Source organism: Phenylobacterium sp., assembly GCF_030681155.1.
Taxonomy (GTDB): domain Bacteria; phylum Pseudomonadota; class Alphaproteobacteria; order Caulobacterales; family Caulobacteraceae; genus Phenylobacterium.
In genome coordinates this window covers 1-56,345 of record NZ_JAUXXE010000056.1, presented here as the reverse complement: position 1 = coordinate 56,345, position 56,345 = coordinate 1, and the positions used below count along the sequence as shown (strand labels likewise).

General features: G+C 66.0%; 55 protein-coding genes (1 of these 55 running past the window's edge). 24 read left to right on the top strand and 31 right to left on the bottom strand.

Features of this window, described 5'->3' with window-relative positions:
- The 4 genes in view from Q8M13_RS14480 to Q8M13_RS14465 are tightly spaced (at most 52 nt apart) and all read right to left on the bottom strand, a layout consistent with a single transcriptional unit that may run on beyond the window.
- Positions 1-472 carry the 5' end (the start) of an efflux RND transporter periplasmic adaptor subunit gene (locus tag Q8M13_RS14480; protein WP_305300688.1) on the bottom strand. Its footprint begins 695 nt before the window's first position, so only the first 472 of its 1,167 coding nucleotides appear in the window; it begins with the start codon at positions 470-472; its stop codon lies off the left edge, out of view.
- Positions 469-1,725, bottom strand: coding sequence for a TolC family protein (locus Q8M13_RS14475; protein WP_305300687.1), 1,257 nt, complete (start codon positions 1,723-1,725; stop codon positions 469-471). Before Q8M13_RS14475 ends, Q8M13_RS14480 begins: the two co-directional genes overlap by 4 nt.
- A 52-nt stretch (positions 1,726-1,777) precedes the next feature.
- A complete protein-coding gene (locus tag Q8M13_RS14470) occupies positions 1,778-2,137 on the bottom strand; it encodes a hypothetical protein (RefSeq protein ID WP_305300686.1) in 360 nt (119 codons plus the stop codon).
- Positions 2,138-2,145: 8 nt separating this feature from the next.
- Positions 2,146-2,793 (bottom strand): cation transporter, encoded by a 648-nt coding sequence (locus tag Q8M13_RS14465; RefSeq protein ID WP_305300685.1) that lies wholly within the window; start codon positions 2,791-2,793, stop codon positions 2,146-2,148.
- A 154-nt stretch (positions 2,794-2,947) separates the two neighbouring features.
- Between Q8M13_RS14465 and Q8M13_RS14460 the strand changes: the two genes are divergently transcribed.
- Complete coding sequence (locus Q8M13_RS14460) at positions 2,948-3,385, top strand: helix-turn-helix domain-containing protein (RefSeq protein WP_370870073.1); 438 nt, start codon at positions 2,948-2,950, stop codon at positions 3,383-3,385.
- On the opposite strand, the gene Q8M13_RS14455 is transcribed toward Q8M13_RS14460, so the two are convergent.
- Entirely contained in the window at positions 3,382-4,815 is a 1,434-nt protein-coding gene (locus Q8M13_RS14455) for a mannose-1-phosphate guanylyltransferase/mannose-6-phosphate isomerase (protein WP_305300683.1), read from the bottom strand. The genes Q8M13_RS14460 and Q8M13_RS14455 overlap by 4 nt on opposite strands.
- 93 nt (positions 4,816-4,908) lie before the next feature.
- Positions 4,909-5,319 (bottom strand): OsmC family protein, encoded by a 411-nt coding sequence (locus tag Q8M13_RS14450; protein WP_305300682.1) that lies wholly within the window; start codon positions 5,317-5,319, stop codon positions 4,909-4,911.
- A 116-nt stretch (positions 5,320-5,435) separates the two neighbouring features.
- Here Q8M13_RS14450 and Q8M13_RS14445 point away from each other — a divergent pair, with 116 nt between their 5' ends.
- The 3 genes from Q8M13_RS14445 to Q8M13_RS14435 all read left to right on the top strand — a co-directional run bounded on the left by Q8M13_RS14445 (position 5,436) and on the right by Q8M13_RS14435 (position 8,176).
- Complete coding sequence (locus tag Q8M13_RS14445; RefSeq protein ID WP_305300681.1) at positions 5,436-6,185, top strand: hypothetical protein; 750 nt, start codon at positions 5,436-5,438, stop codon at positions 6,183-6,185.
- Positions 6,186-6,294: 109 nt separating this feature from the next.
- Complete coding sequence (locus tag Q8M13_RS14440) at positions 6,295-7,122, top strand: flagellin (protein ID WP_305300680.1); 828 nt, start codon at positions 6,295-6,297, stop codon at positions 7,120-7,122.
- A 40-nt stretch (positions 7,123-7,162) separates the two neighbouring features.
- Positions 7,163-8,176, top strand: a complete 1,014-nt coding sequence (locus Q8M13_RS14435) for an LLM class flavin-dependent oxidoreductase (RefSeq protein ID WP_305300678.1) — start codon at positions 7,163-7,165, stop codon at positions 8,174-8,176.
- Here the strand turns inward: Q8M13_RS14435 and Q8M13_RS14430 are convergent.
- On the bottom strand, positions 8,173-8,349 hold the full coding sequence (locus Q8M13_RS14430) for a YegP family protein (RefSeq protein WP_082602025.1): 177 nt from the start codon (positions 8,347-8,349) through the stop codon (positions 8,173-8,175). The genes Q8M13_RS14435 and Q8M13_RS14430 overlap by 4 nt on opposite strands.
- Positions 8,350-8,539: 190 nt before the next feature.
- Here Q8M13_RS14430 and Q8M13_RS14425 point away from each other — a divergent pair, with 190 nt between their 5' ends.
- The 3 genes from Q8M13_RS14425 (at position 8,540) to mazG (ending at position 11,348) form a co-directional block, all read left to right on the top strand.
- A complete protein-coding gene (locus tag Q8M13_RS14425) occupies positions 8,540-9,040 on the top strand; it encodes a hypothetical protein (RefSeq protein ID WP_305300677.1) in 501 nt (166 codons plus the stop codon).
- A 93-nt stretch (positions 9,041-9,133) separates the two neighbouring features.
- Positions 9,134-10,558, top strand: coding sequence for an MFS transporter (locus Q8M13_RS14420; RefSeq protein ID WP_305300675.1), 1,425 nt, complete (start codon positions 9,134-9,136; stop codon positions 10,556-10,558).
- Positions 10,533-11,348: a nucleoside triphosphate pyrophosphohydrolase gene (gene mazG, locus Q8M13_RS14415; RefSeq protein ID WP_305300674.1), complete on the top strand. Its 816-nt coding sequence runs from the start codon at positions 10,533-10,535 to the stop codon at positions 11,346-11,348. Before Q8M13_RS14420 ends, mazG begins: the two co-directional genes overlap by 26 nt.
- 56 nt (positions 11,349-11,404) lie before the next feature.
- Here mazG and hflX read toward each other — a convergent pair whose 3' ends face one another.
- From hflX to Q8M13_RS14390, 5 genes are all read right to left on the bottom strand, one after another.
- Positions 11,405-12,721, bottom strand: a complete 1,317-nt coding sequence (gene hflX, locus Q8M13_RS14410) for a GTPase HflX (protein ID WP_305300673.1) — start codon at positions 12,719-12,721, stop codon at positions 11,405-11,407.
- Entirely contained in the window at positions 12,718-12,969 is a 252-nt protein-coding gene (gene hfq, locus Q8M13_RS14405; protein WP_056734369.1) for an RNA chaperone Hfq, read from the bottom strand. Before hfq ends, hflX begins: the two co-directional genes overlap by 4 nt.
- Before the next feature lie 100 nt (positions 12,970-13,069).
- Complete coding sequence (locus Q8M13_RS14400) at positions 13,070-13,933, bottom strand: D-amino-acid transaminase (RefSeq protein WP_305300671.1); 864 nt, start codon at positions 13,931-13,933, stop codon at positions 13,070-13,072.
- A 1-nt stretch (position 13,934) separates the two neighbouring features.
- Positions 13,935-15,326: a sigma-54 dependent transcriptional regulator gene (locus tag Q8M13_RS14395; protein WP_305300670.1), complete on the bottom strand. Its 1,392-nt coding sequence runs from the start codon at positions 15,324-15,326 to the stop codon at positions 13,935-13,937.
- Positions 15,326-17,566, bottom strand: coding sequence for a PAS domain-containing sensor histidine kinase (locus Q8M13_RS14390; RefSeq protein WP_305300668.1), 2,241 nt, complete (start codon positions 17,564-17,566; stop codon positions 15,326-15,328). The genes Q8M13_RS14395 and Q8M13_RS14390 overlap by 1 nt, the downstream gene beginning before the upstream one ends.
- A 289-nt stretch (positions 17,567-17,855) precedes the next feature.
- On the opposite strand from Q8M13_RS14390, the gene Q8M13_RS14385 reads away from it, so the two are divergent.
- Positions 17,856-18,953 (top strand): 3-deoxy-7-phosphoheptulonate synthase, encoded by a 1,098-nt coding sequence (locus Q8M13_RS14385; RefSeq protein WP_305300666.1) that lies wholly within the window; start codon positions 17,856-17,858, stop codon positions 18,951-18,953.
- Here Q8M13_RS14385 and Q8M13_RS14380 read toward each other — a convergent pair.
- Genes Q8M13_RS14380 through dusB form a run of 3 tightly spaced genes read right to left on the bottom strand, consistent with a single transcriptional unit; the run spans position 18,950 to position 22,502 of the window.
- On the bottom strand, positions 18,950-20,380 hold the full coding sequence (locus Q8M13_RS14380; RefSeq protein ID WP_305300665.1) for a sigma 54-interacting transcriptional regulator: 1,431 nt from the start codon (positions 20,378-20,380) through the stop codon (positions 18,950-18,952). The two genes, Q8M13_RS14385 and Q8M13_RS14380, sit on opposite strands and share 4 nt — an antisense overlap.
- Positions 20,377-21,498, bottom strand: a complete 1,122-nt coding sequence (locus Q8M13_RS14375; protein ID WP_305300663.1) for a nitrogen regulation protein NR(II) — start codon at positions 21,496-21,498, stop codon at positions 20,377-20,379. The genes Q8M13_RS14380 and Q8M13_RS14375 overlap by 4 nt, the downstream gene beginning before the upstream one ends.
- Complete coding sequence (dusB, locus tag Q8M13_RS14370; protein ID WP_305300661.1) at positions 21,495-22,502, bottom strand: tRNA dihydrouridine synthase DusB; 1,008 nt, start codon at positions 22,500-22,502, stop codon at positions 21,495-21,497. The genes Q8M13_RS14375 and dusB overlap by 4 nt, the downstream gene beginning before the upstream one ends.
- Before the next feature lie 90 nt (positions 22,503-22,592).
- Between dusB and Q8M13_RS14365 the strand changes: the two genes are divergently transcribed.
- The gene (locus Q8M13_RS14365; RefSeq protein ID WP_305300660.1) at positions 22,593-23,738 is read left to right on the top strand and encodes a bifunctional 2-C-methyl-D-erythritol 4-phosphate cytidylyltransferase/2-C-methyl-D-erythritol 2,4-cyclodiphosphate synthase; all 1,146 of its coding nucleotides are present in this window, start codon (positions 22,593-22,595) and stop codon (positions 23,736-23,738) included.
- Between the two features lie 4 nt (positions 23,739-23,742).
- Here Q8M13_RS14365 and Q8M13_RS14360 read toward each other — a convergent pair whose 3' ends face one another.
- Positions 23,743-25,989 carry a spermidine synthase gene (locus Q8M13_RS14360; protein WP_305300659.1) on the bottom strand — a complete coding sequence of 749 codons (2,247 nt, stop codon included), beginning with the start codon at positions 25,987-25,989 and terminating at the stop codon, positions 23,743-23,745.
- 83 nt (positions 25,990-26,072) lie between these two features.
- On the opposite strand from Q8M13_RS14360, the gene Q8M13_RS14355 reads away from it, so the two are divergent.
- The gene (locus Q8M13_RS14355) at positions 26,073-26,564 is read left to right on the top strand and encodes a CinA family protein (RefSeq protein WP_305300657.1); all 492 of its coding nucleotides are present in this window, start codon (positions 26,073-26,075) and stop codon (positions 26,562-26,564) included.
- Here Q8M13_RS14355 and Q8M13_RS14350 read toward each other — a convergent pair.
- A complete protein-coding gene (locus Q8M13_RS14350) occupies positions 26,561-27,019 on the bottom strand; it encodes a type II toxin-antitoxin system RatA family toxin (RefSeq protein WP_305300656.1) in 459 nt (152 codons plus the stop codon). The genes Q8M13_RS14355 and Q8M13_RS14350 overlap by 4 nt on opposite strands.
- Before the next feature lie 3 nt (positions 27,020-27,022).
- Positions 27,023-27,982 carry a lipoyl synthase gene (lipA, locus tag Q8M13_RS14345; protein ID WP_305300758.1) on the bottom strand — a complete coding sequence of 320 codons (960 nt, stop codon included), beginning with the start codon at positions 27,980-27,982 and terminating at the stop codon, positions 27,023-27,025.
- Between the two features lie 77 nt (positions 27,983-28,059).
- Between lipA and Q8M13_RS14340 the strand changes: the two genes are divergently transcribed.
- From Q8M13_RS14340 to Q8M13_RS14330, 3 genes are all read left to right on the top strand, one after another.
- Entirely contained in the window at positions 28,060-29,079 is a 1,020-nt protein-coding gene (locus Q8M13_RS14340; RefSeq protein ID WP_305300655.1) for an alpha/beta hydrolase, read from the top strand.
- Between the two features lie 126 nt (positions 29,080-29,205).
- A complete protein-coding gene (locus Q8M13_RS14335) occupies positions 29,206-30,759 on the top strand; it encodes an AMP-binding protein (RefSeq protein WP_305300654.1) in 1,554 nt (517 codons plus the stop codon).
- A gap of 51 nt (positions 30,760-30,810) precedes the next feature.
- Complete coding sequence (locus Q8M13_RS14330; RefSeq protein WP_305300653.1) at positions 30,811-31,206, top strand: DoxX family protein; 396 nt, start codon at positions 30,811-30,813, stop codon at positions 31,204-31,206.
- Between the two features lie 57 nt (positions 31,207-31,263).
- Here Q8M13_RS14330 and lpdA read toward each other — a convergent pair whose 3' ends face one another.
- From lpdA to Q8M13_RS14305, 5 genes are all read right to left on the bottom strand, one after another.
- Positions 31,264-32,664 carry a dihydrolipoyl dehydrogenase gene (gene lpdA / locus Q8M13_RS14325; RefSeq protein ID WP_305300652.1) on the bottom strand — a complete coding sequence of 467 codons (1,401 nt, stop codon included), beginning with the start codon at positions 32,662-32,664 and terminating at the stop codon, positions 31,264-31,266.
- Between the two features lie 10 nt (positions 32,665-32,674).
- Positions 32,675-33,973, bottom strand: coding sequence for a pyruvate dehydrogenase complex dihydrolipoamide acetyltransferase (locus Q8M13_RS14320; protein WP_305300651.1), 1,299 nt, complete (start codon positions 33,971-33,973; stop codon positions 32,675-32,677).
- Positions 33,974-34,030: 57 nt separating this feature from the next.
- Positions 34,031-35,413 (bottom strand): pyruvate dehydrogenase complex E1 component subunit beta, encoded by a 1,383-nt coding sequence (locus Q8M13_RS14315; protein ID WP_305300650.1) that lies wholly within the window; start codon positions 35,411-35,413, stop codon positions 34,031-34,033.
- Positions 35,410-36,456 carry a pyruvate dehydrogenase (acetyl-transferring) E1 component subunit alpha gene (gene pdhA, locus Q8M13_RS14310; RefSeq protein ID WP_305300649.1) on the bottom strand — a complete coding sequence of 349 codons (1,047 nt, stop codon included), beginning with the start codon at positions 36,454-36,456 and terminating at the stop codon, positions 35,410-35,412. The genes Q8M13_RS14315 and pdhA overlap by 4 nt, the downstream gene beginning before the upstream one ends.
- 74 nt (positions 36,457-36,530) lie before the next feature.
- Complete coding sequence (locus Q8M13_RS14305) at positions 36,531-36,827, bottom strand: septum formation initiator family protein (RefSeq protein WP_305300757.1); 297 nt, start codon at positions 36,825-36,827, stop codon at positions 36,531-36,533.
- Positions 36,828-36,922: 95 nt separating this feature from the next.
- Here Q8M13_RS14305 and Q8M13_RS14300 point away from each other — a divergent pair, with 95 nt between their 5' ends.
- On the top strand, positions 36,923-38,080 hold the full coding sequence (locus Q8M13_RS14300) for an MFS transporter (RefSeq protein ID WP_305300648.1): 1,158 nt from the start codon (positions 36,923-36,925) through the stop codon (positions 38,078-38,080).
- On the opposite strand, the gene eno is transcribed toward Q8M13_RS14300, so the two are convergent.
- The 5 genes from eno to secG form a co-directional block, all read right to left on the bottom strand.
- On the bottom strand, positions 38,077-39,360 hold the full coding sequence (gene eno / locus Q8M13_RS14295) for a phosphopyruvate hydratase (RefSeq protein ID WP_305300647.1): 1,284 nt from the start codon (positions 39,358-39,360) through the stop codon (positions 38,077-38,079). The two genes, Q8M13_RS14300 and eno, sit on opposite strands and share 4 nt — an antisense overlap.
- Before the next feature lie 184 nt (positions 39,361-39,544).
- Positions 39,545-39,727, bottom strand: coding sequence for a 50S ribosomal protein L32 (gene rpmF / locus Q8M13_RS14290; protein ID WP_091739612.1), 183 nt, complete (start codon positions 39,725-39,727; stop codon positions 39,545-39,547).
- A 91-nt stretch (positions 39,728-39,818) separates the two neighbouring features.
- Positions 39,819-40,040, bottom strand: coding sequence for a hypothetical protein (locus Q8M13_RS14285; protein ID WP_305300646.1), 222 nt, complete (start codon positions 40,038-40,040; stop codon positions 39,819-39,821).
- A gap of 174 nt (positions 40,041-40,214) precedes the next feature.
- Positions 40,215-41,855 carry a CTP synthase gene (locus Q8M13_RS14280; protein WP_305300644.1) on the bottom strand — a complete coding sequence of 547 codons (1,641 nt, stop codon included), beginning with the start codon at positions 41,853-41,855 and terminating at the stop codon, positions 40,215-40,217.
- A 154-nt stretch (positions 41,856-42,009) separates the two neighbouring features.
- Complete coding sequence (gene secG / locus Q8M13_RS14275) at positions 42,010-42,453, bottom strand: preprotein translocase subunit SecG (RefSeq protein WP_305300643.1); 444 nt, start codon at positions 42,451-42,453, stop codon at positions 42,010-42,012.
- A 112-nt stretch (positions 42,454-42,565) separates the two neighbouring features.
- Between secG and Q8M13_RS14270 the strand changes: the two genes are divergently transcribed.
- Positions 42,566-43,081, top strand: coding sequence for a GNAT family N-acetyltransferase (locus Q8M13_RS14270; protein ID WP_305300642.1), 516 nt, complete (start codon positions 42,566-42,568; stop codon positions 43,079-43,081).
- A gap of 36 nt (positions 43,082-43,117) precedes the next feature.
- Positions 43,118-43,534 carry a VOC family protein gene (locus Q8M13_RS14265; RefSeq protein WP_305300641.1) on the top strand — a complete coding sequence of 139 codons (417 nt, stop codon included), beginning with the start codon at positions 43,118-43,120 and terminating at the stop codon, positions 43,532-43,534.
- Here the strand turns inward: Q8M13_RS14265 and tpiA are convergent.
- Positions 43,531-44,274, bottom strand: a complete 744-nt coding sequence (tpiA, locus tag Q8M13_RS14260) for a triose-phosphate isomerase (protein ID WP_305300640.1) — start codon at positions 44,272-44,274, stop codon at positions 43,531-43,533. The two genes, Q8M13_RS14265 and tpiA, sit on opposite strands and share 4 nt — an antisense overlap.
- Before the next feature lie 132 nt (positions 44,275-44,406).
- Between tpiA and Q8M13_RS14255 the strand changes: the two genes are divergently transcribed.
- Complete coding sequence (locus Q8M13_RS14255; RefSeq protein WP_305300639.1) at positions 44,407-46,347, top strand: peptidylprolyl isomerase; 1,941 nt, start codon at positions 44,407-44,409, stop codon at positions 46,345-46,347.
- Positions 46,344-47,876, top strand: coding sequence for an anthranilate synthase component I (trpE, locus tag Q8M13_RS14250; protein ID WP_305300638.1), 1,533 nt, complete (start codon positions 46,344-46,346; stop codon positions 47,874-47,876). Before Q8M13_RS14255 ends, trpE begins: the two co-directional genes overlap by 4 nt.
- On the opposite strand, the gene Q8M13_RS14245 is transcribed toward trpE, so the two are convergent.
- Positions 47,873-48,073, bottom strand: a complete 201-nt coding sequence (locus Q8M13_RS14245) for a hypothetical protein (protein WP_305300636.1) — start codon at positions 48,071-48,073, stop codon at positions 47,873-47,875. The two genes, trpE and Q8M13_RS14245, sit on opposite strands and share 4 nt — an antisense overlap.
- A gap of 79 nt (positions 48,074-48,152) precedes the next feature.
- Here Q8M13_RS14245 and Q8M13_RS14240 point away from each other — a divergent pair, with 79 nt between their 5' ends.
- From Q8M13_RS14240 to lexA, 4 genes are all read left to right on the top strand, one after another.
- The gene (locus Q8M13_RS14240) at positions 48,153-48,743 is read left to right on the top strand and encodes an aminodeoxychorismate/anthranilate synthase component II (protein ID WP_305300634.1); all 591 of its coding nucleotides are present in this window, start codon (positions 48,153-48,155) and stop codon (positions 48,741-48,743) included.
- 2 nt (positions 48,744-48,745) lie between these two features.
- Entirely contained in the window at positions 48,746-49,774 is a 1,029-nt protein-coding gene (trpD, locus tag Q8M13_RS14235) for an anthranilate phosphoribosyltransferase (RefSeq protein ID WP_305300632.1), read from the top strand.
- Positions 49,771-50,559 carry an indole-3-glycerol phosphate synthase TrpC gene (gene trpC, locus Q8M13_RS14230; RefSeq protein WP_305300631.1) on the top strand — a complete coding sequence of 263 codons (789 nt, stop codon included), beginning with the start codon at positions 49,771-49,773 and terminating at the stop codon, positions 50,557-50,559. The genes trpD and trpC overlap by 4 nt, the downstream gene beginning before the upstream one ends.
- A 133-nt stretch (positions 50,560-50,692) precedes the next feature.
- A complete protein-coding gene (lexA, locus tag Q8M13_RS14225; RefSeq protein WP_305300629.1) occupies positions 50,693-51,385 on the top strand; it encodes a transcriptional repressor LexA in 693 nt (230 codons plus the stop codon).
- Here lexA and Q8M13_RS14220 read toward each other — a convergent pair.
- Positions 51,366-53,456, bottom strand: coding sequence for a ComEC/Rec2 family competence protein (locus Q8M13_RS14220; protein ID WP_370870065.1), 2,091 nt, complete (start codon positions 53,454-53,456; stop codon positions 51,366-51,368). The genes lexA and Q8M13_RS14220 overlap by 20 nt on opposite strands.
- A gap of 97 nt (positions 53,457-53,553) precedes the next feature.
- On the opposite strand from Q8M13_RS14220, the gene gltX reads away from it, so the two are divergent.
- Together gltX and gltA are read left to right on the top strand one after the other, a co-directional pair.
- Positions 53,554-54,957: a glutamate--tRNA ligase gene (gene gltX / locus Q8M13_RS14215; RefSeq protein ID WP_305300625.1), complete on the top strand. Its 1,404-nt coding sequence runs from the start codon at positions 53,554-53,556 to the stop codon at positions 54,955-54,957.
- 54 nt (positions 54,958-55,011) lie between these two features.
- Complete coding sequence (gene gltA / locus Q8M13_RS14210; protein ID WP_305300623.1) at positions 55,012-56,292, top strand: citrate synthase; 1,281 nt, start codon at positions 55,012-55,014, stop codon at positions 56,290-56,292.
- Positions 56,293-56,345 lie beyond the last annotated feature (53 nt).

The following is a 56,345-nucleotide window of genomic DNA, read 5'->3' as shown; positions in this document are numbered from 1 at the left end:
ACAGCCGTCGCTCGCGCGCCAGCGTAGACTGGGCGAGATTGGCGCGAGCCGAAGCGACGGCGCGGTCGGCGGCGATCTGCGCGGCCTCGCGGCTTTCGACGATGGCCAGGGCTTCGCCGGCCCGGACGGGATCGCCGAGTCGCTTGAAGATCTGCGTGACCGCGCCGGCGGCCCGAGCGGTCAGGACCGCCTCGCCGCCCGGCGTGGCGGCCACCACGCCCTGCGCCAGGATCTCGCCCGCAAACCCGCCGGCTGAGACGGGTTGGATCTGGATCCCGGCGGCGCGAATGGCCTCCGCCGTCATCTCCAGCTCGCCTGAATCCCCCTCCTCGTGTTCGCCCTCTGCATGCTCGCTCGCCACAGAGGCGCCGCCCGCGCCAGCGGTCAACTTGGCCAGGCCGAAGCCCCCAACCCCGGCGATCAGGATCGCCGCCGCCACGCCGCCATAGAGACGGGATTTATCTTTGTTCACGGTTGGTCTCCGAACAGGGCGCGGCCTTGCAGGCGCGCCAGCGCCGCCTGGGCGCTCAAGCGCTCAAGCGCTGCGTCAAGGGTTTGGCCGCGCGCGTCAGCAAGCGCGCGGCGGGCGTTGGTCAGTTCGATAAGGGCCAGCTTGCCGCCCTCGTAGCCGATGCGGGTCAGGCGATAAGCCTCATCAGCCGCACGCTCGGCCTCACGGGCGGCGGCCAGCCGGCTATCGACGGCGCCAAGACGCGCGACGCCGGCCCCCGCTTCGGCCTGCGCATCCAGCCTCGCAGCCTCCAGCCGCGCCTCGGCGGCGCTGAGTTCGGCCCGGGCCGCGCTGATATTGCCCCGATTGCGATCAAACAGCGGAAACGGCGCCGAGAGGCCGGCGACCATGGCTGTCGAGTCGTCCTCCTGGAACCTGCGGAGCCCGACCGAGACCGAAAGGTCCGGCGTCGCCCGGCTCTGCTCCACTCGGATTCTCCGGACGGCAGCCTCCCGGTCGGCCTGGGCCGCCTTGTATGACGGGCTAGCCAGGGGATCTGGCGACGAGACCAAAGCTTCGCGATCGGCTGTCGCGAGCAAGCTGTGGGGGATCGAGGTGATGGGTGTTGTGACGCCAGCCAGGGCCGTGAGCGTGCCGAACGCGGTCGCCCGCACGGCCCGGGATTCAGCCAGATTGGCCTGGGCCGCCTGCACGCCAGCTTGCGCCTGGACCCGGCGCAGGTCGGCTTCACGGCCGGCCTCAACCAGCGCGCTCGCAACGCGAGCGTCATCCTTAGCCAGAGCCAACGCCTCACTGGCGAGCTGAACCCGCCGGTCTGCAGCTTCGGCGCCGGCATAGGCGGTCGCCAGTTCGTAGGCGAACTGCGCGGCGACCTCGGTGGCGCGGAGTTTGGCAGCCTCGACCTCAGCGCGACCAGCCGCCAGGCGCGCTTGGCGCTTGCCGCCCAGTTCCAAGGTTTGCTCGACCGAGCCAGTCGTCTCGGCAAGGTTGGACCCGGAAAAGGGTCCGGAGCCTGAAAAGTTCTCGACCTCGACGGAGACCGTCGGGTTCGGGCGGGCTCCAGCTTGGCGAGCTAGCCCGCTGGCTCGGGCGATATCTGCGCGGGCTTCGGCGAGGCGTGGCGCGCTCGTTTGTGCCTGCCGGAGCAGGTCGGAATATGGCGGCGCCGGCTCGGCCGGGGCGGCACCTGCACAAAGCGCGAAAGCGCTGGCCAGGACCGCACTAAGCGGCCCACGGCGATGGTGGGAAGTCATGAAAATCCTCGCGTGATGACGGATAGGACGCGCAGGGGCGCGTGCGGTCCGATCAGACGCGGGGAGGTCGTTCCAGGCCCGAAGGCGCCAGGGAGGCGTGACGCGAGGGCGGCGGGACACGGTGGGATTCGGCAGAGGGCGTCAGAGCGGCGCCCGGTTCAATCATCGCCACGCCGAAACTAGCCCCATGGTGGCAATGACCGTGGGGACACGCCGCTGCGCCGCCGCCAGGATGGCCATCGTCGTGGTGGTCGCTCTGGGAAAGCACCGCCTCATGGGACAAACCACCGACCGCCACAGCATCCTCCTTGCAGAGGAAGGCGTCGAAGGTCGGGCCGGCCAATAGGGTCGCCAACAGGCAGACGGTGACGAGACCGCCGAGCTTGCGCCACCATGTTTCGAAACCCGACATCAGCGCCTCTATAGCTGCGTCGTCGGCTGGCGAGAATGCGTTACTAAATCACGGTCATGGGGCGTCGATTTCGCCGCCCTCAACTCCGCGCGCGCCTGGGCCGTGATCTGCCAAGCCGAGCGCAGGAAGACAGCGGCGAGCAGAATTCCGACAATCAGGTCAGGCCAGCGCGAGCCGGTCACCGCCACCGCCACGCCGGTCGCCGCTACGGCGAGACACTGGATCATATCGTTGCGGGTGCAGAGCCAGACCGAGCGGACATTGGCGTCGCCGTTCCGGTAACGGACCAGCAGCAAGGCCGCGAGCAGATTCGCGGCAGCGCCGAACAGGCCAAGACCAGAGATCACGCCCGCCTCGGGCAGAGCGCCCGTCACCGCGCGCCAGATCGCAAAGCCCAGGATTCCGGCGGCCATCAGCGCCAAGCTACCACTTTTGATCAGGGCCGCGCCCGCCCGCACCTGCACGCTCTTGCCGATCGCCCAGAGGCTGATCGCATAGGTCGCCGCATCCGCGGCGAAATCCAGCGTATTGGCGGCCAGCGAAGCCGAGCCGGCCATCAGGCCCCCGACCGCCACCACGGCGAAGCCGACCAGATTGATGGCGATGACGCCCATCAGGGCGCGGCGATAGCCGACCGAGGCTCCGTCGAAGACCACGGTATGCCCACAGCAACCCCCGCTGGAAGGCGACTCAGACGTTGTGTTTTGTGATGATGAGCAGCTGGTCATGTCGCCACCCTGCATCCTCTAGTCACTAGAGGATCAAGCGCCTATTTTCGAGTTCGCAACAGGATGACACCCGCCCATGCCAATTCTCTCTATCGGCGCGCTCGCCAAGGCCACCGACGTCAAGGTTACGACCATCCGGTTTTACGAGCAGATCGGCCTGCTGCCGGAACCGCTGCGCGCCTCCAATGACAGGCGCGTCTATGACGAGCGCACCTTGAGCCGCTTGGCCTTCATCAAGCACGCTCGCCAATTGGGCTTTGCGGTCGACGCCATCCGCACCCTGCTGCAGCTCTCCGACCATCCCGAACAATCCTGCGAGCAGGCCAATCTTCTGGCCGCCGAACAATTGGCTGCGGTCGACAGCAAAATCGCCCGGCTGGAGGCGTTGCGCGGTGAGCTTCAAAGGGTGGTTTCGGCCGCCTGCCAGGGCCGCGTCTCCGATTGCCGCGTGATTGAGGTGCTGAGCGACCACAGCCACTGCGCAGCCGAGCACGACGCCCCCAGCGCCCTGGCCTCCTAGGCCCGGGCGTAGTCGTCCTCGAACCGCACGATATCGTCCTCGCCGAGATAGTCCCCCGACTGGACCTCGATGACGCTGAGCGGCTGATCGCCCGGGTTGGCGAGCCGATGTCGCGCGCCCTGCGGGATGAAGACCGACTCATTGGCCTTCACGAGGACTTCGGCGTCACCGATCGTCGCGAGAGCGACGCCGCTGACCACCACCCAGTGCTCGGCGCGATGCGCATGGCTCTGCAGCGACAGCTTGCATCCCGGCGCGACGGTGATCCGCTTGACCTGAAAACCCTCACCGCTGACGACGCTTTCGTACGATCCCCACGGTCGGCGAACTTGCCGGGCCTGGGTCGCCGGTTCGCGGCCGGCGGCGCGCAGCAGCTCCACCACTCGTCCCACATCCTGCTCGGCGCCGCGGTCAGCCACAAGCACCGCGTCTGTAGTCGCCACAACGATCAGGTCGCGAACCCCCAGCGTCGCCACAAGCGGGCCCTCGCTGCGCAGATAGGAGTTTGTCGTCGCCTCGGCGAAGGCCTCCCCAATCAGCACATTGCCATCGGCGCTCTTGTGGCCGAGCGCCCACAGCACCGACCAGGCCCCGACATCTGTCCAGTCGAACTCAGCCTTAACGACCGCCAGCCGATCGCTTCGCTCGGTCAGGGCATGGTCGATGGAAATGGACGGGCCGGCTGCAAACGCCGCCTCGTCCAGCCGGACGAAATCCAGATCGCGCCGAGCGACTTCCAATGATTGCTTCGCCGCCGCAAGAACCACAGGCGCGTGGCGCTCCAGCTCATCGATCACCAGCTGAGCAGGCGCGAGCAAAAGGCCGCTGTTCCACAGCCGCCCCCCTTCCCCCAACATGGCTTTGGCGTCGGCCTGGCTGGGCTTCTCGATGAACTGCACGACCTCATAGCCATCAGCTTCCCCTTCCAAGGGGGCGCCAGGCAGGATGTAGCCGTAGTCTGGAATCGGCGAGGTCGGCTCGACCCCGAGCAGCACAAGCGCGCCACGCCGGGCGATCGGCGCCGCAGTTTCGACAACGCGCAAGAACGCCCCGGTGTCACGGACCACATGATCGGCCGGCATGACCAGGATCACGGCGTCCGGGTCGAGGTCCCTAGCCAGCAAGGCGGCCACGGCGGTCGGCGCAGCAGTGTTGCGGCCGCACGGCTCCAGAACGATCAAGGGGTCATTGGTTCCGATGACGCGCAACTGCTCGGCGATTGTGAAGCGATGTTCAGCGTTGGCGACCACGATCAAAGGCTGGAAGCGGGCCGGATCGGACACCCGAGCCGCCGCCGACTGGAGCAGCGTCAGATCCTCGGTCAGGGCGAGTAGCTGCTTCGGATGGCTCTCGCGCGACGCCGGCCATAGCCGTGCGCCCGCTCCACCGGAAAGCAACACCGGGAAGATCCTAGAACCACGCGTGCTCACGAACGCCCTCATGTCGACCGCGCCGATTCAAAGGCGCGACCCAGCCTATGCCACGGCTGAGGCGACAACACGCCCTGACGATTGCGCCGCGGCCTATTTGATCGTGGTGTTGATGGTCATCCCCGCCTTCAAGGCCAGGGTCACGGGGGTTTTCTCCACCACCTCGGCCAGCCTCGTCACTTGGCTGGGGTCGAGGCCATCGCCGAACTGGACGATACGCTCGATCACCCGCTGCCCTTCGATGATGCGCAACGTCAGCGCGACATGAATGCCGATCAAGGGCCACGCCTTGCGCTCGCAATACATCCGCAGCGTGATCGCCGAACATGCGGCCAAACCAGAGAGCACGTAGCCGAACGGCGAAGGCCCGGCGTTCGCGCCGCCCAGGCCCTTCGGCTCATCGGCCAAGATTCGATGGTGACCGGCGACGATCTCGACCGTGTAGGGCGTATCGCCAATATCGGCCACGACCGATGCGATGGTGACTTCACCAGGTGCGCTCAAGACAAATCTCCCTTCACCGCCGAGGATCCTCAGTCATGCGCTCGGCCCGCCTGAGCGGCAAGTCGGGCGCACGGCCGCCCAGCTTGCTAGTCTGGCCGCGAAGACAGGGACATCAGATGAGTCGCATCCTCGCCGCCGTCACCACAGCCGTCATCGCCGCCGCGATCTCTGGCGCGGCTCATGCCGAGCCCACCGAAGTTATCGTGCGGGCGCTCAGCAAGGACGCGAAGTTCATCGGCGACAGCATGGGCGGCGTCCAGGTCACGCTAACCGACGCCGCGACCGGCCACGAACTGGCCAAAGGCCTGATCACCGGCACGACCGGCGATACGCAGAAGATCATGATCGCCCCGCGTCAGCGCGGCGTAGCCATCTCCACACCCGAGGCAGCCGCGTTCCGCACCACCCTGGATCTCGACCGACCGACCCTGGTCAGGGTCGAGGCCGTCGGACCGCTCGGCAAAACGGCCTCACAGATAACCGTCACCTCCATGAAGTGGCTGGCCCCTGGTCAGTCCTTGACCGGCGACGGCTGGGTGCTTGAGTTCCCCGGCCTGGTCATTGAGCCCGCCGTCGCGGTTCAGGCCGCAGGCTTGAAGGTCAACGCCAAGGTCACCCTCATGTGTGGTTGCCCCATCGAACCGGGCGGACTGTGGGACGCCGACAAGTATCAGGTGAGCGCCAGCTTGATCGCGGGTGGCGAGACCCTGGCCTCGACATCGCTGTCATACGCCGGGAAGCCTTCGACCTTCGCCGCCGAACTTCCCAAGCCAAAGGCTGGCGGCTATCGCCTGCGCGTCGTCGCAACCAATCCCGAGACCGGAAACACCGGCGTGGTCGAGCAGCCGATAATCATTGAGCGATGAAAGTTGATCGCGGCGTAACCTTTCGCCAACTGCATTTGGCTAGGGTCTGGCCGGGGTAAAACGCCCTGCGAAGGCGGACGCGCCTGCGCCCCTGGAACCAAGGCTCGTCATGTCGCTGAACAGCGTCAATACGAACACAGGCGCGATGATCGCGCTGCAGAGCCTCAACGCTATCAATAGCGAGTACGCTCAGGTCCAGCGTCGGATCGCCACCGGCCTGAAGATCTCCAGCGCCAAGGACAATCCCGCCATCTGGGCCATCGCGCAGAACATGCGCAGCGAATCCAAGTCGCTGGACGCGGTGAAGAGCTCGCTCCAACGCGGCCAGTCCATCGTCGACACCGCCCTGACCGCGGGCGAGTCGATCTCGGACATCCTCTCCCAGATGAAGGAGAAGGCGCTCGCGGCGACTGAGTCAGGACTGACGACCGCCACCAAACAAGCTCTGAACGACGAATATGTCGCGCTGCGAAAGCAGATCGACACAATCACCCTGGGCGCCAGCTTCGACGGGGTGAACCTGATCTCCGCGGGGTCGACCGGGAAGATCCGCGCCCTGGCCAACACCAAGGCCAGTGCGAACATCGACATCGACCACATCGACCTGTCGACCACCGGAACCGCGATCTCCTCCACCCTGACCGGCCTGTTGGGCGGCGTCGGGTCAAGCGACATCGCAGCAATAGACGCGGCGATACAGCGGGTCTCCTCCGCCCTCTCCAAGTTTGGCGTCGGCGCCAAGTCGCTGGACCGTCACCTGGAGATGAGCGCCAAGCTGCAGGACACCATAGATGCAGGCATCGGCAATCTGGTCGATGCCGACCTCGGCAAGGAAAGCGCGCGCCTCAAGGCGCTGGAGGTGAAGCAGCAGTTGGCGATCCAGGCGCTGCGAATCGCCAACCAGACGCCTTCCCTGCTGCTCAGCCTATTCCGCTAGGCCCCCTCGCCATCGGCCGCCGAGCCCCTATATCCCGCTGATGGTTGATCTCTCGGTTCTAGATTTGTCGCCCATCGTCGAAGGCGGTAGCGCGGCCCAATCCCTCAGCAACACTCGCGACCTGGCCCAGCACGCCGAACGGCTGGGTTATCATCGCTACTGGCTGGCGGAGCACCACAACATGACCGGGGTGGCGAGCGCCGCCACCGCCGTGGTGATCGGCCACGTGGCGGGCGGCACCTCTACGATCCGCGTGGGCGCTGGCGGGGTGATGCTGCCCAACCACGCGCCGCTGGTGATCGCCGAGCAATTCGGCACCCTGGCCGCTCTTTACCCAGGGAGGATCGACCTGGGCCTTGGCCGGGCTCCAGGCTCGGATCAGGCGACCGCCAGGGCTCTGCGTCGCAACCTGGTCGGAGACGTCGACCAGTTTCCTCGCGATGTCATTGAGCTGATGGACTATTTCAAACCCGCGCTGCCGGGGCAGCAGATCCAGGCCGTGCCTGGCGCTGGTCTAGACGTGGACTTCTGGATCCTCGGATCCAGCACCTACGGCGCCCAACTCGCCGCCATGCTCGGCCTGCCCTACGCCTTCGCCTCGCATTTCGCGCCGAGCCAGCTCGAGCCGGCATTGGCCATATATCGCAGCCAATTCCGCCCGTCCGAGCATCTGGCCAAGCCCTATGTGATGCTGGGCGTCAATGTGACCGCGGCCGAAACCGAGGAAGAAGCCGAACGGCTTTTCACCTCGCTCAAGCAGGCCTTCATCAATCTGGGCCAAGGGCGACCAGGGCCGCTGCCCCGGCCTGTCGACGATCCACACCGACAGCTCGACGAAATCGGCGGGCCGATGCTGCGCCAGAGTTTGAGCTGTTCGATTGTCGGGGGGCCAGACCGTGTTCGGCAGGGGCTGGCGGGCTTCGTCAAGCGCACGGGCGCTGACGAGCTGATGGTCACCGCGCAGATCTATGATCACGCCGCACGGGTCAGGTCGTTTGAGATCACCGCCGAGGCGCGCGATGAACTCGCGCGCCTGGCGGTCGTCCCGGCCTAGGAGTTGTCTTCGGTCGGCGCTTCCGGACCGTTCTTCTTGATGGACTCGATCGCGTTCTGGGCGCTTGCCTTGGACGCATAGCCCTCGGTCGCGAAGATCACTTCGCTGTTGTACTTGAAGCGAACCCGGAACTCGCCAGCCTTGTCTTTATAAATCTCGAACTTATGCGCCACTGGTCGTCTCCATTGGACCGTTGAACTATCTCACCCGCCCCAGGCGCAGACTTGGGCGCCGTTCAGGCAAGGTCAAGCCTGATACGTCGGGTGGCAGCCACACTACGGTCACGCTCCAGCGAGACTTTGCGGTCTCCGAAATCGCTTCCCATCTAAGGGGCTCATCGCCCCTTCAGCCCAGGAGACCGTCATGCGCGCCTTGCTTCTAGCCACCTTCGCAAGCCTGGCGCTGGCCGGGTCCGCCCATGCGGTTGAGCCGCTAGCGACGACCAGCGTGGAGGTGAAGCTCAGCCCCGAGCTACAGAAGAAGGCCGCCGACGACTACGGCGTCCGCGACGTCCAACGTCTCGCCGACGATCTTAAGAAGAATGTCGAACGCGAACTGGACCGCACCGGCGTCCTGGCCGGCGGCCGCGTGGGACTCACCCTAGTCGACGCCCGCCCGAACCGCCCAACCTTCAAGCAACTCGGCGACCGGCCCGGCCTCTCCTTCGAGAGCTTCGGCACCGGCGGGGCCGCCATCGAAGGCCAGGCGATTTCCGTCGACGGCCATGTCACGCCGGTTCGATATCGCTGGTACGAAAGCGACATCCGTCAGGCCAAGCTCACCACGACCTGGTCAGACGCTGGCCGGGCGATCGACCGGTTCGCCTTCCAGCTCGGCCGAGGCGAAGTTTACGCGCGCCGATAACGCCGATAGGCCTTGCCTCTCAGAACCGAGCGCTGTCTGATCCGCGCCGCGCACCGAAGCGTTTTAGGTCGGGCGTCTTAGGGGAAGAGTAAGATGACCGCGAAGGCGGACCGGCGTTCCAATTGGACTCTGGCGGCGCTGGCCGCCCCATGTCTTCCCCTGGCAGGCCTTGGCCTACCGCTCGTGGTCTACCTTCCAGAATACTACTCCAACCAGCTAGGGCTGAGCCTAGCCTCGGTCGGCGCAGCCTTCGGGGCGGTGCGCCTGCTCGACATGGCCTTCGACCCCTATATCGGCGGCGTGATGGACCGCACCCGTTCGCGCTTCGGGCGGTTCAAGCTTTGGTTCGCGATCAGCGCGCCGATCCTGATGCTGGCCTCGTACATGCTGTTCATGGCCAAGCCTGGCGTCAGCAGCCTCTACCTCTGGCTCTGGCTGCTGGTGGTCTATGCCGGCGTCTCGATCGCCGGCCTGTCGCAGCTGGCCTGGGCCGCGGTGCTCTCGCCGCAATACGACCAGCGATCAAGGATCTACGGGTGGTGGCAGGCCGGCAACGTCGTCGGCATGATCCTGGTGCTCACCCTGCCCGCTCTGCTGCCCTTGCTAGGCTTCAAGGGGCATGGGTCCGGAGTGCAGGCCATGGGTTGGTTCATCGTCATCCTGATGCCCATCACCGTCGCGCTCGCCCTGTGGAAGGTGCCTGAGCCGCAGGTGGTCTCCGAGGTCAAGAAATCCGGCTTCCGTGAGTATCTGGCGCTCTTCAAGCGGCCTTCGGTGGTCCGCATACTGGTCGCTGATCTGCTGATCGGCACCGGTCCGGCGATCACGGGCGCCCTGTTCTTCTTCTTCTTCGGCCGGGTGAAGGGCTTCAGCCACGCCGAGGCCAGCCTGCTGCTGCTGATCTACTTCATCGGCGGCTTGGTCGGCGCGCCGCTGTGGACCTGGCTCTCGTACAAGATCTCCAAGCACAAGGCCCTGGCCGTCTCCGGCATCGTCTATGCGGGTCTGACCATGTGCTCGCTGCTGATCCCCCAGGGCGGGATGCTCCCGGCCGCGGTGCTGATGTTCATGATCGGCGTTCCCTATGCCGCTGGCGCGTTCCTGCTACGGGCCATGATGGCCGATATCGGCGACGAAGAGCGACTGGCCAGCGGCGTCGATCGCACCGGCCTGCTCTATGCGATCCTGTCCGGTACGGTGAAAATCGGATCGGCCGCGGCGATCTTCATCACCTTCCCGCTGCTGCAGTTGATGGGCTTCGACCCCAAGGGGCAAGGCGTCGACACCGGCCTGCAAGGCCTCGCCGTGCTCTTCGCGGCGGTCCCCGCCGGGATGTCGATCATCGCCAGCTTCATCGTCTGGGGCTTCCCGCTGACCGCAGAGCGCCATGCTGAGATTCGCGCAGGACTGGCGGCGCGCGATATGAAGGAACCCGGCCTCGCCGAAGCCGCGCCCGAGATGGGCTCCGAGCCTTTGCTGACCAAGGAAGTCAATGTCGCTGTCCGCCCCGCCGAGTGATGAAAAGCCCATCGACCGGTTGATCGCCATCATGGCGAGGCTGCGCGACCCGCAGACAGGTTGCGCCTGGGACCTGGAGCAGAACTTCGCGACCATCGCGCCCTATACGGTGGAGGAAGCCTATGAGGTCGCCGACGCCATCGAGCGCGGCGACCTCAACGACCTTCGCGAGGAACTGGGCGACCTGCTGCTGCAGGTCGTCTTCCATAGCCGGATGGGCGAGGAGCAAGGCGCCTTCGCCTTCGACGACGTGGCCAACGCCATTTCAGAAAAGATGATCCGCCGACATCCACATGTCTTTGGGCCGGAGAGCCAGCGGACCAGCGCCGAGCAGACCCAGGCCTGGGAAGTCATCAAGGCTCAGGAGCGCGCGACCAAGGGGAAGAACAAGAGCCTGCTGGACGACGTCCCGACTGGCCTTCCGGCCCTGACCCGGGCCGTAAAACTCACTGCGCGCGCCGCCCGCGTCGGCTTCGACTGGCCAGATGTGTCGTTCATCTTCGATAAGCTGCGCGAGGAGACCGCCGAACTGGAGGCCGAGATCGCGGCCGGCGATAGGGCCAAGATGCGCGACGAACTCGGCGACATCCTGTTCGTCTGCGCCAATCTCGCCCGCAAGCTCGACCTGGAACCGGAAGACGCCCTACGCTCGACTAACGCCAAGTTCGCGCGGCGCTTCCAGTTCATCGAGGCCGAACTTGCCGCGCGCGGCAAGACACCAGACGACTCCGATCTTGCCGAGATGGACGCCCTGTGGGACGCGGCGAAGGCGACCGAGAAGGCAGGGTAGCGCTCCGCCGCCAAACATCGTCCCGGAACAAATCCGGGAAGATGAATGGCGCCCCGCTACAGCGGGCTCAGATCGACCTTCGGATACAGTTGCTCAAATTGCCCGAGAGCCTGGGGCTCCAGGCGAACGGCAAGCCGCACGCCGCCTTCATCGTCCTCGATCCGGTCTAGAACCCGACCGTGGCGATAAAGCCAAGCCACCGCGGCGCCCTGGGCGGGCGTCGCATAGACCGAGACCGGAGGCGCGTCGTCGACGAGGCGAGCGATGGTCTCGAGCAGGGCTTCGCAACCCTCCCCGCTGACCGCTGACACCAGGACCGCTGGCGGGTTGGAGCGTCGCGCATCGCCCTCGAGGTGCTCGCGGGTTTCCGCATCGACGAGATCGGCCTTGTTCCAGACCTCGACGAAGTTGCGGTCGGCGACCTCGATCCCCAGTCGAGACAAGACCGCCCGCACGTCGGCGGCTTCGGCGTCGCTGTTCTCGCTGGCGATATCGCGGACGTGCAGGATGACGTCGGCCTCCTTCACCTCCTCAAGGGTGGCGCGGAAGGATTCGACCAGTTCGTGCGGCAGGTCGGAGATGAAGCCCACCGTGTCCGACAGGATCGCGGGCCGACCATCAGGCAGGCTCAGCATTCGCAGCGTCGGATCGAGGGTGGCGAACAGCATGTCCTCGGCCACCACCTCGGCATTGGTCAGCCGGTTGAACAGCGTCGACTTCCCGGCGTTGGTGTAGCCGACCAGGGCGACGGCCGGGAAAGGATGGCGCTGGCGCGCCCCACGCTGCAGGTTGCGGGTCCGGCGGACCTCCACCAACTCGCGCTTCAGCTTGCCGATCTTCTCGGCCAGCAAGCGACGGTCGGTCTCGATCTGGGTTTCGCCGGGGCCGCCCATGACACCAAAGCCGCCGCGTTGGCGTTCAAGGTGGGTCCAGGTGCGAACCAGGCGCGAACGCTCATACGAGAGCCTCGCCAGTTCGACCTGCAGGATGCCCTCACGGGTCCTGGCGCGGCGGGCGAAGATCTCAAGGATCATGCCCGTGCGGTCCATGACCTTGACCTGCCAGGCCTTTTCCAGATTGCGTTGCTGGACGGGCGTCAGGGCGTCATCGACGACGGCGACGTCAACGTCGAGCTGGAAGCAGAGCTCCCCGATCTCGATGACCTTGCCGCTGCCGAACAGGGTCGCAGGCGTGCGCTTGCGCAACGGCGCGGTGATCGCGTCGCGAATGTCGAGATCGAGGGCCTCGGCGAGCCCCACGGCCTCGTCCAGGCGCGCCTTAGCGCTCCGGGGCGAGCCGCGGGCGTCACGTTCGGGATGGATGACAAGCGCCTTTTGGGGAGGCGCTTCACGATCAATGGACTTTGAGGTCAATCGGCATCGTCTTCCGCGGGCTCATACAACTGAACGGGTTGAGCCGGCATGATGGTGGAGATGGCGTGCTTGTAGACCAGTTGCGACTGGCCGTCGCGGCGCAACAGCACGCAGAAATTGTCGAACCAGCTCACCACGCCCTGCAGCTTGACGCCGTTCACGAGGAAGATGGTCAGCGGCGTCTTCGATTTGCGGACGCTGTTCAGGAACGTGTCCTGGAGGTTTTGTTTCTTTTCGTTGTTGGACATGGCTTGTCGCCCTTTGTTCTAATTCGGAGGGCAAGACGCCCCCCACACACACGAGTGAGGCTAGACCGACCCGCGTCACGGACGCAATCGCGCCTGTCGGTCAGATGGCCGTGGCCCTCGCCCGCTCGATATAGAGGCGACGGAGCTTCATCGCCACCGGTCCGACGACGCCGTCCCCAACAGGTTTGTCGTCGACCGCGATCACGGGCAGCACCAGACTGCCGGCGCCGGTGATGAACGCCTCTTTTGCGTCGACCGCTTCGGCAGGGGTGAAGGGCCGCTCATCGACCTTCACGCCCTCCTCGCGCAGCACGTCCAACAAGGTGTGGCGAGTCACGCCCCGCAGTATGTTGGCGTTGGTGTCACGGGTCCGCAGCGTGCCGTCGGCGTCCACGATCCAGGCGTTGGAGGACGCGCCTTCGGTGACGAAGCCAAGGTCGTCCACGAACCAGGCCTCGGCCGCGCCGCGCTCCTTGGCCGCCTGCTTGGCCAGCGCATTGGGCAGCAGGCCGACGGTCTTTATGTCGCACCGGCCCCAGCGGTTTTCCGGCGTGGTGATGACCTTCACGCCCTTGGCGGCCTTCGCCTCGGTCGCGGCGCGATCGACGGACGACACCGTGATCACGATGCTCGGCGGGACCGGCTCGTCGGGAAAGGCATGGCCGCGCGTGGCCACGCCACGCCCGACCTGGAGATAGACCAACCCTTCGCTGACGCGGTTCTGACGCACGGTTTCGCGCAACACGATGGTCAGGGCCTCACGGCTCATCGGCATCGGGATACGCAGTTCGCCCAGGCTTCGTTCGAGACGAGCGAAATGCCCCTCCGGATCGGCCAGCTTGCCGCCAAACAGCGCCCAGACCTCATAGACCGCGTCGGCCAGTTGGTAGCCTCGGTCCTCGATGTGGACCACAGCCTGTCCGTGCCGAACGAACTGGCCGTTCACATAGGCGATACGCCCCAACTTACGCGTCCTCTTCTTCCAACGGCCGGGCGCCTGACAGGCCCAGCGACTTGAGTTTCCGGTGCAGCGCCGAGCGCTCCATGCCGATAAAGGCGGCCGTCCGAGAGATGTTGCCCGAGAAACGCAGCATCTGGGCGTTCAGGTATTCGCGCTCGAACACCTCGCGCGCCTCGCGCAGCGGCAGAGCGATGATCTTGTCGGCGCCCATGCTTGAGGACTGATCGGAGATCGCCGCATCCCCCGGCAGCATGTCGGCGGTGATCGCCTCGCTGGGATCACCGGCCGCCAGGATCAGCATCCGCTCCACATTGTTGCGAAGCTGGCTGAGGTTCCCCGGCCAGGCCCGCACCTGCAGAGTAGCCAAGGCGTCGTCGGCCAGGCGGCGGCGCGACATGCCGGTCGCCTCGCAGATCCGGGTGATGAAGTAGTCGATCAGCTCGGGGATATCCTCACGCCGCTCGGCCAAGCCCGGCACGGTCACCGGCACCACGTTCAGGCGGTGGAACAGGTCCTCGCGGAACCGGCCGGCAGTGATTTCCTCGCGCAGGTCGCGCGAGGTCGATGAGACGACCCGGACATCTACCTGCACGTCGGCGTCCCCGCCCACGCGGCGGAAGCGCTGCTCGACCAGGACGCGCAGGATGCGGCTCTGGGTCTCGCGGGGCATGTCGGCGACTTCGTCCAGATAGAGCGTGCCGCCGTGCGCGCGTTCGAACACGCCGATCTTGGCCGGCCGACCGCCCTCCAGCTCTTCGCCGAACAACTCGGAGTCCACCCGCTCCGGCGTCATGCCGGCGGCGCTGATGGCGACGAATTCGTTGCGAGCGCGCGGGCTCGCACCGTGGATCAACCGGGCCACCGTCTCCTTGCCCGAGCCCGGGGGGCCGGCGATCAGCACCCGGCTGTTGGCCGAGGCGAGCTTGCCTATCAGGCCACGCAACTGCTGGGTGACGACCGACTTGCCGATCAGGCCGTCCGGTTGGATGGTCTGGGCCCGAAGTCGGCGGTTCTCGCGCTTCAGGTTGCTGGTCTCCAGCGCTCGCTCGACGCAGAGCAGCAGCCGGTCCGACTTGAAGGGCTTTTCGAGGAACTCGTAGGCGCCGCGCTTGATCGCACTTACAGCGGTTTCGATGTTGCCGTGACCCGAGATCATGATCACCGGAATGTCGGCGTCGAGTTCCTTGACAAGGTCAAGCAATTCCAAACCGTCCATCCCGCCACCTTGCATCCAGATGTCGAGGATCAGCAGAGCCGGCTTGCGCGACTTTACGGCCGCCAATGCGCTTTCGGAGTCGTTCGCGGTGCGCACCGCATAGCCTTCGTCCGACAAGATGCCGGCCACCAGCTCGCGAATGTCCGCCTCGTCGTCGACCACAAGAACGTCGGCCGCCATCATATCACTCCTGCGTCTTGAGCCGCGCCAGGCGCCAGCTCGGTGTCGGCCGGGGCTTTCGCCTTGGCCGCCGTCGGTAGTTTCAAGATCGCACGCGCGCCCTGCCCCTGGACCGCATCGGTCAGAATCAGTTCGCCGCCATGATCCTCAAGGATACGTTTGACGATGGCCAAACCTAGCCCCGTGCCTTTTTCGCGGGTCGTCACATAAGGTTCGGTCAGCCGATCACGGTCCTTGTCGGGCAGGCCCACGCCGTTGTCCTCAACCTCGATCTGCACGCCCTGATCGTTGACGGTCAGTTGCGCGACGATCCGGCCCTTTGGTTCAGGTGAAGCCGCAGTCCGCGCCGAGACCGCCTCAGCCGCGTTCTTCAGCACATTGGTCAGGGCCTGAGTCAGCATCCGCCCGTCAGCGACAATGACAGCCTCCGGCACGGGCTCGGCCAGTTCCACCGATATGTCAGGGCTCGCCACTCTTTGAGCGAACACCGCGGCGCGGACCAGCTCGGCCCCATCCTGGTCGGCGAATTTCGGGGCCGGCATGCGGGCGAAGGACGAGAACTCGTCCACCATCCGGCCGATCCCGTCCACCTGCCGCACGATAGTGTCCGTGCAGCGGTCGAACGTCTCCAGGTCCTCCTCGGCCACGTCCTTGCGGAACTTGCGACGCAAACGCTCGGCCGACAGTTGGATGGGAGTCAGCGGGTTCTTGATCTCATGGGCGATGCGCCGCGCGACATCGCGCCAGGCGGCGTTTCTCTGGGCAGAGACCAGGCGCGTAATGTCGTCGAAGGTGAGCACCAGCCCGCCCTCGGACCGGCTGGCCCGGACCCGCAGGCGATGAGTTTCCCGAGAGCGGACGACATCGACCTCTTCCTCGGCCTCACCGGCGATGTCTCCGTGCTCGGCGATCACCACCAGTTCAGGCGCGACCTCGGCCAACTTCCGACCATGGACCTGGCTGGGGACCAGATCCAGCAGGACGGCCGCCTGGCGGTTGATCGCCGACACCCTGCCATCGGCGTCCAGGCCGATAACCCCGGCAGACACCTCCGACAGCACCGTCTCGATGAATTGCCGCCGCTCTTCGGCCTCGTCCCCAGCCCGCTTCAAGGCCGCCTGCTGCACCTGAAGATCATGCGTCATACTATTGAAAGCCCGAGACAAGACGGCCAATTCCTCGGGGTCCTTGTCGGCATCGACGCGGGCATTCAGATCGCCGCTCGCGACGCGTCCAGCTGCAACGACGAGCCGTCCGACCGGCGCGGAGATAGCGCTGGCCGCGCCCATGCCCAGCCACACCGCGCCCACTAGGACCAGCATGGCGGTTTCCATGTAGGAAAGCGCGAAAACACGCTGGATTCGTTGACGACTTTCCGCCGCCTCGCGATAAGCGGTGACCGAATTCGACGCATCCTGGAGCTGGCTTACGATCCCCTTCTGCACCGGACGGGTGACATAGAGGTAAGCGTCCGGATAGGCCGACAGCTTGTAGAGCGCCCGCGTCAGGTCGGTGGAGACATAGATCACCGCGTCTTCATCGGCTGCCGCAAAGCTCGCCAGCGGCGGGGCCAGGAACTTTGGCGCATCAACCGCTTCGGCGCGCGCCAGGATACGTCCTTCCCGGTCGATCAGATAAGCGGCCGGGAACGCGTGGTAGGAGGCCTGGTAGGCCAGGAAGTGGCTGAAGGTGACGGGGCTGGCCTGCAAGGCGGGCGCGGCCCGGTTAAGGTCCTGCGCCATCTGGGACACATGTTCTTCGACGAAGCGGGTCTGATCCTCGACATAGGACCGCATCACCGTGGCGGAGTTCTCCACCACCGTCTGAACCCGCTCGGAGAACCAGTTCTCGACGCCGCGATTGACGAGCACCGTATAGAACAGCGCCACCACCATCGCCGGGGCGACGGCCGCCAGGGCGAAGAGGGTGACGAAGCGTAGGTGCAGCCTGGCCGCCGGGTCGCTCGACCGCGCCTTCAGCATCCCCATGATCCGGAAGCCGACCTGAGCCGCCAGGGCCAGGATCAGCACGAGGTTGAACGCCAGGATCGCCAGGATATTTTTGGAGGCCGGCGCCAGTGGGCCGGTCTCCGGCGGCGAAGCCGCCAGCAGAATCGCCACCGCGGTCAGCAGCGCAGCTAGCGCATAGCCGCCGCCGAGCACATAGCGCGACTGCAACGCCCGCCATAGCCGCGCGGCGGGCGCCACTTCAGTTCCGCCATCGTGAACTTGGGACGCCATGATCGGGGGACCCTAGCGAAAACTGTGCCCAGAATTCAACAGGGATGTGGCGAAGAAACGTCACTGAAACCAGATGTGATGACAAGCGGCTTTCGGCGCGCTATCTGTGAGGCGATGATCCCTTCGGCCAGCCAATATTCGTTTTGGTATTTTAGCTATTCCGATGCCACTGGCGGAGGAAGGGGATCGCACGACAGGACCACCCTGTCGTAGTCCGAGACCCAACAGCCGCCAGTCACCTGGCGGCTTTTTTTATGCCGCCGCGTGACGCTTTTCCTGGAGCGCACCCGTGCCAGACCTTACTGACGACCTACGAATCCTCGACATCAAGCCCCTCGATACACCCGCCGAGGTCATGGCTCGGCTGCCCGCCGACGCGACCACCTCGACGACCGTGGCCACCGCCAGACGGGCCATGCACGACATCCTTCACGGTGAAGACGATCGCCTGATCGTCGTGATCGGCCCCTGCTCGATCCATGATCCGGTCGCGGCGATGGACTACGCCCGCCGCCTGGCGGCGCAACGTGGCCGCTTCGCCGACACGCTAGAGATCGTCATGCGAGTCTACTTCGAAAAGCCGCGCACGACGGTGGGCTGGAAGGGCCTGATCAACGATCCGCACCTGGACGGCACCTTCCGCATCGACGAGGGCCTGCCGCTGGCGCGCAAGCTGCTGATCGAGGTCGGCCAACTGGGGCTTCCAGCGGCGGTGGAGTTCCTGGACGTGATCACGCCGCAGTACATGGCTGACCTGGTCAGCTGGGGGGCGATCGGCGCGCGTACCACCGAAAGTCAGATTCACCGCGAGATGGCGTCTGGCCTCTCCTGCCCGGTGGGCTTCAAGAACGGCACGGACGGCAATCTGCGGATCGCCGTTGACGCCGTGAAGGCCGCCAGCCAACCGCACCATTTCCTGGCGGTCGGCAAGGATGGTCGCGCGTCGATCGCGGCCACCCGTGGCAATGTCGATAGTCATGTCGTCCTACGTGGCGGGAAGACGCCCAACTACGACGCCGCGGGCGTCGCGGCGGCCTGCGCAGAACTCGCCTCCGGCGGTCTGCCGCAGAACCTGATCATCGACGTCAGCCACGCCAACAGCCTCAAGAAGCCCGAAAACCAATCTGCCGTCGCCCGCGACGTCGCCGGCCAGATCGCCGCTGGCGACCAGCGCATCGTCGGGGTGATGGTCGAAAGCCACTTGGTGGCCGGCCGCCAGGACTTGGTCCCTGGCCAGTCGCCGACCTACGGCCAGAGCATCACCGACGGCTGCATCGACTGGGACACCTCGGTCGAGGTCCTGGAAGACTTGGCCATCGCTGTCGAAGCTCGCCGACGAGCCCGCAAGACGCGCGCGGCGAACCACGCGGAGTCCGGAGCCGCCTAGCGGCGGCCTCGGCTCATTTCGACCCCGAGGTCCTGGATCTTCTTGCGCAGGGTGTTGCGGTTGAGGCCCAGGATCTCGGCGGCGCGGACCTGATTACCGCGCGTCGCCGTCAAGGTGAGCTGGATGAGGGGACGCTCCACCTCCTCCAGCACCCGGTCGTATAGACCGATAGGCGGTATGCCCTCCGGCTGCTCGGCGAAGTACCCGCCCAGATGCCGCTCGACCAAGGTCGCCAAGGTCACCGGCCCCTCGTGCCCAGGCAGAGCCGGCTGATGGTCGGCCAGTTCGCGCTCGACGATCCGGGCGCTGATCAGCTCCTCGGCGTAGAGCGCGCAGATCCGGCGGATAAGGTTCTCCAGCTCCCGGACGTTACCTGGCCAGGCATGCAGTTTCAGACGCTCCAGCGCCGCGGCGTCGATGGTTTTCGACGGCAGGCCTTCACGGTTGGCGCGCAGCAGGAAGGCGCGCGCCAGGTCCGGAATGTCATCGGTGCGATCGCGCAACGGCGGCAGGCGCAGCGGCGCGACGTTCAGGCGGAAGAACAGATCCTCGCGGAACAGACCCTGCTGGATCAGGGCGCGCAGGTCGCGGTTGGTCGCGGCGATGATCCGCACATTGGGCGGCCGGCCGGTCTTGGGATTGAGCGACTGCTCGGAGCCATCGATCACCCGCAGTAGGCGGGTCTGAGCGTCCAGCGGCATATCGCCGATCTCGTCGAGGAACAGAGTGCCCCCGTCCGCCTCGACCAGCTTGCCGTAGTCGCCGTCGTCGCGGCCGAACAGCTCAGCCTCGACCCGCTCGCGCGGCACGGCGGCTAGGTTGATGACCACGAACTTGCCGTCCTTGCGGCGCCCCATGTCATGCAGAGCGCGGGCGACCAGTTCCTTGCCGGTCCCGCTCTCTCCCAGGATCAGCACCGTGAGGTCGGCGCCGACGAGGCGCGCGATCGTGCGATAGACGTCCTGCATCGGACCCGAACGGCCAATCAGGGGTAGGCGCTCGTCGCGAACGGCGCGGGCCTGGGCCTTCGAGGCCTCGGAATCGGCGGGCCGCGACAGCGCCCTGCGAACGGCGGCCGTCATGTCGTCCAGGTCGAAGGGCTTAGAAATGTAATCGAACGCCCCGACCTCGGCCGCGCTGACCGCTGTGAGCAGGGTGTTCTGCGCGCTCATCACGATTACCGGCAGCTTGGGCCGCTCCTTGCGGATACGCGGTAGCACGTCGAACACGTTCTCGTCGGGCATCACCACGTCGGTGACGACCAGATCGCCCTCCCCGTCCGACACCCACTTCAGCAGGGTGGTGGCGTTGCCGGTGGCCCTCACCTGATAGCCCAGGCGGGTGAAAGCTTGGCTCAACACCAGCCGGATCGAGGCGTCATCATCAGCGATCAGGATCTTCTTGCTGGCGTTGGCGATAGCATTCATGCCGGCATATCCTCTTCAGACGCGATCGGCAGCAGGACGCGGAACGTCGTGCGGCCAGGTTCAGATTCGAAATCGATCAGGCCGCCGTGGCCTGCGACCAGCTTGGCCACCAGCGCCAGTCCGAGGCCCGCGCCATGAGCCTTGGTGCTGACGAACGGCTGAAACAGGCTCTCGCGCAGGTGAGCCGGGACACCCGGACCATTGTCCTGCACCTTGATCTCCAGCGGCGCGCCCCTGAGGATCTGCCCCTTGGCCGCGCGCACCTTCACGCCGTGGCGATAGGCGGTACGGACGGTGATCGCGCCCCGGCCATCGCCGCGCGAGTGGGCCGCCTCGGCCGCATTCTTCACCAGGTTCAGGAAGATCTGGATCAGCTGGTCCTCGTCCCCCCAAGCCGGCGGCAACGAAGGGTCGTATCGGTCGCTGAGCTGCAGGCCGTCGGCCACGCCGTTTGCGGCTAGCGCCTTCACCCGGTCCAAGACCAGGTGGATATTGATGGGCCGGCAATCAGGCAGAGCGTCGTCGGAGAACGCCTCCATGCGATCGACTAGGCGGCGGACGCGGTCAGTCTCGTCAACGATGAGCTGAGCCAGAGGCGCGTCCTCGGCCTTCGCGCCCGACTTCAGTAGCTGAGCGGCCCCGCGAATGCCGGCGAGCGGGTTCTTGATCTCGTGCGCCAACATATGGCCCAGCCCGACGATGGTGCGCAGGCCGGCCTGCTCGGCCCCGGTGCGCTCGCCGCCGAACGACCCGCCTTTGACGTGCAAGGTCAGCAGGATCGAGCCGTCGCCCAGCGGGGCGGCCGCACCGTCCGCCTCGAACGAGGGATAGCCGAAGAGACTGATCTCCACGCCACGTTCCCGAACCCGAACGCCCTCCTCCACCGCTCGATTGAGCAGGGAAACCAGGGCCGATCCCGCCGGCAGCGCCGCCCCGAACCGGCCACGCATCAACAGCCCCAGGCCTTGGCCAAACAAGGCCTCTGCCGCCTCATTCGCCGCCACCAAGGCACCGTGTTGATCGACGACCAGCGCCGGTTCAGGCGACAGATCGAAAGCCGCAGCCTTCAGCAACTCAAGGGCCGCGCCCGACGGAAGTGCTGGGTTCTGGCCGGTCATGCCGCTAACCTCGTATCGGGATCGCGCCAGAGGGCGATCAGGCCAGCCTCCACGTCGCCGGGGCTATCCAGCCGGCACAGGGTCGAGCGAGCGCTGCGACGGACTTGCGCGTCACCGGGCCAAGGGGCGTTTTCGACATAGGACGCCAGGTGCTTGCGGAAGATCTTCAGGCCCAGGCGATCGCCGTAGAACTTCAAGCTGTCGCGAAAATGGTCCAGGGCGATGGTCAGACGCGCCTCGACGTCGGGTTCGACGAATGCACGGCCGGCCAGTTCGGCCTCGATCTGGGCGGCGATCCACGGACGCCCATAGACCCCGCGCCCCACCATTACGGCGTCGGCGCCAGACTGCTCCAGAGCGCGCCGCGCGCTGTCCCCGCACAGGATGTCGCCATTGACGATCACAGGGATCGAGACCGCGGCCTTGACCGGGCGCACCGCGTTCCAGTCGGCGACGTCCTTGTAGAACTGCGAACGAGTCCGTCCGTGAATGGTCACCGCCTTCGCGCCGCGAGCCTCGGCCCGCGCAGCGATCTCAGGCGCGTTCTTGGAGGTTTCATCCCAGCCGAGCCGCATCTTCACCGTGACGGGCACGTCGACCGCATCAACCGCCGCCGCGATCAGTCGCTCGGCCTGCTCGGGATTGCGCATCAGCGCCGAGCCGGAGAGCACGCCGGTAACTTCCTTGGCCGGGCAACCGAAGTTCAGGTCGATGATCTGAGCCCCGGCCTCGGCTGCGAGACGCGCGCCCTGGGCGATGTGCGCCGGGTCATGACCGACCAACTGCACCACCATCAGCGGCAGGCCCTCGCCGACCGCTGCGCGACGCACGACATCGGGGCGCCCCTTGGCGAACTCGTCGCAAGCAACCATTTCGGTCGCCACGTAGGCAGCGCCCAGCTTGCTCGCCGCCTTGCGGAACGGCAGGTCGGAGACGCCGGTCATCGGCGCGATCCACGCGCGTCCACCAACGTCCACATCCCCGATCGTGAGCGAAGTGCTCATTTTGTAATCATCCCCATCGCCTTCGTTTTAGGCAGATTGTGCGGTCCCGTAAAGCCTGGACACGCCGAACATGAGCCCTAAACAAGCCGCATGACTTTTTCAGCCGTCATCGTCGCCGCAGGCGCGAGTTCGCGCGCCGGCCCCGGCGCTCCAAAACCCTGGCGCAGCCTGGGCGGACGCCCAATTTTGAGCTGGTCGATCGACGCCCTGGCGGACGCCGGCGCCACCGAAATCGTGGTGGTCGCGGCGGCAGATCGGCTCGCCGAGGCTACCCGTCTGCTGGACGGAACACCCAACGCCCGGGCCATCGCCGGGGGCGCCACCCGCGCGCTATCGGTTCAGGCGGGGCTGTCGGCTCTCATGGCCAGCGACCAGACGGCCGTGTTGATTCACGATGCGGCCCGCCCCTTTGTGAATCGGCCTCACGTCGAGGCTCTGCTTGACGCCCTTGCCGCCGCGGACGGTGCAGTCCCGGCCCTGCCCGTCGCGGATACACTCAAGCGTGGGACCGGGACCATCGAGGCGACCGTATCGCGCGAAGGTCTCTGGCGAGCTCAAACGCCTCAGGCCTTCCGTCTCGCGACCCTGCGTGAAGCCTATGCAAGTTGGCCGGTCGACGCCGAGCCCACCGATGACGCCGCGGTGGTCGAACGGGCGGGCGGTCGGGTGATGATGACGCCAGGTGATCCGATTTTGATGAAACTGACCTATCCGGAGGACTTCGCCATGGCCGAGCGCCTGGCCGCCACCTCACGCATCACCCGCATCGGCCAGGGCGTCGACGCCCACAGGTGGGGGCCGGGCGAGGCCGTCTGGCTCTGCGGCGTGAAGATCGACCACGACCAGACGCTGATCGGCCATTCCGACGCCGACGCCGGCCTACATGCCCTGACCGACGCGCTCCTCGGCGCGATCGGCGAAGGCGACATCGGCGAGCACTTCCCGCCCAGTGATCCGCGATGGAAGGGGGCGGCTTCCGACCGCTTCCTGATCCACGCTGTCGAACTGGTCGCGGCGCGCGGCGGGCGCATCCTGAACGCCGACGTGACGCTCATCTGCGAACGACCGAAGATTCGGCCCCATCGCGACGCAATGCGTCAGCGGCTGGCCGACCTCCTGAACCTGCCCCTCGACCGCGTCAGCGTGAAGGCCACCACCACCGAAGGCATGGGCTTTACCGGCCGCGAAGAGGGGCTGTTGGCCCAGGCCGTCGTCCTCGTGGACACGCCAGCTTGACCCCCTAAGGCAGCCAGCCGTAGCGCTCCTTCATCTGAGCGTAGAGCGCGCCGACGAGGTTCATGTAGTCGTCGGTCCAGGGCCGAGCGAGCGTCGGATTGGTCGCCTCCCACCGCGTGTCGGCTTCGTAGGGCGCGAGCGCGCCAAGCTGCCGGGTGACGATCATGGCGTCCTCCGCAGACTCCCACAGCGGCGGGCTGCCCTTGGCGGCGCTGTGCCTCTGGATCAACGAGTATCCGCCGGCGGCCTCGGCCACCGCCATGGCGGGCGCGCGCAATTCGAGGTTCCGGTTGGATAGGTGGAGGATCAACACCCCGTCGGGCTTCAACTTGGCAAGGTAGCCCTTCATAGCCTCGACCGTGAGCAGATGGGCCGGCACCGCGTCAGACGAGAAAGCGTCAATCAGCAGCACATCGAAGGCGTCGTCCGGCTGCTTGGCCAGTGTTAGCCGAGCATCGCCCAGGACGTAGTCGATCGCCCCCTTGGCGCACTTGGTCGTGTAGCTGAAGTGCTGCGGATCGGTGGAGATCTTGATCACCATCGGATCGATCTCGAAGAAGGTCAGCGCATCGCCCGGCCGGGTGTAGGCGGCCACCGCCCCGGTTCCCAGACCGACCGCGCCGATCCGCAGCGACCTCGCCTCCTTGGAGCGGCGCGTGAACACCTGTCCGATCGGGGTCTCCGGCGCATAGTAGACCAAGGGTCGGCATTCATAGTCGGGATGCTGGGCCTGAGCGCCGTGGAGGGTGGTGCCGTGCGACAGCATCTTCACCTGCCCCTTCATTCCAGGGACGGGCATCTCTGACTGTCGGACGACGCCGAAGAAGCTGCGCCAGCTATTGCGGACGTCTACCCGGTCACCCACCGCCTCGGCCGCCAGCGACAGCACGATGATCACGCCGAAGAAGACGACCATCTGGCGCCGCACGAGGAAGGCGCAGACTCCGGCCCCACCGAGCAGCAGCCAGATGATGAGGCCCGTGCCGCTTTCAGCGCCCCAGAAGAGCGCGACAACCGGCGCCACGCAAGCGGCCACCACACCCAGCGCGAAGGTCGCCCAGCGCCATGGCTCAACAGGGCCCATCCCCGGCCGCGCCAAACAGGCGAGCGCCAGCACCAGCGGATATTCCCAGACATTGGTGAAGATGACCGGAGCCAGGAAGGCGTTGAAGGACCCACCGACCACGCCGCCGAACGACATCCAGAGATAGAACTCGGTCAGATGCGCCGGATTGGGACGGCGCGCGACCATGGCCTGGTGGCACATCAGGGCGGTGAGGAAGAAAGCCGCGAGGTGCACGACGAGTTGCACCGCCAGGTTCGTCTGCTTGAACGGCAAGATCACCACGCAGGCGGCGATGGCCGCGGCCTGCAGGAGCAGCGTCATCTCCCGAGAAATGATCGGCTTTTCAGAGAAGGCGATGATGAAGGTGGTGAGATACAGCGCCAGCGGAATAACCCACAGGAATGGCGCGGACGCCACATCGGTGGTGATGTGGGTCGTCACCCCCAGCATCAGACTGGATGGGATCGCGGCCAGGGCCACCCAGACCGCGCGCTGCTTCCAACTCGGCGCCGAACCAGCGTCAGCAGCCGGCCCCTCGATCGCCGCGGCGCGGGCCCGCGAGACAAACAACGCCAGCGTGGCCATCAGAAGGATGAAGCCTCCATAGCCGATGGTCCATCCGTAGGTCTGGCCCCGCAGCGTCGCCAAGGGCTCCACCAGCACCGGATAGGCAAGCAGCGCCAGCAGGCTGCCCATGTTGGAGGCCGCGTATAGGACGTAGGGCTCGGCCCCCGTCTCGGCGTGAATGGTCCGAGCATGCCAAGCCTGGACTAGCGGCGCCGTCGCCGAAAGGACCGCAAACGGGGCGCCCACCGAAACCGTGAGAACCCCTAGCAGCCAGAGCGAGGGGTGGTTGGAGGACGGCTCGCCGACCAACCCGCTGACGTGCAGCGGCAAAACCAACGCCGCGGCGAGCAACATCCCCAGATGAATGATCGCCTGGGTTCGGACCGAGCTGACCTTTTGCAGCAAGTGCGCATAGCCGTAACCGGCCAGCAGCGCGGTCTGGAAGAAGGCGATCGAGGTGTTCCAAACCGATGGGCTGCCACCCAGCAGCGGCAGGACCAGCTTGGCGACCATCGGTTGGACGAGGAAGACCAACCCCGCGCTGGCGAAGATAGTGACCGCAAACAATGCCGGCGAGATCGAGGCGGCGGGCCTTTCGGCCCCTTCTAACGTGCTCATGTTCTCGAATCGGGTTGTCTGTCGGGTGCGCGCGATGTTGTGGTCTGCGCCTATCGTTGCCTAGAGCCTCTCGGAGTCGCGCCGTGTTTTCCCTGGAAGTCGAAACCCTCGCGCGATTGCTGATCGACGAGGCGCGGGAGCGCTCGCTACGGATCGTCACCGCCGAGAGCTGCACCGGCGGCTTGGTCGCGGCGGCCATCTGCGCGATCCCGGGCGCATCGGACGTCTTCGAGCGCGGCTTCGTCGTCTACACGAACCGCGCAAAGCAGGAGATGCTGGGCGTGCCGGGCGACCTGATCGCCGATCTCGGCGCGGTTTCCGAGCCCGTGGCCCGCATGATGGCCGAAGGCGCCCTGGAAGCCTCCAATGCCCACGTTGCGGTAGCCATCACTGGCGTCGCGGGACCTGGCGGCGGAACGCCGATGAAGCCGGTGGGCACCGTCCATATCGCCACGGCGCGTTCGAACCAGGCGCTGATGCACCGCTCGGAGCTGTTCGACGGCGAAACCCGCGCGGAAGTCCAGGAAATGGCTGTGCGTTCAGCGCTGCAAGCCCTGCGCGACCGGATGGTCTAGGCGGCCTTGCCGCCATAGAGCGTCTGCGCGCGGGCCTCGAAGCAGCTCATCAGCTTGTCTACGGCGTGGTGGAAGTTCGCGGCCAGCATGCCCGACAGCAGCCGCGACTTGAACTCGAAGTCGATGTCGAACTCGATCTTCGTGCCGCCGTCGTTCTCGATGAAGCGCCAGCGGTTGGCCAGGTGCTTGAACGGGCCGGACAGCAACTGGACATCGACCTGCCGCGTCGCGGCGTCGCGACGTACGCGAGTGGAGAACTTCTCCTTCAGGAAGGCGAAGCCGACGCCGGCCTGGGCGTCCACCAAACTGACCCCCTCGCCCTCCGAGCGCGCGTTCCAGGTGCGCATGGACTGGATCCAAGGCACGAATTCCGGATAGGCGTCCACGTTCCCCACCAGCTGGAAGAGCTGGTCGGGCGTGTAGGGCAGGATCTTCTCGATATGGTAGCGCGGCAAACCTTAGGCCGCGTCCTTGGCGAGGCGGGCGGCCTTCAGCCGGGCGAAGTCCTCGCCAGCGTGATGAGACGAGCGGGTCAGCGGGCTGGCCGACACCATCAGGAAGCCCTTGGCCCGCGCGATTTCTTCGTAAGCCTTGAACTCGTCCGGCGTGACGAACCGGTCGATCGCCGCGTGCTTGCGGGTCGGCTGCAGGTACTGGCCGATGGTCAGGAAGTCGACGCCGGCCGAACGCATGTCGTCCATCACCTGCATGACCTCTTCCTTGGCTTCCCCAAGACCGACCATCAGGCCTGACTTGGTGAACTGGTTTGGATCGCGCTCCTTCACTCGCTCCAGCAGGCGCAGCGAATGGTAGTAGCGCGCGCCAGGGCGGATCGAGAGATAGAGCCGCGGCACGGTCTCGAGGTTGTGGTTGAAGACGTCGGGCCGGGCGTCGATGACGATCTCGGCGGCCGAGGCTGGCTTGCGCAGGAAGTCCGGCGTCAGGATCTCGATCGTCGTGCCAGGTGCGGCAGCCCGGATCGCGTGGACCACCGCGGCGAAGTGCGCGCCGCCGCCATCAGCGAGGTCGTCGCGGTCCACCGAGGTGATGACGACGTGCTTGAGGCCCATCTTGGCCACCGCGTCGCCGACCCGCGCCGGCTCGGTGGGATCGAGCGGATTCGGCTTGCCGGTCGAGACGTTGCAGAAGGCGCAGGCCCGCGTGCAGATCTCGCCCATGATCATCATGGTGGCGTGGCTCTGGCTCCAGCACTCGCCGATGTTTGGGCAGGCGGCCTCTTCACAGACCGTCACCAGTCCGTGGGTCTTCACGATCTCGCGGGTGGCGTTGTAGCCCGCCGAGCCGGGCGCGCGAACGCGCAGCCACTCGGGTTTACGCAGGATCGGAGTATCCGGGCGAGATTGCTTTTCGGGGTGGCGGGGCCGAGAGCCCCCGGTAGTGTCGATGACGGTCGCCATAGGGCCTAGATCGGCTTTCTGGTCCTTCGGATCAAGGCGTGATTGAGCGTCTCTGCGCCGCATGCTCAAACTTCGCCATGGTTCGCGCGTCCCTGCTCGCCGCTCTTCTTATTGTGCTCGCGGCGTGCAGCCGCGACGGCGCATTGGGGCCGTTCGCCGAAAGCCAGGTTCCGCCGGCCCTGACGCCGCGCTTCTATCCGCCGGAAGGCTGGGCCTGGGGCTTCATCGGCGTCGGCGACAAGCCGGTTCAGCGCTATGGCGTCGGCAGCACCCGGCGGGTTCCTACCGCCACCATAGTCGTCGTTCCCGGCTACGGCGAAACCGCCGAGATGTGGTTCGAAACCGCCTCGGACCTGATCGACGACGGCTATACAGTGTGGATTCTCGACCGCGCGGGCCAAGGCGGCTCCGGACGCTACGTGGCGCCGCGCGACTTGGGCCACGTTCCCACCTTCGATCCCGACATCGCCGCCCTACGCGAATTCGTCCGGGTGGTCGTCAGGCCCGCGCCGGACACTCCGCTTGTCCTGCTGAGCCATGCCGATGGCGTGGTTGTCGCGCTGAGCGCGGTGCGGGCCGGCATGAAGGCCGACGGACTGATCGCCTCATCGCCCCAACTCGCCAATGTCGAGCCGGGGCGGCGCCTGCTCGGCTCCGTCCGACGTAGCGACACCCCGCCACCTGGTTGGAAGCCGTGGAGTCGGGAAACCCCCGACGATCGGGAGGCCGGCTCCACCCACGACGCCTGGCGCGGCAAGGTCGGGCAGGCCTGGCGCGTGGCCAACCCCGACCTGAGGATGGCGGGACCGAGCCTCGGCTGGACAAAAGCCTATGAGGCCGCCAGCCGCCTGACCGAGACCGGCGCGGCGCAGACCCGCACCAACGTCCTGATGCTCAATCCTGCCACCAGCGCAGACGCGCTCTGCCAACGCCTCCCTCAGTGTCGCGTCGAGACGATTCTCGGCGCCCGCCCCGCCATGCATCTGGAAGCCGATGAGTGGCGCATGCCCTGGCTGAAGGTGATCGAGGCATTCACTGAAACACGGCCACAAACCGCCGATCAGGCTCCAGTTTCCCCCGTTCGACCAAGGCCTTAGAGCTTCACCCTAAGACGTGATAACCACCGCCGCTCACGCCGTGTAACATATCTTTTCAACGCCGGGCGCGAGCGGTAGGCTCGCGACCAACAAGAACGGCGAGACGTTTCGGGGAGGTTTTCGCCTTTGTCGCGTTCATTTGATCCGCGTGTGTCTGAGCGTGCATTGTTCGATGCGCTCATCGACGCCCGCAACACCTACGGCGCCAAGAAGCCGATCCTGGAAGACCAGGAGCGCAATCCGCTTAGCTATACAGATCTGATCCGCGCGGCATTCGCGCTGGGCCGCAAGATCGCTGGCCTGACCAGCCAGGGCGAGCGCGTGGGTGTCATGCTGCCCGCCAGTTCAGGTGCAGTGGTGACCTTCTTCGCCTTGCACGCCTTTGGCCGCACGCCAACGATGCTGAACTTCACGGCCGGGATCCGCAACATCAAGGCCGCCTGCGAACTGGCTGGGGTGAAGCGGGTTCTGACGTCGCACCGGTTCATCGAACAGGGCAAACTCCACGACATCATCGACGCTCTCGAGCCGATCGCGACGATCACCTATCTGGAAGACGTCCGGGCGACGATCGGCCTGGCCGACAAGGTCTTCGCCGCGGCTGCTGGGACCTTCCCTAAGCGTTTCCGGGTCGAGACCAAGCCATCCGATCCAGGCGTTATCCTCTTCACCTCCGGCAGCTTCGGGGCGCCACGGGGCGTGGTGCTCAGCCAGGCCAATCTGATCGCCAATGTCGAGCAGATCGCCGCGCACATTCCGCTCGATCCGGCCTGGGTGATGTTCAACCCATTGCCGACCTTCCACTGCTTTGGCCTGACCGGCGGCGTCCTGCTGCCGCTGCTGAAAGGGATGAAGGCGTTCGAGTACCCCTCCCCGCTGCACGTCAAACAGATCCCGCCGCTGATCAAGGACACCGGAGCCGCGATCCTGTTCGCCACCGACACTTTCCTCAATCAGTACGCCAGGAACTCCGAACCCGACGAATTGTCGGGTCTGAAGTTCATCGTCTGCGGCGCTGAGAAGGTGCGCGAGGAAACCCACAACCTGATCCGTGACCGCTTCGGCGACGTGCCAGTGCTGGAGGGCTACGGCGCCACCGAGGCCTCGCCGGTCATCGCCGTCAACAAGCCGACCGACAATCGTCGCGGCACGGTCGGCGGTCTGCTGCCCGGCGTCGAGACCCGGCTGGAGCCGGTCGACGGCATCCCTGGCGGCAAGCTTTATGTCCGGGGCCCCAACATCATGTCGGGCTACCTCAACGGCGACGGTGTGATGGAGGAGCCGCCCGGCGGCTGGCACGACACCGGCGACGTGGTCGAGATCAGCGATGACGGCTGGATCAAGATCCTCGGCCGCGTGAAGCGCTTCGCCAAGATCGGCGGCGAGATGGTCTCCTTGACCGCCGCCGAGGACATCACCATCGCGGTCTGGCCGGAGAGCCGTCACGCGGTGATCGCCATGCCAGACCCGAAGAAAGGCGAGCGCCTGGTCCTGGTCACCGACCGTCGCGACGCCGACACCGCCCCGCTGCTTGCTCACGCGAAAGCCATAGGCGCGCCGGAACTGGCCGTTCCGAAGAAGATCATCAAGGTCACCGAGATCCCGGTGCTCGGCACCGGCAAGACCGACTATGTGGCGATCATGCGAATGGCGGAGGCCGAGGGGCGCCGCGCGGCCTGATCTCCCGGGGGATCGCGCGTCGCTTGGGCGCGCGTAGGGAGGGACCAAGACATGCCAAACCTCGACGTCTGGGCGCCGCGGGTGCTAAGTCTCTTACGCATAGTCGCAGCTTTGCTCTTCATGGAGCACGGCCTGATGAAGCTGTTCCACTTCCCGGCGCCGCAGCCGGGGGCGCCGGATCCACTGCCGATGATCCTGACGGCGGCGGCCACGATTGAGGTGGTCGGCGGCGCGCTGATCGCGCTTGGCCTCTTCACCCGTGTCGCGGCATTTGTCTGCTCAGGTCAAATGGCGGCGGCCTACTTCATGGCCCATGCGCCGCAAGGCTTCTGGCCAGCGCTGAACGGCGGCGAGGCGGCGATCCTGTTCTGCTTTGTGTTCCTGTATCTCGTCTTCGCCGGCCCGGGCATCTGGAGCGTCGACGCTCTGGTGCGGAAGCGGCCCTAAGCCACAGTCGTCATCTCCGGCCAGCGGAAGGCTGAGCCGCGGATGACGAGGTTGGCGTCAGATGTGCAGGACCCGGCCATAGGCGTCGAGGGACGCCTCGTGCATGGCCTCGCTCAGGGTCGGATGCGGGAAGACCGTGGCGAAGAGCTCTTCCTCGGTGGCCTCCAGGGTGATGGCCAGGGTGAAGCCCTGGATCATCTCGGTGACTTCGGCGCCGATCATGTGGGCGCCAATCAGAGCGCCGGTCTTCTCGTCGAAGATGGTCTTCACGAACCCATCGGTCTCGCCCGAGGCAATGGCCTTCCCGTTCACCTTGAAGGGGAAGCGGCCGATCTTGGCGGCGATCCCCTTTTCCTTGGCTTGGCCCTCGGTCAGGCCAACTGACGCGATCTGCGGAGTGGAATAGGTGCAGCCCGGAATCGGGGACGTCAGGTTATTCGGCTTCAGGCCCGCGATGTGCTCGATGCAATGGACGCCTTCATGGCTGGCCTTGTGCGCCAACCACGGGGGACCGGCCAGGTCGCCGATGGCGTAGAGGCCGGCGACGCCCGTGCCGCCATGGTCGTCGGTGACCACATGGGTCCGGTCGACCTTCACGCCGAGAGCTTCGAGGCCCAGGCCCTCGACATTGCCGACGATGCCCACCGCGACGATGGCGACATCGGCGCTTAGGGTCTCCGCCTTGCCGCCGGCTTCCAACTCGATGGCGACGCCGGTCTTGGACTTCGTCAACTTCTTGACGGTGGCGCCGACCCGGAACTTGAGCCCGCGCTTCTCGAACGCCTTGTGGGCGGTCTTCGAAACCTCTTCATCCTCGACGGGCAGAATGCGCGGCAGCGCCTCGATCACCGTCACGTCAGAGCCCAGCGCCCGATAGAAGCTGGCGAACTCGATGCCGATGGCGCCGGACCCGATGACGATCAGCGACTTCGGCGCGGCCTTCGGGACCATGGCCTCGCGATAGGTCCAGACCCGCTCGCCGTCCGGTTCCAAGCCGACGGCCGGAATGGTGCGGGCGCGGGCGCCGGTCGCCAGGATCACATGCTTGGCCTGAACGGTCCGAGAGCCGCCGGCTTTCAGATCGACAACCACCTTCGGCGCGCCCTGCCCCTTTTCGAGCTTGGCCGTACCTTCGATCACTTCGATCTTGTGCTTCTTCATGAGGAAGGCGACGCCGGCGTTGAGCTGGGCCGCCACCTTGCGCGAGCGCTCGATCACCTTGGAGAAGTCGAAGCTGGCCTTCTCGATCTTGATCCCATAGTCGGCAAGATGGCCAAGGTTCTCATAAGCCTCACCGGACTTCAGCAGGGCCTTGGTGGGGATGCAGCCCCAATTCAGGCAGACCCCGCCCAGCGCGTCGCGCTCGACGATGGCGGTCTTGAAACCAAGCTGGCTGGCGCGGATGGCGGTGACATATCCGCCAGGGCCCGAACCGATGACGATGACGTCGAAATCCATGTGACTAGCCTCAGACGATCATCGTGATGGGGTCTTCGATCAGGACCTTGAAGGCCTGTAGCCAACGCGCGCCGATGGCGCCGTCGACCACGCGGTGATCGCAGGTCAGGGTGACGCTCATGACCGTGGCGATGGCCAATTGGCCATTCTTCACCACCGGCCGTTGCTCACCGGCGCCGACCGACAGAATGGCGCCCTGCGGCTCATTGATGATCGAATTGAACGACTTGATCCCCATCATCCCCAGATTGGAGATCGAGAATGTGCCGCCCTGGAATTCCTCGGGCTTCAGCTTTCGGGTCCGCGCCCGCTCGGCCAGGTCCTTGGCCTCGACCGCGATCTGGGCCAGGCCTTTGGTCTCGGCCTTGCGGATGATCGGGGTGATCAGGCCGCCGTCGATGGCGACGGCCATGGCGATGTCGGCGTTGTGGTGCATCGCGATGCCTTCAGGCGAATAGGAGGCGTTGGCCTCCGGCACCTGCTTCAGCGCGAACGCCGCAGCCTTGATCACCAGGTCGTTGACGCTGACCTTCACGCCCTGCTTCTCCAGCATGGCGTTGATCTTGGCGCGACCGGCCAACAGACCGTCGATCTCCAGATCGATGGTCAGCGGGAAGTGCGGCACGTCGCGGAAGCTGTCGCTCATCCGGCGCGCGACGGTCTTCTTCATCCCATCCAGCGGGATCAGATCATAACTGCCGTCCGGAATGCCCATCTGGGCCAGGCTCTGAACCTGACGCGGCGCGGAGGCCGCGACGCCGGCCGCAGCGCCCGGCGCCTTGGCCTGGGGTGTCGCGCCCTCTACATCGCGCTTGATGATCCGACCGCGTGGGCCTGAACCCTGCACCTGGGAGAGATCCAGCCCCTTTTGACCGGCGATGCGGCGCGCGAGCGGCGAGGCAAAGACGCGCTCGCCGGACGCGCGAGCCGGGGCGGCGGCTTTCGCAGGCTGCTCGGCTTGGGCCTTTGGCGCTTCCGCCTTGACGGCGTCGGCCTTGGGCGCCTCGCTCTTTGCCGCCTCGGCATTTGGAGCCGCCGCTTTGGCGGGCGGCGGCGCGGAACCGGCGTCCTCGCCGGACAGGCGTGCGATCGGCGTGTTGACCTTCACGCCCTCGGAGCCTTCGGCCACCAGGATGTCTTCGATCACGCCTTCATCGACCGCCTCGACCTCCATGGTCGCCTTGTCGGTCTCGATCTCGGCGATCACGTCTCCGGACGAGACCTTATCGCCCTTCTTCACGTGCCATTTGGCGAGCGTGCCCTCCTCCATGGTTGGAGAGAGCGCGGGCATCAGGACATCGATGGACATGGGTCGTTTCTCAGGCGCTGAGCTGGACTGGAGCCGAGGCGGGGAAGGATCGAGCGGTCATTTGTAGGTGACCGCCTTCACCGCCTTCACGATGTCCTCGACCGAGGGCAGCGACAGCGCCTCCAGATTGGCGGCGTAGGGCAGCGGGACGTCCTTCTGGTGCACGCGCGCCGGCGGGGCGTCGAGATAGTCGAAGGCTTGGTCGATGACCCGGGCGATCACTTCGGCGCCGACGCCCATCGGGCCCCAGCCTTCCTCGGCCGTCACCAGGCGATTGGTCTTCTTCACGCTCTCTACGATGGTTTCGTGGTCCAGCGGGCGCAGGGTACGCAGGTCGATGACCTCGGCGTCGATGCCCTCGGCCGCCAGCTGTTCGGCCGCCTTCAGCGCCATGCCGACCATCCGCGAGTGGGCGGTGATCGTCACGTCCTTGCCTTCGCGGCGGACCTTGGCCTTGCCGATCGGCACGACCCAATCGATGTCCTCGGGAACATCGAATTCCTGGCCGTACATCATCTCGTGTTCGAGGAAGACGACCGGGTTCGGATCGCGGATCGCAGCCTTGAGCAAACCCTTGGCGTCCGCGGCGTCATAGGGCGCCACGACCTTCAGGCCGGGGACCTGGGCGTACCACGCCGAATAGTCCTGGCTATGCTGGGCCCCCACTCGCGCGGCCGCGCCGTTCGGACCACGGAACACGACTGAGCATTTGATCTGGCCGCCCGACATGTAGAGCGTCTTGGCGGCTGAATTGATGATGTGGTCGATCGCCTGCATGGCGAAGTTCCAGGTCATGAACTCGACGATAGGCTTGAGACCCGCCATCGCCGCGCCAACGCCAAGCCCAGCAAAGCCGTACTCGGTGATCGGGGTGTCGATGACGCGCTTGTCGCCGAACTCCTGCAGCAGATCGCGGCTAACCTTGTAGGCGCCCTGATACTGAGCGACTTCCTCGCCCATCAGGAACACCTTGTCGTCCTTGCGCATCTCCTCGGCCATCGCATCGCGCAGGGCGTCGCGGATGGTCGTTTTGACGAGCTTCACGCCCTCCGGCAGCTCCGGATCGCGCAGTTCGACTTTCGGCAGAACCGGAGCCGAGGCCTCGCCCTCCGGCTGAACCTCCACGGCCTCAGGCGCCTTCTTTTCCGGATCGCCGGCGGCTTGCGCAGGCGCCTCGGCCTTTGGGGCGCTGGCTGCGGCGTCATCGCCGGACAGGCGCGCGATCGGCGTGTTGACCTTGACCTCCTCGGTCCCTTCCGGAACCAGGATCTCTTCGATCACGCCCTCATCGACCGCCTCGACCTCCATGGTGGCCTTGTCGGTCTCGATCTCGGCGATCACGTCGCCAGAGCGAACGGTGTCGCCCTTCTTCACGTGCCACTTGGCAAGGGTGCCTTCTTCCATCGTCGGGGAAAGCGCAGGCATCAGGACGTCGGTCACTCGGCGGCCTCCAGATAGACGTCCGTATAAAGCTCCGAAGGCTCGGGCTCGGGCGAGGTGCGGGCGAATTCCGCGGCGTCGGCGACGATCTTCTTCACCTCGGCGTCGATGGCCTTCAGCGAGGCCTCGTCGGCCCAGCCCTTCTTGGCGAGCAGTTCCTGCAGGTGGTCGATCGGATCGCGGGTCTTGCGGACCTCGTCCACCTCGTCGCGGGTCCGATACTTGGCCGGGTCGCTCATAGAGTGGCCGCGATAACGGTAGGTCTTCATTTCGAGGATGTAGGGGCCCTTGCCCGAGCGCGCGTGGTCGGCCGCCTTCTTCGCGGCGGCCTTCACGGCCAGCACATCCATGCCATCGACTTCCTCGCCGGGGATCCGGAACGAGGCGCCGCGCTTGTAGAGATGGGTTTCCGACGATGAGCGCTCGATCGAGGTGCCCATGGCGTACTGGTTGTTCTCGATCACGTAGACGACCGGCAGGTTCCAGAGCTGAGCCATGTTGAAGCTCTCATAGACCTGGCCTTGGTTGGCCGCGCCGTCGCCGAAATAGGTAAAGGAGACCTTCTTGTTGTCGCGGTAGTGGTTGGCGAGCGCCAGGCCGGTGCCCAGCGCGACCTGCGCGCCGACGATGCCGTGGCCGCCGTAGAAGTCCGCCTCGGTCGAGAACATGTGCATCGACCCGCCCTTGCCTTTGGACGACCCGCCGGCGCGGCCGGTCAGTTCGGCCATGACTTCGCGAGGATCCATGCCGCAAGCCAGCATATGGCCGTGATCACGGTAGCCGGTGATCACCTGATCGCCTTGCTCCTTGATCGCCTGGACGCCGACCGCGATGGCTTCCTGGCCGATGTAGAGGTGGCAGAAGCCGCCGATCAGGCCCATGCCGTAGAGCTGGCCCGCGCGTTCCTCGAAGCGGCGGATCAACAACATGTCCCGGTAGTACTTCAGGAGCTCGTCCTGCGTCACCGCGCTGTCTGCGGCGCCGCTGCCACCGGTGTCATTGGTTTTCCGCTTAGCTGCGGAGCCTGCCTGCCCACGCGCCATCCATCTCTCCCGTAGGAATGCATTTCGCGGTCAAGCTCCGCGTGTTCATAGCGTTTAGAACGTTCGAATCCGCCCTAAGGCTTCACGCGGATCACATAGTCGTTCGGATGCCCGAAACCTAGCAGGGAACGGGCACGTTCTTCCAGTAGGTCGGCCGACAAGCTGTTGTCGCGCAGCAGGCGGGCACGCGCCTCCAAATCCTGCCTCTGGGTACGCAGCTGAGCCAGCTCCTGCGACTTGGCCGCGAGCGTCGCATCCCTTTGCGTAGAAGACAGAAGTCCGCGATCGCCCGTGAAGGCGTGGAACCCGAAGTAGAAGATCAGGAACGCGAGGGCCGCTGTCGGCAGATATGGGCGAATGCGCGCAAACACGTCGAATCGAAGTCTCCTCGGCAAATCCATCTCACGCATTCGTGCTTAATTTACGGTTACAGTGTCGCGCCGGAGCGGCTGAACGGGGAAAAATCGTGCGCGGCGTCCTCGGCAAAATCTACGCCTACAAGGCGCTGGACGATCTCATCCTGATCTACCCGCTCTATGCGGTGATGTTCGTCGATCACGGCGTCTCCCCCAGCCAACTGGCCCTGCTGTTCGCCGTATGGTCAGCGGTCGGCCTGGCGCTGGAAGTCCCATCAGGCGTTTTGGCCGACCACTTCTCGCGGAAGCATCTGCTGGCTGTCGGCCAGCTCGTCCGAGCGGCGGGCTATGCCTGCTGGCTGCTGTTCCCTGGCTTCTGGGGCTACCTCGCCGGCTTCATCCTGTGGGGGATCAAGGGCGCGCTTCAATCAGGCACTTTTGAGGCGTTGGTCTATGACGAACTCGACCGGCGCGGCGCAGCCGACGACTTCGCAAAGGTCATCGGCCGGGCGCGAGCGGGCGGCATTGTCGCCATCCTCGGGGCGATGCTGGCGGCGGCGGCGGTTCACAGCTTCGGCGGTTACGAGCTTCTGATGCTGCTCAGTATCGCCGCGGTGATCGCCGCCGCGATCGTCGCCTTCGCCCTGCCCTCGGCGCCTCGCGCCCAGTCGACCGGCGAGACCGACTACCTCGCGCACTTGAAGCGGGCCCTGGGCGAGACGCTGCGGACACCGGCCATCCTGCGGCCAATGCTTGTGGTCGTCACCCTCTGGACGCTGGGCGGATCGCTGGACGAGTTCTGGGGGATCTATGGCGAGGAGGCCGGCCTCAGCCGCGAGGCCATCCCCATCTACTATGCCGCCACCTATGCGACCTCGGCGGTGGCCGCCGCCCTGGCCTATCGGCTGGGCGGGACACCTGCGGCTGCGCTCTACGGCGTCGCTATATTGGCCGGCGGCCTACTGATCGCCGCGGCCCAGATGATGAGCCCGGCCGGAATGCTGTTGCTGGCGGTGTTCGCTGGGCTGGTGAAGCTGATCGACATCAATTTCGAAACGCGGATGCAGCACGCCATCCCGACCGAACGCCGCGCGACCATCGCCTCGCTGGCGGGCTTCCTTTGGACGGTAGGCTCAATCGGCCTCTATCTGGCGTTCGGCCAGATCGCCGAGCGCTGGTCATACGCCGCAGCGTTCATGACCTTTGGCGTCGTGATGACGCTGAGCGGCGCGGCCTTTCTGTTCAGCCGCGCCTTTCGCCGAGTCTAGAGTCGCTTCAGAGCCTTGGCGCCGAGATAGATCGCCTGGTCGCCAAGCTCTTCCTCAATGCGCAGCAGTTGGTTGTACTTGGCCGTGCGGTCGGAACGCGACAGCGAGCCGGTCTTGATCTGACCGCAGTTGGTGGCCACCGCCAGGTCAGCGATGGTGGCGTCCTCGGTCTCGCCCGAGCGGTGGCTCATCACGGCCGTGTAGGCGGCGCGGTGGGCCATGTCGACGGCGTCCAGGGTCTCGGACAGGGTGCCGATCTGGTTGACCTTCACCAGGATCGAGTTGGCCAGACCTTGCTCGACGCCCAGCTTTTCCAGGCGGGCCGGGTTGGTGACGAACAGATCATCGCCCACCAGTTGGATCTTGCCGCCCAGCTTGTCGGTCAGCAGCTTCCAGCCTTCCAGGTCATCCTCGGCCATGCCGTCTTCGATCGAGACGATCGGGAACTTGGCGACCAGGCCGGCCAGATAGTCGACCATGCCGGCCGGATCGAGGGTCTTGCCTTCGCCCCCCAGCACGTACTTGCCGTCCTTGAAGAACTCGGTCGAAGCCGCGTCGAGGCCGAGCTGGAAGTGTTCTCCGGCCTTGAAGCCGGCCGCTGCGCCGGCCTTGACGATGAACGCCAGGGCCTCTTCGGCCGAACCGATGTTCGGGGCGAAGCCGCCCTCGTCGCCGACATTGGTGTTGTGGCCGGCTTCGGACAGCGCCTTCTTCAGCGCGTGGAAGATCTCAGCGCCCATGCGCAGGCCTTCGGCGAAGGTGTCCGCGCCGGTCGGCAGGATCATGAATTCCTGGATGTCGATCGGATTGTCGGCGTGGGCGCCGCCGTTGATGATGTTCATCATCGGGACCGGCAGGACGCGCGCCGAAACCCCGCCGACATACTTGTAGAGCGGCAGGCCGGCGCTGATCGCCGCGGCCTTGGCCGTCGCCAGGCTGACGCCCAGAATGGCGTTGGCGCCCAGGCGGCTCTTGTTCGGGGTCCCATCCAGTTGGATCAGCAGGGTGTCGAGGCGGCGCTGGTCTTCGGCGTCGAAGCCCGACAGCGCATCGTAAATCTCGCCGTTGACAGCCTCGACGGCCTTCAGCACGCCCTTGCCGCCATAACGGCTCTTATCGCCGTCGCGCTTTTCGACGGCTTCGTGGGCGCCGGTGGAGGCGCCTGACGGAACCGCGGCGCGACCCAGCGCGCCGTCTTCCAGAATGACGTCCACTTCGACCGTTGGGTTACCGCGGCTGTCCAGGATTTCCCGGGCTGTGATGTCGACGATCTCGGTCATGGAAGCTCCTGGATTGGGCGGAAATGCGCGCGACCCTTTAGCCAGCTTCGGACTCGGTGGCAATCTTAGGCCCGCGTCAGGCGTCAAGCGCGCATGCAAAATCCCCCGCCCGGAAACCGGACGGGGGATTTGGATCGTTCAGACCTTCAAGGGCGCAGCGCGAACGCGCGTCCCTCAAGAAGGACTAGTCTTCCTTCGGCGTCAGAACCTGACGGCCCTTGTACATGCCGGTCTTCAGATCGACGTGGTGGGGGCGCTTCAGCTCGCCGGTTTCCTTGTCTTCGACATAGGAATTGGCGCCGAGGGCGTGGTGCGAACGCCGCATGTTGCGCCGCGACGGGGATACTTTGCGTTTCGGAACGGCCATGGGGAATCTCGCAGGCGTAAAAAGGAGACGGCGGCCGAAACGACAGGCCGCCGACGTGAGCGCGGGTGTATGCCGGAAATCGCTCCGGGTTTCAACCGCCCTTGTAAACCCCAGCAGAAACAGCGGCTAGGAGGCGTTTTGGCGCAACTTGCGCCCAGGCCATCGCCATCAGATCGGCGAATCGCGCCGCCTCGATCTTCTCGAACCAGACAAAGGTCGAGCCGTTGCGACCCCAATACCCGGGCACGGCCTCGACAACGCCCGGGTCGGCCTCGCCGAGATTGCGCTGATCCTCGGGATCAAGCTTCAGCATGGCGCGCGGATGATCCTGATGGATCGTGCAGAAGATTTTCTTGCCACGCGGAACGACGGCATGCCGTGATGGTCGGCCTCATAGGCCTCCGGCTGAGCAAGCGCGATGCGTCGGACGTCGTCGCGGGTGAGCATGACCAGAGGATAGCGCCCTCCCCCGGTCATGGGAAATCACCTAGACCAGACGCGAACGTTCCTTCGCCGCGCCGATGAAGCTGGCGAACAGCGGATGCGGATCGAACGGCCGGCTCTTCAGTTCGGGGTGGAACTGCACGCCGACGAACCACGGGTGATCGGCGCGCTCGCAGATCTCCGGCAACACGCCGTCCGGCGAGAGTCCGGAGAAGGTCAGGCCGGTGTTCTCGATGGCCTCGCGATAGCCGATGTTCACCTCGTAGCGGTGACGATGGCGCTCGCTGATCTCGGTGCCGCCATAGATCGACGCAACCTTCGAGCCCGGCGTCAGAACCGCCTCATAGGCCCCCAGGCGCATGGTGCCGCCCAGGTCGTCGCCTTCCTTGCGGGTCTCGCGCTCGTTGCCGCGGGTCCATTCGGTCATCAGCCCGACGATCGGTTCGGAGGTCGGACCGAACTCTGTGGACGAGGCGTGCTTGATCCCAGCCAGGTTCCGCGCCGCCTCGATCATGGCCATTTGCATGCCGAAGCAGATGCCGAAATAGGGGACCTCGTGCTCGCGGGCGAACTGCACCGCGCGGATCATGCCTTCAGAGCCGCGCTCGCCGAAGGCGCCTGGAACCAGGACGCCGTGAACGCCGGTCAGACGCTCGGAGATCAGCCCCTCCTCGCGCTCGAACGCCTCGCCTTCGATCCAGTCGAACTTGACCCGGACATTGCTGGCGACACCGCCATGCACCAGGGCCTCGATCAGGGACTTATAGGCGTCGGTCAGGGCGGTGTACTTGCCGACAATGGCGATGTTCACTTCGCCGTCGGGGTTGGTCAGGGTGTGCGAGATGCCTTCCCAACGCGACAGGTCCGGCGCCGGAGCGGTGTCGGACAGGCCGAACACCGACAGTACTTCGCGGTCCAGGCCCTGGGCGTGATAGTCGAGCGGCACGTGATAGATGTTCGGCGAGTCCATCGCCTGGATCACGGCGCTTTCGCGCACATTGCAGAACTGGCCGATCTTGCGGCGTTCGCTGGCCGGGATCGGCTGCTCGCAGCGGCAAAGCAGGATGTCAGGCTGGATGCCGATCGACCGCAATTCCTTGACGGAGTGCTGGGTCGGCTTGGTCTTCATCTCGCCGGCCGTCTTGATGTAGGGCAGCAGCGTCAGGTGGATGTAGCAGGCGTGGCCGCGCGGCAGCTCCTGGCCAAGCTGACGGATCGCCTCGAAGAACGGCAACCCCTCGATGTCGCCGACCGTGCCGCCGATCTCGACCAGCACGAAGTCGACGCCCTCGCCCGGATCGGACAGGACGAAATTGCGGATCTCGTCGGTGACGTGCGGGATCACCTGGACGGTGGCGCCCAGATAGTCGCCGCGCCGTTCCTTCTCGATGATCGTCTTGTAGATCTGGCCTGTGGTGATGTTGTCGGCCTTGGTCGCATTCACGCCGGTGAAGCGCTCGTAGTGCCCCAGGTCGAGGTCGGTCTCGGCGCCGTCGTCGGTCACGAAGACCTCGCCGTGCTGATAGGGACTCATCGTCCCCGGATCGACGTTCAGATAGGGATCGAGCTTGCGAAGGCGGACCTTATAGCCACGAGCCTGCAGCAAGGCGCCGAGAGCGGCGGAAGCGAGACCTTTTCCCAAGGAGGAGACCACGCCGCCGGTGATGAAAATGTACCGGGTCATGGGCGTTCAGGTTAGCCGTGATTCGCGTTGGGCGCCCTGCGGCGATTCGCCAAAGGCTGTGGATAGTGCGGAGTGACGCGCGGAAAGACGGACGCGCAAACGCAGAGTGAGCCGCCGAGGCGGCTTTTGGGAAGGTCTCACGATCACTCTGGACTTAGGGGTTGGACGGCGCGGGAGCGGTCGTCGCCGGGGCGGCGGGCGCCGGGCCTTCGCCGGTGAAGGGATTGCGAACCTGCGGGGTCGGCGCGGTCAACGGGGCCGGGGCGTCGCTCGGGCTGGTCGGCGCCGTCGGCTGCGGAACGCTCGGACGGTTCAGGCTGTTGGGGTCGATGCCCTCGACCTTCACCCGGTCAACGACCGAAGAGGCGCCGCGTTCACGTCCGGCCAGCAAGGTCAGCACCAGGCTGAGGATGAAGAAGACCGAACCCAGGATCCAGGTCGTGCGGGTCAGCAGGTCGCCAGCGCCGCGCGCGGTCATGAAACCGGTGCTGCCGCCGCCCATACCGAGGGCGCCGCCCTCGGAACGTTGCAACAGGACAACCGCGATCAGCGAGATGCAGACGATGACGTGGATGGTGAGCAGAATGCCGAGCAGCATTGATATATCCGATGCCTTCGGCCGGTCGCCCGAGCCGAAATGAAGCGCGCGCTCTACCATCAGGCGGCGCACAAGGCCATAGCTAGGGCGTCCTATCGGCCGGTCCAAGTCCATGATTCTTGAAACTGAACGCCTGAGCCTGAGACCGCTGGAGGTCTCCGACGCCGAATTCCTGTTTCCGATACTCAATGATCCCGAGGTCATGGCCCACTGGGACATCCCCGAGATCGACGATCCGGACCTGGTTCGGGTGATCGTCGAGAGCCAGGTCTCCGACACGGTTTCCGGCAAGTCATTGCACTGGGCCATCCAAACCCTCGGCGGCGGTCGTTTCCTGGGGGCCTGCGACCTCTCCGACATAGATCGCTGGCACAAGCGGGCCGAGGTGGGCTTCCTGCTGGGCCGCGGGGCCTGGGGCCAAGGTTACGCGCTGGAGGCGATGCGCGCTGTGCTCTCCTATGCCGCGACGCTGGGCCTTCGCCGGCTGGCGGCGCGCACCCACCTGGGCAATCTCCGCTCCGACGCCTTGCTCGAAAAACTCGGCTTCGAGGAAGAGGGCCTGCTTCGCGGCCACGTCCTGCGCGACGGCGAACATCGCGATTGCCGGCTCTTTGGTCTCCTACTGTAGCGTTGGCGTCCCCATCTTCGGTATGAGGAGACACCAATGGCCAACCCCATTCAGCCCGCTGGCTTCGACCACATCGTTCTGCGGATCGTGGACAAGACCGCCATGCTGGCCTTCTACACCGAGATCCTGGGTTGCACCCTCGATTGGGACCGACCGGAACTCGGGCTCACCCATGTCCGCGCCGGCGCCTCGCTGATCGACTTGGTGACAGTCGATGGGAAACTCGGTCAGCTAGGCGGAGCGCCCCCTGGCCCGGAAGCGCGCAACCTGGACCACTTCGCCCTGGCCATTCGACCGTTCGACGAGGCGGCGATACGCGCCCACCTGGCCGCCCGCGGCGTCGCCATCATCGACGAAGGCGAGCGCTACGGCGCGGAGGGCGAAGGGACCTCGCTCTATATCCAGGATCCCGAAGGCAACACGGTGGAGCTGAAGGGCCCCTCAGACGCTTAAAGCGCCTTGATGATCCCCAGGAAGTCCTCGGCCTTCAGCGAAGCGCCGCCGACCAGGGCGCCACCGACCTCGGCGGCGTGCAGAATCTCGTCCGCATTGGAGGGCTTCACCGAACCGCCGTAAAGAATCGGTGGGGTCTTTCCATGGTCGCCAAACACCTCGACCAGCGTCGCGCGGATGGCGATGTGAACTTCTTCGATTTCCGGCGTCGTCGGCGTCAGGCCGGTGCCGATGGCCCAGACCGGCTCGTAAGCGACAGAAAAAGTCTTGCCGGCGAGCGTCGCCGGAAGCGAGCCCCTGACCTGCCCGGTGACGATTTCCAGCGCCTTGCCGGCCTTGCGTTCGTCCAGGGTCTCGCCGACGCAGATGATCGGCTCGAGGCCCGCGCGGAGGGCCGCCTCTACCTTCGCGGCCACCAGGGCGTCAGTCTCGCCATAGCCGGCGCGGCGTTCGGAATGGCCGAGAATGACCAGGCTAGCCCCTGCGTCAGCAAGCATCTCGGCCGAAACGTCGCCGGTGAAGGCGCCAGAGACTTCGGCGCGACAATCTTGTCCGCCGAGCAGCAGGGCGGTGCCCTTCACCGCCCCAGCCGCACGCTCGACCAGCGTCGCTGGCGGGCAAATCGCCACGCGAGCGCTCGTTCCGGCCAGGGCCGCGGCGACCGCCTGGGCTTCCGACAGCGACGCCGCCGTCCCGTTCATCTTCCAGTTTCCGGCGATCAAAGGGGTCGGAGAAGTCATCTGGGCCTCGCAATTTTTTGGACAAAGGCGCGTTAAGCCAAGCCGTTCATTCTGTCACGCGCTTGCGGGGGGGAAGCCCCCTCCACTATACCCGCCTTCCACGTTCGCGCCGAAGAGGCTCCGGAAGGTCAAATGCTGTCCGCAACCCGCAAGTTCGCCAAATCCTGGGTCGCCGCTGTGCTGATCGGCCTCCTGGTCATCAGCTTCGCGATCTTCGGCATCAACGACGCCTTCAAAGGCAACTACACCAACGATGTGATCAAGGCGGGCTCGCGGCACGTCTCGGGGCCTGATTTCAAGCGAGAGTTCGATAACTTCCGCAAAGGCGCCGAGGAACAGGCCAAGCAGCCGATCAGCATCGAACAGGCCGTTCAGTTCGGCCTGGACAAGCGCCTGCTGGAAGAACTCGCCACCCGCGAGGCGTTCGGCGAGATGCTGCACAAGATCGGCATCCGGCCCTCGGACCGTCTCGTCAGCGCTGAACTGCGCAAGATCCCGGCCTTCTTCAATCCGATCTCCGGCGCGTTCGACAAGACGCTCTACGCCCAGCGCCTGGCTGAGAATGGCCTGACGCCCGCGCGCTTCGACACCATGATGCGCGACCAGATCGCCGAGTCCCACGCCGTCTCGGCGATGGTCAACGGCCTGCGCGTGCCGCGCGCCTACAGCGCCCTCGGCGCAGTCTTCGAGATGGAAGCGCGCGACGTCGGCTTCTTCACCGTCGATCCGCGTAGCGTCCCTGCGCCGACGCTGCCCACCGACGCCCAGCTCACGGCCTTCATGAAAGAGAAGTCGGCCCAGCTGATCCGTCCGGAATTCCGGGTCATTTCGGTGGTCGCGTTCAGCCCGGCCATGATCAACGGCTCGCTGCCGATCGACGAGGCCGAAGTCCAAAAGCGCTTCGCGTTCCGGAAGGACACCCTGGCTCGCCCTGAAACCCGTTCGCTGATCCAGATCCCGGTGAAGGACGCCGCGGCCGCCCAGGCCGTCGCCGCCCGCCTCGCCAAGGGTGAAGATCCCTCGGCGGTCGCCAAGTCGATTGGCGTCGAAGTCATCAACTATGTCGACAAGCCGCAGAGCGCGATCGCCGACAAGCGAGTCGCCGCCGCCGCCTTCGCCCTGAAGCCCGGCGAGGTTTCGGCCGCCATTCAAGGCGACCTCGGCGTCGCGGTCGTCAAGGTCGCCAAGGTCACACCTGGCCAGACCGTGACCCTCGACCAGGTCCGTCCGCAGATCGAAGCCGAGCTTCGCAAGGACGCCGCCGCCGAGAAGGTCTACGCCCTCAGCCAGGCCTATGAGGAAGCCCGCGGCAGCGGCGCCAACCTCGTCGACGCCGCCAAGAAGGCCGGCGTGCCGGTCATGACCCTCGGCCCGATCACCCAGCAGGGCCAAGGCCCGCAAGGCCAGCCCGTTCAGGGCGTGACGCCGAAGCTCCTCGAGCTCGCCTACAGCCTGCCGGCCGGCGGCGAGAGCGAGCTCCAGGACGCGGGCGCCGGCGAGTATTTCGCCATCCGGGTCGAGCGGATCATTCCGAGCGCCCTGCCCCCGCTGGCCGAGATCAAGCCAGACCTCACCCGGGTCTGGATGATGACCGAGATGCTCAAGCGCCTGCAGACCAAGGCCGACGAGTACGCCGCTCGCCTCCGCAAGGGGGAGAGCCTGGCGACCGTGGCGGCTTCGGCCGGCTCCAAGGTGGTCAATGTCGCCGGTATCGACCGTCAGAACGCGGCCCAGAACACCGCCATGTCGCGTGACGCTCTGGTAAAGACCTTCAACGCCAAGCCGGGTGAGGTCTTCACCGCCGACGGCGTTCAGTTCGGCCTGATCGTCGCCAAGCTCGAAGCGGTCCGTGCGCCGTCAGGTCCGACCCTGGCCCGCATCACCGAGGACGCTCGTCCGCAGGTGACCATGGCGCTCTTCCGCGACCTGGGCGCTGCTGCCCGCAAGGCCGCGCGCACCGAAGTCGGCGTGAAGATCTTCCCGGCGAAGGCGCGTGCTGCGCTGGGCCTGGCGCCGATCACCGAGACCGAAAAGGCCGCACCTAAGGCGGGCCAGGCGGAGAAATCCAAGTGACGATCGAACCTGCGTTTGCGGACTTTGAGGCGAAGTATTCTCAGGGCGCGCCGCAGGTCGTTTGGACCCGTCTGATCGACGATCTCGAGACCCCGGTCTCGGCCTATCTGAAGATCGCCCATGGACGGCCCTACGCCTTCCTGTTCGAATCCGTTGAGGGCGGCGCCCACCGGGGCCGCTACTCGGTGATCGCGATGAAACCGGACCTCGTCTGGAGATGTCGCGGGGATCAGGCCGAAATCGCGGTCGGTCCCGACATCGCGGCCGGACGGTTCCAATCCCAGGCCGGCGGCGCGCTCGACTCGCTCCGCGATCTGGTGGCCCGTTCGCGCCTGGATCTTCCGGCAGGCCTGCCGCCGATGTCGGCCGGCGTGTTCGGCGCCATCGGCTACGACATGATCCGGCTGGTCGAGCACCTGCCGAACGTCAATCCGGACCCGCTGGACCTGCCAGACGGCCTGATGATCCGGCCCTCAGTGGTCGCGATCTTCGACGCCATCGCCCAGGAGATCATCCTGGTGACGACGGTCCGGCCGTCCGAGGTCAGCGCCAAGGCGGCCTATGAGGAGGCTCAGTCTCGATTGGCCGAAGTGGTCGCCGATCTAAGGAGCTCGGCCCCGCAACTGGCTGGAACCGCCCAGCCGCAAGCCGACAGCTTCACCACGCCTGTCAGCCGCGAGGACTATCACCAGATCGTCGCGCGGGCGAAGGAGTACATCCTCGCGGGCGACATCTTCCAGGTCGTGCCGAGCCACCGTTTCCGGGCGCCCTTCGCCCACGACCCGTTCGCCCTCTATCGTTCGCTGCGCCGGACCAATCCCTCGCCGTTCCTGTTCTATCTGAACTTCGGCGACTTCCAGCTCGCAGGGTCTTCGCCCGAAATCCTGGTGCGCCTGCGCGACGGCAAGATCACCATTCGGCCGATCGCCGGCACCCGCCCGCGCGGGGCCACGCCCGAGCAAGACCGGGCGCTGGAAGCCGAGCTGATCGCCGATCCCAAGGAACGCGCCGAGCACCTGATGTTGCTAGACCTCGGTCGCAACGATGTCGGCCGCGTGGCGATGCTGAAGAACACCGGCTCCAACGAACCGCCACAGCCATCGCGCGGCGCACGGGTGCGGGTCACCGACTCGTTCTTCATCGAGCGCTACAGCCACGTGATGCACATGGTCTCCAACGTCGAGGGCGACGCGCCCGAGGGGCTGGACCCCATCGACGTTTTGATGGCCGCCCTACCCGCAGGCACGCTGTCCGGCGCGCCCAAGGTCCGCGCCATGCAGATCATCGATGAGCTGGAGTTGGAGAAGCGCGGCATCGCCTACGCCGGAGCGGTCGGCTACTTCGGCGCCGACGGCTCGGTCGATACCTGCATCGTGCTGCGCACCGCCTGCTTCAAGGATGGTCAGATGTACGTCCAGGCTGGCGGCGGCGTGGTAGCCGACAGCGACCCGGACGCCGAGTACGACGAAACCCTCCACAAGGCCCGAGCCCTCCGACAGGCCGCCGAAGAGTCCTGGCGATTCGTCTAGGGCGTGCGTTCGACCACGTGCTGGGTGGTCACTGGCGGCGCCATGATCATGGCGCCGGCCAGGGCCAAGGCGGCGGTGGCCGCGAAGCCAGCGGCCGCCAGGGCCGGCCAGACGCGCTCACGCGCCACCGGCGCTCTCAGGAGCGCTCTGGCATAGGCCATCTGTTCAGGGTCGAGGACAGAATCGGGCGGCGACATGACCACAACATCCGGTGAACGGGCCTCGTCCGCAATCCGGGGCCTTGGCGGAAAGCCAAGCGGAGCCTAGAGAAATCTGATGATCTTGGTGATCGATAACTACGACAGCTTCACCTACAACCTCGTTCACTATCTGAATGAACTGGGCGCGGAGACGCTGGTCTATCGCAACGACGCGCTCAGCGTCGACGAGGCCCTGGGCCTCAAGCCCCAGGGCGTGCTGCTGTCGCCCGGCCCCTGCACGCCGAACGAGGCCGGGATCTGCCTGGCCCTCCTGGAAGCAGCCCCCAACGACCTGCCGATCCTGGGCGTCTGCCTCGGCCACCAGGCGATCGGCCAGGCCTATGGCGGCGACGTGGTCCGCGCCAAGCAGGTGATGCACGGCAAGACCAGTCCGATGTTCCACGAGGGCAAAGGCATCTTCGCCGGCCTACCCAACCCGTTCACAGCTACCCGCTACCACAGCCTATCCGTCGAGAAGTCGACATTGCCGCCAGTGCTGGAAGTGACCGCCTGGACCGAAGACGGCGAGATCATGGGCTTCCAGCATCGGCATCGGCCGATCCAGGGTGTGCAGTTCCACCCCGAGTCGATCGCCACCGAGGGCGGCCACGCCATGCTGGCCAACTTCCTGAAGCTCGCGGGCGTCGAGCCCCAGGCTGTCGACTAGCCATGTCAGACGCTTTCAAACCGCTCCTGGGCCGCCTGGCCGACGGCGGCACCCTAACGGAGGACGACGCCGGCGAGTTCTTCGCCGCCTGCCTGCGCGGCGAGCCCACCCCGGCCCAGGTCGCCGCGGCCGTCACCGCAATGCGCATGCGCGGCGAGACGACCGGCGAGATCACCGCCTGCGCCCGCGCCATGCGCAAGGCCGCCGTCACCCTCGATCATCCGTTCCAGGTCATGGACGTCTGCGGCACCGGCGGCGATGGTCTCCACACCCTCAACGTCTCGACCGCTGTGGCCTTCGTGGCGGCCGGCGGCGGTCTGAAGATCGCCAAGCACGGCAATCGCGCCGTCTCCTCGCGCTCCGGCGCGGCCGACGTCCTGACCGAGCTTGGCGTCAATGTCGCCGCCTCAGCCGCACAACAGCTCCAAGCGCTAGACCAAGCCAATGTGGCGTTCTTCTTCGCGCCGGCCCACCACAGCGCTATGCGCCACGTCGCTCCGATCCGCACCGACCTGGGCTTCCGCACCATCTTCAATCTGCTCGGCCCGCTGACCAACCCGGCCGGCGCGCAGCGTCAGGTCATGGGCGTCTTCGCCGACCGCTGGGTCGAACCGCTCGCCCGCGTGCTCGGCGCCCTCGGGGCCGAACGCGCTTGGGTCGTCCACGGCGGCGGCATGGACGAGATGACCACCACGGCCGAGACCAGCGTGGCGGAATATCGCGACGGCCAGGTTCGGCTGTTCACCATCACGCCGGAGGCCGTCGGCCTGCCGCGCGCGGCGCTCGCCGACCTCACCGGCGGATCGCCGGCCCAGAACGCCGCCGCTCTCCGCGAATTGCTGGACGGAGCCAAGGGCCCCTACCGCGACATCGTTCTGCTGAACGCCGCAGCCGCCTTCCTGGTGGGTGAGCGGGTCGAGACCCTTCGCGACGGCGTCGATCTCGCCGGCCAGATTATCGACGACGGCCTGGCCAAGGCCGCCCTGGCCAAGTTGGTCGAACTCACCTCGGCGCAAGAAGGCGTGGCATGAGCGACATCCTCGACAAGATCGCCGCCTACAAGCGCGAAGAAGTCGCCGAGCGCAAAGCCGCGCGCAGCCTCGCCGAGCTGGAGGCTGCCGCCAAGGCCGCGTCCCCGCCGCGCGGGTTCCGGAAGGCGCTGGAGCGTGGTCACGCGCCCGGCAAGCTCGCCCTGATCGCCGAGATCAAGAAGGCCTCGCCCTCCAAGGGCCTGATCCGCGAAGACTTCGATCCCCCCACCCTGGCCAAGGCCTATGAGGCCGGCGGCGCGGCATGCCTGTCAGTCCTTACCGATGGACCAAGCTTCCAAGGCACAGACGGCTTCCTGACCGCCGCGCGCGACGCCGTCTCCCTGCCCGCCATCCGCAAGGACTTCCTGGTCGATCCCTGGCAGGTCGCCGAGTCCCGCGCGCTTGGAGCCGACGCCATCCTGGTCATCCTGGCCATGATCGACGACGGCGTAGCCGCCGAACTGATGGCCGAGGCCGCTCGGCTCGGGATGGACGCCCTGGTCGAGGTTCACGACGAGGACGAGATGGCGCGGGCCGACAAGCTCGGCGCCAAGCTGGTCGGGGTGAACAACCGCAACCTGCGCACCTTCGAAACCGACCTTGGCATTACCGAGCGCCTGGCTGGGGGCGCGCCGAGCGGCGCTCTGCTGATCACCGAAAGCGGGATATTCACCTCCCTCGACGTGACCCGGCTGGAACGCTCCGGCGCCAAGGCCATGCTGGTCGGTGAAAGCCTGATGCGCCAACCCGATGTTACCGCCGCGACCCGCGCCCTGCTCGCCTGAGTCGGCCGTCTCGCCTTTGAGCGCCGCAGAAAAGCCAAGCCTTTCAAGGGCTCGGCGGTAACTTGACATTAACAAGGAACACCTAGAGAACATTCATAACGTTTGCGCTTTGTTCTCCAAGGGCTCCTCAGCCATGCTCACCCGTAAGCAGCACGAACTTCTCATGTTCATTCATGAGCGGATCAAGGAAACCGGCGTCTCGCCGTCGTTCGACGAGATGAAGGAGGCGCTGGACCTGGCGTCCAAGTCCGGCATTCACCGCCTGATCACAGCGCTGGAGGAACGCGGCTTCCTGCGTCGCCTTCCCCACCGGGCTCGGGCTCTGGAAGTAGTGAAGCTGCCGCAGCAAGCGACGACCACGGCGCCGCCCAAAGGCCGCTCGCCCTTTAAGCCGCAACTGGTCGATCCGGGCGACGCGCCGGTCATGCCGGTCGCCAATGACACCCGCGATCTACCCGTCCTTGGCCGCATCGCCGCCGGCACGCCCATTGAGGCGATCCAGCAGGAACGCGACCGGCTTCCGGTCCCGGAAACCATGCTGGGCGCCGGCGAGCACTTCGTCCTCGAGGTACAAGGCGACTCGATGATCAACGCCGGCATTCTCGACGGCGACTATGTGGTGATCCGCCGGACAGACTCGGCCAATTCGGGCGACATCGTCGTGGCCTTGGTCATGGGCGAGGAAGCCACTCTGAAGCGTCTGCGCCGCAAGGGCGCGTCGATCGCGCTGGAAGCTTCGAACCCCGCCTACGAGACGCGGATTTTCGGCCCCGACCAGGTTCAGGTCCAAGGCCGGCTCGTCGGTCTTATCCGCCGCTACCACTAGGCCCGGTCCAGGGGCGCTGACCGCGAAGGTCCTGCGCCCAGACCACCCGCCAGCCGGCGTCATTTCGGTAGAGCTCGGCTGAACCGCCCCGCGCGAAATCGGCCTGGGTCAAGGTCAACGCCTTCGGGCAAGGCGCAGCCTCGCCCCGCACGACGACAACCTCGGCCCACTCACAGAATAGCGGCAGCTTGCGCTCGATGGTCGAGGCGCGGCGCGTCATGATCGCCGCCACCCTGGGGACTGCAGCGCCGGCCCGCGGCGCGCAGGACCAGCGGTCACAGTCGAAGCTCGCCTCACGTATCGCCAAACCGTCTTCGGGCACGCTCAGGCCCCGCCGCCTGGCCCAAAGTTCGGCGGCGAATAGTTTGGCGTCGGGTCGAAACAGGATCGCCTCCCCGCCATCGCGAACCGCGACCGTCGAGCCGTCGGCCGCGATCCAAGCGTCCGGGGCCGGCGGGCGTGGGTAGAGCGCCACGGAGAGTGCGAGCGGCAGGCCAAGCCAGCGCAGCGGCCCCTTCCACAGGCAAAGCCACAGAATGCCGATAAACGAGGCCGCCAGCGTCCAGCCCGGCGCGCTCGGCACGATGAGCTGGCTGTTGGGCAGTCCGGCGACAGTCGAGGCGATGGTGTTCATGGTGTCGATCGCGACCCCCGCCGCCGCCAGCGGAACCCCGCCCAGCCCCAGCGGCGCCAGCACCGCGCCGATCGCCAAAGCCGGCATCATCAGGAACGAAGAGATCGGCGCCACCAACAGATTGGCGGCTAGGCCAAAGGTCGCGACGCGGTTGAAGTGCTGCATGGCGAAGGGACCGGTCGCCAGCCCTGCGACGAAACTCGCCCCCAAGCTGGCCGCCATCCAGACGCCCACGCCCTGAACAATGCGGATCGGCCAGGGCGTATTGATCTCCTTGGCCGGGCGCGGCCACGCCTCGGCCAGGGCGACCAGCGCCGTGGTGGCGGCGAACGACATCTGAAACCCAGGCTCGGTGACCGCCTCTGGCTGAAAGATCATGATCGCCAGCGCGGCGATGGCCAGGGTGTGGAGACTGATGGCGCGCCGGTCGACCAGGATGGCGAAGAACGCCGCTCCGGCCGTGATAGCCGCGCGCTCGGCCGGACTCGGCGCGCCGGACAGTATGAGGTAGCCGCCGACCGCCGCGAGCCCGACAATGGCCGCGACCTTCTTCGACGACACCCGCAGCGCAAGCCACGGCCAAGCCGCGACGCCAAGGCGAACAAGAGCGAAGGTGAAGCCGCCGACGATGGCCATGTGCAGGCCGGAGATCGAGACGATATGCGCCAGACCAGAGGCCCGCAACGCTTCCACCTGCTCCTTGGGTATGAAGGCCTCGTGCCCGGTCACCATGGCCGCGGCCAAGCCGCCGCTCTCAGGCCCCATCTCGCCGACAATCTGCTTGGCCAAGGCCCACCGGGCGGCGTTGATCTTCATCTCAAGATCAAGCCGCCAGGGCGGCGGCGCGCCTTGAACCTCGCGCACCGGCGTCAAAGCGAACCCGACGCCGCCGATCCCGTCGAAGAAGGCGTCGCGCGCAAAGTCGTAGGAGCCCGGGCTTGCTGGCGGTGGCGGCGCATTCAGCATGCCGCGCAAGGAGATCACGGTTCCCGGCGCCGGCAGTACGTCATCGTCCTGCAAAGTCACCCGCACCCGGATCGGCGTCTCCGCCGCCGACAGGCCCGAGACCTGAATCGGCGCCAGCAGCAGCCGCGGCCCGCCCTGCCCGGGACTGGCCACGTCGACAACGAATCCCTCGATCGCCCGCACGCCGCCACCGGCGGGCGCGATCGGCGCGCGCACGCTCTGGGTGCGCAGCTTGCCGGCGGCGAACCCGGCCAGCATGAAAGCCGCCAAGGTCAGGGCGATGGTCAGCGGTTTGCCGAGGCTCCAGCGGCTGACCGCAAGCACCAGGCCGCCGGCGGCCGCCAGGGCGAGGAACGCCACGGCCACAAGGGGTTCGGCCGGCAGACTCAGATAGAGCGCCGCCCCGATCCCAAAGGCGACCGGCGCCCACAAGGTCCAGCGATCAGACTGCACGAGAGCTTGATCGGCCAACCATGTTGCGATGCGGCGAAAGCTAGGACGCTTGCGAAAGGCCGTGCTAAGAGGCGCCGCGCGCATATCTGGCGCCCCAGCTTCAGCCTCGAGTTCGATGCCCGACCGTCCCGTCGTCACCCGGATAGCCCCCTCGCCCACCGGCGCTATGCATATAGGCACGGCGCGGACGGCCCTTTTCAACTGGCTTTACGCTAAACACACCGGCGGCAAGTTCCTCCTGCGCATCGAGGACACCGATCGCGAGCGCTCGACCGACGCCGCCGTTCAGGTGATTTTCGACGGTTTGGCGTGGCTGGGCCTCACCCCGGACGAAGAGCCGGTGTTCCAGTTCGCGCGCGCCGAGCGCCACGTCCTGGCCGCCCAGGAGCTGCTCGCCAAGGGCGCCGCCTACCGTTGCTACATGACCGTCGAGGAGACCACGGCCGAGCGCGAGATCGCGCGCGCCGAAGGCCGGGCCATCCGTTCGCCCTGGCGCGACGCCGAGGCCAATTTCAACGACCGCCCGCACGTGATCCGCTTCAAGAGCCCGCAAGAGGGCGAGACGGTCATTCGCGACAAGGTGAAGGGCGACATCACCTTCCAGAACAAGGATCTGGATGACCTGATCCTGCTGCGGACAGACGGCACCCCGACCTACAACCTCGCTGTAATCGTCGATGACCACGAGATGGGGATCACCCACGTCATTCGCGGCGACGACCACCTGAACAACGCCGCTCGCCAGACGCAGATCTATGAGGCCCTGGGCTGGGACGTGCCGGTCTGGGCGCACCTCCCCATGATCAATGGCCCGGACGGCAAGAAGCTGTCGAAGCGCCACGGCGCGCAAGCCGTCAGCGAGTTCGACGAGATGGGCTACCTGCCCGAGGCCATGCGCAACTACCTGGCGCGACTCGGTTGGGGCCACGGCAACGACGAGATCTTCACCGACGAGCAGGCCGCGTCCTGGTTCGAGCTGGAAGACGTGGTCGGCGCGCCTGCGCGCCTGGATTGGGACAAACTCAACCACCTCAACAACCACTACATCCGGCTGGCCCAGATTGAACGCTTGGCCGAGCTCGTTACCAAGATCCACCAGACCCGTGATTTCCCGCGCCACGACGGCGATCAGGAAATCCTGCTGCGGACCATCCCGCTGGTGCGGGACGGCGCCAAGACCACGCTTGAACTTGCGGACGCTACGGTCTTTGCGCTGAAGCGTAGGCCGCTGGAACTGCCCGATAAGATCAAGGGCATGCTGACCGAAGAGACCAGCGCGCGGCTCGGCCGCCTGCGCGAGGCCCTCAGCGGAGAGCCCGTCTGGGAAGTTTCCGAACTCGAAGCGGCCTTGCGCGGCTTCGCCGAGAGCGAAGGCGTCGGAATGGGCAAGTTTGGCCCGGCTTTGCGCGGCGTCCTCTCTGGGGGCTCGCCCGCGCCGGACCTGGCCGGGGCCCTTGTCAGCCTCGGAAAACCGGAAAGTTTAGAGCGCCTCGATGACGCGCTTTCACAGGCCGCGTAAGGCGGTATAAGGCACGCCGAACAGGCGTTTAATAATACATGCGGAAGGGATGGCATGGGCGATACGGCTAAAGTGAGTTTCGATGGCAAGGCCGTCGAGCTGCCGATCCTGAAGGGAACCGACGGTCCTGCCGTCGTCGATATCCGAAAGCTGTACGCCGAAGCCGACGTCTTCACCTACGACCCGGGCTTCACGTCGACGGCCAGCTGCGAAAGCAAGATCACCTTCATCGACGGCGACAAGGGAATCCTGCTTCATCGCGGCTACCCGATCGATCAACTGGCTGAACAGTCGAGCTTCCTGGAGGTCTGCTACCTCCTGCTGAACGGCGAACTGCCGGACGCGAAGGAATTCGAGACCTTCGAACACAACATCACCTATCACACGATGCTGCACGAGCAGTTCGATAGGTTCTTCATGGGCTTCCGTCGCGACGCCCACCCGATGGCCATCATGGTCGGCGCCGTCGGCGCCCTGTCGGCCTTCTATCACGACAGCACCAACGTGGATGATCCGGAACAACGGATGATCTCGTCGCACCGCCTGATCGCCAAGATGCCGACGATCGCCGCGCGCGCCTTCAAGTACTTCCGTGGCCAGCCGTTCGTGCATCCGCGCAACGACCTGTCCTACTCGGAAAACTTCCTGCGCATGTGCTTCTCGGTTCCGGCCGAGGATTGGAAGCCGAACCCGGTGCTCACGCGCGCCATGGATCGCATCTTCATCCTCCACGCCGACCACGAGCAGAACGCGTCGACCTCGACCGTCCGCCTGGCCGGTTCGTCGGGGGCCAACCCCTTCGCTTGCATCGCGGCCGGCATCGCCTGCCTCTGGGGCCCGAGCCACGGCGGCGCGAACGAAGAAGCGCTGAACATGCTCAAGGAGATCGGCACGGTCGATCGTATTCCTGAGTACGTTCAAGGCGTTAAGGACCGCCGCTATCGCCTGATGGGCTTCGGTCACCGCGTCTACAAGAACTATGACCCGCGCGCGACCGTGATGCAGAAGACCTGCCACGAAGTGCTCGCCGAAGTCGGCCACGGGGATGACCCGCTGCTGAAGGTCGCGATTGAACTCGAAAAGGTCGCCCTGAGCGATCCGTACTTCATCGAACGCAAGCTCTACCCGAACGTCGACTTCTACTCGGGCATCACCCTGCGCGCCCTGGGCTTCCCGCCCGAGATGTTCACGGTGCTGTTCGCTCTGGCCCGCACCGTGGGTTGGATCTCGCAGTGGAAGGAAATGATCGAGGATCCGTCGCAGAAGATCGGCCGTCCGCGCCAGATCTACACCGGCTCCCCGGCCCGCGATTACGTCGGCGTCGACAAGCGCTAAACGCGCCTAGATCACGAATAGAGAAAGCCCCGCCGGTATACTGGCGGGGCTTT

Coding starts and splice junctions, on each gene's coding strand:
- Q8M13_RS14475 (WP_305300687.1), bottom strand. CDS start 1,725: ATGACTTCCCACCATCGCCGTGGGCCGCTTAGTGCGGTCCTGGCCAGC.
- Q8M13_RS14470 (WP_305300686.1), bottom strand. CDS start 2,137: ATGTCGGGTTTCGAAACATGGTGGCGCAAGCTCGGCGGTCTCGTCACC.
- Q8M13_RS14445 (WP_305300681.1), top strand. CDS start 5,436: ATGAGTCGCATCCTCGCCGCCGTCACCACAGCCGTCATCGCCGCCGCG.
- Q8M13_RS14440 (WP_305300680.1), top strand. CDS start 6,295: ATGTCGCTGAACAGCGTCAATACGAACACAGGCGCGATGATCGCGCTG.
- Q8M13_RS14435 (WP_305300678.1), top strand. CDS start 7,163: ATGGTTGATCTCTCGGTTCTAGATTTGTCGCCCATCGTCGAAGGCGGT.
- Q8M13_RS14425 (WP_305300677.1), top strand. CDS start 8,540: ATGCGCGCCTTGCTTCTAGCCACCTTCGCAAGCCTGGCGCTGGCCGGG.
- Q8M13_RS14420 (WP_305300675.1), top strand. CDS start 9,134: ATGACCGCGAAGGCGGACCGGCGTTCCAATTGGACTCTGGCGGCGCTG.
- mazG (WP_305300674.1), top strand. CDS start 10,533: ATGTCGCTGTCCGCCCCGCCGAGTGATGAAAAGCCCATCGACCGGTTG.
- hfq (WP_056734369.1), bottom strand. CDS start 12,969: ATGTCCAACAACGAAAAGAAACAAAACCTCCAGGACACGTTCCTGAAC.
- Q8M13_RS14395 (WP_305300670.1), bottom strand. CDS start 15,326: ATGGCGGCCGACGTTCTTGTGGTCGACGACGAGGCGGACATTCGCGAG.
- Q8M13_RS14390 (WP_305300668.1), bottom strand. CDS start 17,566: ATGGCGTCCCAAGTTCACGATGGCGGAACTGAAGTGGCGCCCGCCGCG.
- Q8M13_RS14380 (WP_305300665.1), bottom strand. CDS start 20,380: ATGAATGCTATCGCCAACGCCAGCAAGAAGATCCTGATCGCTGATGAT.
- Q8M13_RS14375 (WP_305300663.1), bottom strand. CDS start 21,498: ATGACCGGCCAGAACCCAGCACTTCCGTCGGGCGCGGCCCTTGAGTTG.
- dusB (WP_305300661.1), bottom strand. CDS start 22,502: ATGAGCACTTCGCTCACGATCGGGGATGTGGACGTTGGTGGACGCGCG.
- Q8M13_RS14365 (WP_305300660.1), top strand. CDS start 22,593: ATGACTTTTTCAGCCGTCATCGTCGCCGCAGGCGCGAGTTCGCGCGCC.
- Q8M13_RS14360 (WP_305300659.1), bottom strand. CDS start 25,989: ATGAGCACGTTAGAAGGGGCCGAAAGGCCCGCCGCCTCGATCTCGCCG.
- lipA (WP_305300758.1), bottom strand. CDS start 27,982: ATGGCGACCGTCATCGACACTACCGGGGGCTCTCGGCCCCGCCACCCC.
- Q8M13_RS14340 (WP_305300655.1), top strand. CDS start 28,060: ATGGTTCGCGCGTCCCTGCTCGCCGCTCTTCTTATTGTGCTCGCGGCG.
- Q8M13_RS14330 (WP_305300653.1), top strand. CDS start 30,811: ATGCCAAACCTCGACGTCTGGGCGCCGCGGGTGCTAAGTCTCTTACGC.
- lpdA (WP_305300652.1), bottom strand. CDS start 32,664: ATGGATTTCGACGTCATCGTCATCGGTTCGGGCCCTGGCGGATATGTC.
- Q8M13_RS14320 (WP_305300651.1), bottom strand. CDS start 33,973: ATGTCCATCGATGTCCTGATGCCCGCGCTCTCTCCAACCATGGAGGAG.
- pdhA (WP_305300649.1), bottom strand. CDS start 36,456: ATGGCGCGTGGGCAGGCAGGCTCCGCAGCTAAGCGGAAAACCAATGAC.
- eno (WP_305300647.1), bottom strand. CDS start 39,360: ATGACCGAGATCGTCGACATCACAGCCCGGGAAATCCTGGACAGCCGC.
- rpmF (WP_091739612.1), bottom strand. CDS start 39,727: ATGGCCGTTCCGAAACGCAAAGTATCCCCGTCGCGGCGCAACATGCGG.
- Q8M13_RS14285 (WP_305300646.1), bottom strand. CDS start 40,040: ATGCTGAAGCTTGATCCCGAGGATCAGCGCAATCTCGGCGAGGCCGAC.
- Q8M13_RS14280 (WP_305300644.1), bottom strand. CDS start 41,855: ATGACCCGGTACATTTTCATCACCGGCGGCGTGGTCTCCTCCTTGGGA.
- secG (WP_305300643.1), bottom strand. CDS start 42,453: ATGCTGCTCGGCATTCTGCTCACCATCCACGTCATCGTCTGCATCTCG.
- Q8M13_RS14270 (WP_305300642.1), top strand. CDS start 42,566: ATGATTCTTGAAACTGAACGCCTGAGCCTGAGACCGCTGGAGGTCTCC.
- Q8M13_RS14265 (WP_305300641.1), top strand. CDS start 43,118: ATGGCCAACCCCATTCAGCCCGCTGGCTTCGACCACATCGTTCTGCGG.
- tpiA (WP_305300640.1), bottom strand. CDS start 44,274: ATGACTTCTCCGACCCCTTTGATCGCCGGAAACTGGAAGATGAACGGG.
- Q8M13_RS14255 (WP_305300639.1), top strand. CDS start 44,407: ATGCTGTCCGCAACCCGCAAGTTCGCCAAATCCTGGGTCGCCGCTGTG.
- Q8M13_RS14245 (WP_305300636.1), bottom strand. CDS start 48,073: ATGTCGCCGCCCGATTCTGTCCTCGACCCTGAACAGATGGCCTATGCC.
- Q8M13_RS14240 (WP_305300634.1), top strand. CDS start 48,153: ATGATCTTGGTGATCGATAACTACGACAGCTTCACCTACAACCTCGTT.
- trpD (WP_305300632.1), top strand. CDS start 48,746: ATGTCAGACGCTTTCAAACCGCTCCTGGGCCGCCTGGCCGACGGCGGC.
- trpC (WP_305300631.1), top strand. CDS start 49,771: ATGAGCGACATCCTCGACAAGATCGCCGCCTACAAGCGCGAAGAAGTC.
- lexA (WP_305300629.1), top strand. CDS start 50,693: ATGCTCACCCGTAAGCAGCACGAACTTCTCATGTTCATTCATGAGCGG.
- gltX (WP_305300625.1), top strand. CDS start 53,554: ATGCCCGACCGTCCCGTCGTCACCCGGATAGCCCCCTCGCCCACCGGC.
- gltA (WP_305300623.1), top strand. CDS start 55,012: ATGGGCGATACGGCTAAAGTGAGTTTCGATGGCAAGGCCGTCGAGCTG.